Origin of the sequence: Curtobacterium sp. MCPF17_018 (genome assembly GCF_003234135.1) — a bacterium.
Taxonomy (GTDB): Bacteria; Actinomycetota; Actinomycetes; order Actinomycetales; family Microbacteriaceae; genus Curtobacterium; species Curtobacterium flaccumfaciens.
Genome location: NZ_QKSJ01000005.1, coordinates 172,291 through 223,972, shown reverse-complemented (window position 1 = coordinate 223,972; position 51,682 = coordinate 172,291). Strand labels below are relative to the sequence as shown.

The 51,682-nt window shown below is 71.9% G+C and carries 43 protein-coding genes and 1 tRNA gene (1 of these 44 cut by a window edge); 34 read left to right on the top strand and 10 right to left on the bottom strand.

Annotation, left to right across the window (positions count from 1 at the left end; all coding sequences use genetic code 11):
* Positions 1-88: 88 nt before the first annotated feature.
* From DEJ27_RS08290 to DEJ27_RS08270, 5 genes are all read left to right on the top strand, one after another.
* Positions 89-1,120, top strand: a complete 1,032-nt coding sequence (locus DEJ27_RS08290) for an NAD(P)-dependent alcohol dehydrogenase (RefSeq protein ID WP_110860778.1) — start codon at positions 89-91, stop codon at positions 1,118-1,120.
* 234 nt (positions 1,121-1,354) lie between these two features.
* Positions 1,355-2,737 carry an MFS transporter gene (locus DEJ27_RS08285; protein WP_111090689.1) on the top strand — a complete coding sequence of 461 codons (1,383 nt, stop codon included), beginning with the start codon at positions 1,355-1,357 and terminating at the stop codon, positions 2,735-2,737.
* A 132-nt stretch (positions 2,738-2,869) separates the two neighbouring features.
* Entirely contained in the window at positions 2,870-4,297 is a 1,428-nt protein-coding gene (gene glmU, locus DEJ27_RS08280) for a bifunctional UDP-N-acetylglucosamine diphosphorylase/glucosamine-1-phosphate N-acetyltransferase GlmU (RefSeq protein ID WP_110860774.1), read from the top strand.
* A gap of 61 nt (positions 4,298-4,358) precedes the next feature.
* Positions 4,359-5,336 carry a ribose-phosphate diphosphokinase gene (locus DEJ27_RS08275; RefSeq protein ID WP_111090688.1) on the top strand — a complete coding sequence of 326 codons (978 nt, stop codon included), beginning with the start codon at positions 4,359-4,361 and terminating at the stop codon, positions 5,334-5,336.
* The gene (locus tag DEJ27_RS08270) at positions 5,333-6,112 is read left to right on the top strand and encodes a putative protein N(5)-glutamine methyltransferase (RefSeq protein ID WP_111090687.1); all 780 of its coding nucleotides are present in this window, start codon (positions 5,333-5,335) and stop codon (positions 6,110-6,112) included. Before DEJ27_RS08275 ends, DEJ27_RS08270 begins: the two co-directional genes overlap by 4 nt.
* 724 nt (positions 6,113-6,836) lie before the next feature.
* Here the strand turns inward: DEJ27_RS08270 and DEJ27_RS08265 are convergent.
* The gene (locus DEJ27_RS08265; RefSeq protein WP_111090686.1) at positions 6,837-8,471 is read right to left on the bottom strand and encodes a molybdopterin-dependent oxidoreductase; all 1,635 of its coding nucleotides are present in this window, start codon (positions 8,469-8,471) and stop codon (positions 6,837-6,839) included.
* A 109-nt stretch (positions 8,472-8,580) separates the two neighbouring features.
* On the opposite strand from DEJ27_RS08265, the gene DEJ27_RS08260 reads away from it, so the two are divergent.
* The gene (locus tag DEJ27_RS08260) at positions 8,581-9,363 is read left to right on the top strand and encodes a hypothetical protein (protein ID WP_146238543.1); all 783 of its coding nucleotides are present in this window, start codon (positions 8,581-8,583) and stop codon (positions 9,361-9,363) included.
* 82 nt (positions 9,364-9,445) lie between these two features.
* Here the strand turns inward: DEJ27_RS08260 and gndA are convergent, their stop codons facing one another.
* The gene (gene gndA / locus DEJ27_RS08255; protein WP_111090684.1) at positions 9,446-10,903 is read right to left on the bottom strand and encodes an NADP-dependent phosphogluconate dehydrogenase; all 1,458 of its coding nucleotides are present in this window, start codon (positions 10,901-10,903) and stop codon (positions 9,446-9,448) included.
* A 112-nt stretch (positions 10,904-11,015) separates the two neighbouring features.
* Between gndA and DEJ27_RS08250 the strand changes: the two genes are divergently transcribed.
* A complete protein-coding gene (locus DEJ27_RS08250) occupies positions 11,016-11,555 on the top strand; it encodes a gluconokinase (protein ID WP_111090683.1) in 540 nt (179 codons plus the stop codon).
* Here the strand turns inward: DEJ27_RS08250 and DEJ27_RS08245 are convergent.
* Positions 11,542-11,805, bottom strand: a complete 264-nt coding sequence (locus tag DEJ27_RS08245) for a hypothetical protein (protein ID WP_051596490.1) — start codon at positions 11,803-11,805, stop codon at positions 11,542-11,544. The two genes, DEJ27_RS08250 and DEJ27_RS08245, sit on opposite strands and share 14 nt — an antisense overlap.
* 214 nt (positions 11,806-12,019) lie before the next feature.
* Here DEJ27_RS08245 and DEJ27_RS08240 point away from each other — a divergent pair, with 214 nt between their 5' ends.
* On the top strand, positions 12,020-13,333 hold the full coding sequence (locus tag DEJ27_RS08240; RefSeq protein WP_111090682.1) for a sensor histidine kinase: 1,314 nt from the start codon (positions 12,020-12,022) through the stop codon (positions 13,331-13,333).
* Positions 13,330-14,001: a response regulator transcription factor gene (locus DEJ27_RS08235; protein WP_110860757.1), complete on the top strand. Its 672-nt coding sequence runs from the start codon at positions 13,330-13,332 to the stop codon at positions 13,999-14,001. Before DEJ27_RS08240 ends, DEJ27_RS08235 begins: the two co-directional genes overlap by 4 nt.
* 12 nt (positions 14,002-14,013) lie before the next feature.
* Here the strand turns inward: DEJ27_RS08235 and DEJ27_RS08230 are convergent, their stop codons facing one another.
* The 3 genes from DEJ27_RS08230 to DEJ27_RS08220 form a co-directional block, all read right to left on the bottom strand.
* On the bottom strand, positions 14,014-14,613 hold the full coding sequence (locus DEJ27_RS08230; protein ID WP_111090681.1) for a class I SAM-dependent methyltransferase: 600 nt from the start codon (positions 14,611-14,613) through the stop codon (positions 14,014-14,016).
* Between the two features lie 156 nt (positions 14,614-14,769).
* Positions 14,770-16,209 (bottom strand): glucuronate isomerase, encoded by a 1,440-nt coding sequence (gene uxaC / locus DEJ27_RS08225; protein WP_111090680.1) that lies wholly within the window; start codon positions 16,207-16,209, stop codon positions 14,770-14,772.
* An 11-nt stretch (positions 16,210-16,220) separates the two neighbouring features.
* Positions 16,221-17,312: a LacI family DNA-binding transcriptional regulator gene (locus tag DEJ27_RS08220; RefSeq protein WP_181430116.1), complete on the bottom strand. Its 1,092-nt coding sequence runs from the start codon at positions 17,310-17,312 to the stop codon at positions 16,221-16,223.
* Between the two features lie 120 nt (positions 17,313-17,432).
* On the opposite strand from DEJ27_RS08220, the gene DEJ27_RS08215 reads away from it, so the two are divergent.
* The 15 genes from DEJ27_RS08215 (at position 17,433) to mfd (ending at position 35,602) form a co-directional block, all read left to right on the top strand.
* Positions 17,433-18,788 carry an ABC transporter substrate-binding protein gene (locus DEJ27_RS08215; protein WP_181430115.1) on the top strand — a complete coding sequence of 452 codons (1,356 nt, stop codon included), beginning with the start codon at positions 17,433-17,435 and terminating at the stop codon, positions 18,786-18,788.
* Positions 18,788-19,810: a carbohydrate ABC transporter permease gene (locus DEJ27_RS08210; RefSeq protein ID WP_110860751.1), complete on the top strand. Its 1,023-nt coding sequence runs from the start codon at positions 18,788-18,790 to the stop codon at positions 19,808-19,810. The genes DEJ27_RS08215 and DEJ27_RS08210 overlap by 1 nt, the downstream gene beginning before the upstream one ends.
* Positions 19,807-20,766 (top strand): carbohydrate ABC transporter permease, encoded by a 960-nt coding sequence (locus DEJ27_RS08205; protein WP_220032947.1) that lies wholly within the window; start codon positions 19,807-19,809, stop codon positions 20,764-20,766. Before DEJ27_RS08210 ends, DEJ27_RS08205 begins: the two co-directional genes overlap by 4 nt.
* A 73-nt stretch (positions 20,767-20,839) precedes the next feature.
* On the top strand, positions 20,840-21,679 hold the full coding sequence (locus DEJ27_RS08200; RefSeq protein WP_111090679.1) for a sugar phosphate isomerase/epimerase: 840 nt from the start codon (positions 20,840-20,842) through the stop codon (positions 21,677-21,679).
* Positions 21,676-22,887 (top strand): Gfo/Idh/MocA family protein, encoded by a 1,212-nt coding sequence (locus DEJ27_RS08195; RefSeq protein ID WP_110860747.1) that lies wholly within the window; start codon positions 21,676-21,678, stop codon positions 22,885-22,887. Before DEJ27_RS08200 ends, DEJ27_RS08195 begins: the two co-directional genes overlap by 4 nt.
* Complete coding sequence (locus tag DEJ27_RS08190; RefSeq protein WP_111090678.1) at positions 22,884-23,771, top strand: sugar phosphate isomerase/epimerase; 888 nt, start codon at positions 22,884-22,886, stop codon at positions 23,769-23,771. Before DEJ27_RS08195 ends, DEJ27_RS08190 begins: the two co-directional genes overlap by 4 nt.
* Complete coding sequence (locus DEJ27_RS08185) at positions 23,768-25,051, top strand: mannitol dehydrogenase family protein (protein ID WP_111090677.1); 1,284 nt, start codon at positions 23,768-23,770, stop codon at positions 25,049-25,051. Before DEJ27_RS08190 ends, DEJ27_RS08185 begins: the two co-directional genes overlap by 4 nt.
* Positions 25,048-26,400, top strand: coding sequence for a D-mannonate dehydratase ManD (gene manD, locus DEJ27_RS08180; RefSeq protein ID WP_258370314.1), 1,353 nt, complete (start codon positions 25,048-25,050; stop codon positions 26,398-26,400). The genes DEJ27_RS08185 and manD overlap by 4 nt, the downstream gene beginning before the upstream one ends.
* 51 nt (positions 26,401-26,451) lie before the next feature.
* A complete protein-coding gene (locus DEJ27_RS08175; protein WP_111090676.1) occupies positions 26,452-27,372 on the top strand; it encodes a hypothetical protein in 921 nt (306 codons plus the stop codon).
* Positions 27,373-27,456: 84 nt separating this feature from the next.
* Positions 27,457-28,722, top strand: a complete 1,266-nt coding sequence (locus tag DEJ27_RS08170) for a sensor histidine kinase (RefSeq protein ID WP_111090675.1) — start codon at positions 27,457-27,459, stop codon at positions 28,720-28,722.
* Positions 28,719-29,375 (top strand): response regulator transcription factor, encoded by a 657-nt coding sequence (locus DEJ27_RS08165; protein ID WP_110860737.1) that lies wholly within the window; start codon positions 28,719-28,721, stop codon positions 29,373-29,375. The genes DEJ27_RS08170 and DEJ27_RS08165 overlap by 4 nt, the downstream gene beginning before the upstream one ends.
* An 8-nt stretch (positions 29,376-29,383) precedes the next feature.
* Positions 29,384-30,358 carry a hypothetical protein gene (locus DEJ27_RS08160; RefSeq protein WP_111090674.1) on the top strand — a complete coding sequence of 325 codons (975 nt, stop codon included), beginning with the start codon at positions 29,384-29,386 and terminating at the stop codon, positions 30,356-30,358.
* Between the two features lie 328 nt (positions 30,359-30,686).
* Positions 30,687-31,310, top strand: a complete 624-nt coding sequence (locus DEJ27_RS08155; protein WP_111090673.1) for a 50S ribosomal protein L25/general stress protein Ctc — start codon at positions 30,687-30,689, stop codon at positions 31,308-31,310.
* A 29-nt stretch (positions 31,311-31,339) separates the two neighbouring features.
* Positions 31,340-31,924 (top strand): aminoacyl-tRNA hydrolase, encoded by a 585-nt coding sequence (gene pth / locus DEJ27_RS08150; RefSeq protein WP_110860731.1) that lies wholly within the window; start codon positions 31,340-31,342, stop codon positions 31,922-31,924.
* Positions 31,925-31,993: 69 nt separating this feature from the next.
* Positions 31,994-35,602, top strand: a complete 3,609-nt coding sequence (gene mfd / locus DEJ27_RS08145) for a transcription-repair coupling factor (protein ID WP_111090672.1) — start codon at positions 31,994-31,996, stop codon at positions 35,600-35,602.
* A 93-nt stretch (positions 35,603-35,695) separates the two neighbouring features.
* On the opposite strand, the gene nhaA is transcribed toward mfd, so the two are convergent.
* Positions 35,696-36,874: a Na+/H+ antiporter NhaA gene (gene nhaA, locus DEJ27_RS08140; RefSeq protein ID WP_110860727.1), complete on the bottom strand. Its 1,179-nt coding sequence runs from the start codon at positions 36,872-36,874 to the stop codon at positions 35,696-35,698.
* A 90-nt stretch (positions 36,875-36,964) separates the two neighbouring features.
* Between nhaA and DEJ27_RS17460 the strand changes: the two genes are divergently transcribed.
* The 8 genes from DEJ27_RS17460 (at position 36,965) to DEJ27_RS08100 (ending at position 45,349) form a co-directional block, all read left to right on the top strand.
* Entirely contained in the window at positions 36,965-37,684 is a 720-nt protein-coding gene (locus tag DEJ27_RS17460) for a MazG family protein (RefSeq protein ID WP_110860725.1), read from the top strand.
* Between the two features lie 285 nt (positions 37,685-37,969).
* On the top strand, positions 37,970-39,214 hold the full coding sequence (gene hisS, locus DEJ27_RS08130; RefSeq protein WP_111090671.1) for a histidine--tRNA ligase: 1,245 nt from the start codon (positions 37,970-37,972) through the stop codon (positions 39,212-39,214).
* A 123-nt stretch (positions 39,215-39,337) separates the two neighbouring features.
* The gene (gene eno, locus DEJ27_RS08125) at positions 39,338-40,621 is read left to right on the top strand and encodes a phosphopyruvate hydratase (RefSeq protein ID WP_111090670.1); all 1,284 of its coding nucleotides are present in this window, start codon (positions 39,338-39,340) and stop codon (positions 40,619-40,621) included.
* Between the two features lie 468 nt (positions 40,622-41,089).
* The gene (locus DEJ27_RS08120) at positions 41,090-41,623 is read left to right on the top strand and encodes a septum formation initiator family protein (RefSeq protein WP_110860721.1); all 534 of its coding nucleotides are present in this window, start codon (positions 41,090-41,092) and stop codon (positions 41,621-41,623) included.
* A gap of 76 nt (positions 41,624-41,699) precedes the next feature.
* Positions 41,700-42,248 carry a DUF501 domain-containing protein gene (locus DEJ27_RS08115; protein ID WP_110860719.1) on the top strand — a complete coding sequence of 183 codons (549 nt, stop codon included), beginning with the start codon at positions 41,700-41,702 and terminating at the stop codon, positions 42,246-42,248.
* 40 nt (positions 42,249-42,288) lie between these two features.
* Positions 42,289-43,764 (top strand): NAD(P)/FAD-dependent oxidoreductase, encoded by a 1,476-nt coding sequence (locus DEJ27_RS08110; RefSeq protein WP_110860717.1) that lies wholly within the window; start codon positions 42,289-42,291, stop codon positions 43,762-43,764.
* 71 nt (positions 43,765-43,835) lie between these two features.
* Positions 43,836-43,909: transfer RNA gene (locus DEJ27_RS08105), tRNA-Leu, on the top strand.
* 99 nt (positions 43,910-44,008) lie between these two features.
* Positions 44,009-45,349 carry a threonine/serine exporter family protein gene (locus DEJ27_RS08100; protein WP_111090669.1) on the top strand — a complete coding sequence of 447 codons (1,341 nt, stop codon included), beginning with the start codon at positions 44,009-44,011 and terminating at the stop codon, positions 45,347-45,349.
* 67 nt (positions 45,350-45,416) lie between these two features.
* Here the strand turns inward: DEJ27_RS08100 and DEJ27_RS08095 are convergent, their stop codons facing one another.
* Together DEJ27_RS08095 and DEJ27_RS08090 are read right to left on the bottom strand one after the other, a co-directional pair.
* Entirely contained in the window at positions 45,417-47,078 is a 1,662-nt protein-coding gene (locus DEJ27_RS08095; protein WP_111090701.1) for a class I adenylate-forming enzyme family protein, read from the bottom strand.
* Positions 47,079-47,301: 223 nt separating this feature from the next.
* Positions 47,302-49,665, bottom strand: coding sequence for an Ig-like domain-containing protein (locus DEJ27_RS08090; protein WP_146244669.1), 2,364 nt, complete (start codon positions 49,663-49,665; stop codon positions 47,302-47,304).
* A 218-nt stretch (positions 49,666-49,883) separates the two neighbouring features.
* Between DEJ27_RS08090 and DEJ27_RS08085 the strand changes: the two genes are divergently transcribed.
* Entirely contained in the window at positions 49,884-50,465 is a 582-nt protein-coding gene (locus DEJ27_RS08085) for a LemA family protein (RefSeq protein WP_111090667.1), read from the top strand.
* A 19-nt stretch (positions 50,466-50,484) separates the two neighbouring features.
* Positions 50,485-51,387: a M48 family metalloprotease gene (locus DEJ27_RS08080; protein ID WP_110860711.1), complete on the top strand. Its 903-nt coding sequence runs from the start codon at positions 50,485-50,487 to the stop codon at positions 51,385-51,387.
* A gap of 4 nt (positions 51,388-51,391) precedes the next feature.
* On the opposite strand, the gene DEJ27_RS08075 is transcribed toward DEJ27_RS08080, so the two are convergent.
* Positions 51,392-51,682 carry the final stretch of a winged helix-turn-helix domain-containing protein gene (locus DEJ27_RS08075; RefSeq protein WP_111090666.1) on the bottom strand. 993 nt of this gene lie beyond the right edge of the window, so only the last 291 of its 1,284 coding nucleotides appear in the window; its start codon lies beyond the right edge, outside the window — the gene reads right to left on this strand; its stop codon occupies positions 51,392-51,394.

Below are 51,682 nucleotides of genomic sequence, written 5' to 3'. Positions count from 1 at the left end.
AAGCGACCACGTCCGCGGCGCCCGCGGCCGCCCCCTCCACCACCCACACGTCCGGCCGCGACGACGCGGCCGAGGAAGCGAGACCCGCATGACCTCCACCCAGCGCACCAGCGTCCTGCTCGGCACCCAGGACCTCACCGTCGAGGACCGCCCCGTCCCCGCCGTCGACCCCGGCGACGTGCTCGTCCGGGTCGCCGCCGTGGGTGTCTGCGGCTCCGACGTGCACTACTACCGCCACGGCCGCATCGGCGACTTCGTCGTCGAGGAGCCCCTCGTCCTCGGGCACGAGCTGTCCGGCACGATCGAGGCCGTCGGCGAGGGCGTCGACCCGTCCCGCGTGGGGGAGCGCGTGGCCATCGAGCCGCAGCGCCCCTGCCACCGCTGCGCGCAGTGCCTGGCCGGCCGCTACAACCTCTGCCCGCACATGCGCTTCTACGCGACGCCGCCGGTCGACGGCGCCTTCACCGAGTTCGTCACCATCGAGGCCGAGTTCGCCCACGTCCTGCCCGACGCCGTCTCGTTCGAGGCCGGCGCGCTCCTGGAACCCCTGTCCGTCGGCATCGCCGCCGTCCGCAAGGCGGCCATCGTGCCCGGTTCGTCGGTGCTCATCGCCGGCGCCGGTCCGATCGGCATCATCTGCGCTCAGGTCGCGAAGGCCTTCGGTGCCTCGCGCATCGTCGTCAGCGACCTGGTGCCGGAGCGCCGTGCGCGGGCCCTGGAGTACGGCGCCACCGAGGTCGTCGACCCCACCGCCGTGTCCGTCGCGTCCGACATCGTCCCCGTCGACGCGTTCATCGACGCGAGCGGTGCACCCCGAGCGGTGTCGGACGGCATCAGGGCGGTCGGTCCGGCGGGTGCCGCGGTGCTGGTCGGGCTCGGCAACTCCGAGATGACGCTGCCGGTCGAGCACATCCAGAACCTCGAGGTCACGGTCACCGGGATCTTCCGGTACACGAACACGTGGCCGGTCGCCATCGAGCTGGTCGCGTCCGGGCAGGTCGACCTCGACTCGCTCGTCACCGGTCGCTTCGGGCTCGACGACGTCCGCGAGGCCCTCGAGAGCGACACCGACCCGGAGTCACTCAAGTCCGTCGTCTACCCCGGCGGCGTCCCGGCCTGAGTGGGCTGCGCGTCGTCCGGTGCGAGGTTCCGTACTCCGTGACGGCGCGCAGACCTCGCACGGAGTGCGGGACCTCGCACCAGAGCGAGCGACCCGGCGGAAGCGCACGCGGCGTGCGGACGCGCGCACAGGGCGGATGGGAGGCGCGGGGCCGGGCCGCCCCGCGCCTCCCATCCGGCACGTGACCCGGAACGGGGCCACCGCCGCGTCACCGGGACGCGCTACGGTTCGCGCATGACCGCTTCACCGGCCGCCGTCGTGCCGCAGCGCACCGACCGGCGCGCGCTCGTCTCCTGGGCGCTCTGGGACTGGGGTTCCGCCGCGTTCAACGCGGTCGTCACCACCTTCGTGTTCAGCACGTACCTGGCCAGCCGGGCGTTCGTGGACCCGGCGCTCGTCGCCGACACGTCCGCGGCCGGCAAGGCGATCGTGGAACGGGAGCTCGCGCACAACGCGGCCGTCGTGTCCACCGCACTGACCATCGCGGGGATCGTCGTGGCCCTGGTGGCACCGGCCATGGGGCGGCTCGCGGACTCGTCCGGGCACCGCCGCCGGTCGGTCCTCATCGCCACGATCGGCGTCGCGCTGTCGATCGGCGGCATGGTCTTCGTGGCGCCGAGCCAGCCGTACCTGCTGCTCGGCGCAGCCCTGCTCGGCATCGGCACCGTCGCCTACGAGATCGCGAGCGTCGGCTACAACGCCATGATCGGGCAGGTCGCCTCCGGGGAACGCACCGGCCGCGTCTCCGCCATCGGGTGGGCCGCCGGGTACTTCGGCGGGATCGTGCTGCTCGTCCTGCTGCTCGTGCTCTGCATCCAGGACTTCCGGGGCGACGGGGTCGTCGGCGGGCTCCTGCAGCTGCCGGCCACCGTCGCCGCGGGGCAGTGGGACGTCCGCGTCGCGATCGGCATCGCCGCCGTCTGGCTGGCGGTCAGCTCGATCCCGCTGTTCCTCACCGTGCCCGAGGCGGCGCCCGACCGCACCCGCGGTGGCGGCGTGTTCAGTGCCTACGCGGACCTCGGCCGGGACATCGCACGGCTGTGGCGCGAGCGCCGCAACGTCCTCGCGTTCCTGCTCGCCAGCGCGGTGTTCCGCGACGGCGTCGGGGCCGTCTTCACGTTCGGCGGGATCGTCGCCGCGCAGGTGTTCGGGTTCACGCCGTCGCAGGTCATCCTGTTCGCCATCGCCGCGAACGTCGTGGCCGGCATCGCGACGTTCGTCTCCGGACGCCTCGACGACCGGTTCGGGTCGCGTGCGCTCATCATGGTCTCGCTCGTCGGCCTCGCCGTGTGCGGGGTCGGGGTCTTCGCCGCCGGCAACGAGACGCAGTGGTTCTGGGTGCTCGGGCTGACCCTCGCCGTGTTCGTCGGTCCGGTGCAGTCGTCGTCCCGCGCGTACCTGGCGCGGCTGGCGACCCCCGGCCGCGAGGGGGAGCTCTTCGGCCTCTACGCCACCACCGGCCGGGCCGCGTCGTTCCTCGCGCCGGCGCTGTTCGGCGTGGCGGTGACCGTCGGTGGGTCGACCCGGTTCGGGATCCTCGGCGTGGTCGTCGTGCTCATCGCCGGGCTGGTGCTGATGGCGTTCGTCAAGCGGGAACCGCAGGGCGCGCGGGCCTGATCCACGGCGTGCCGTCGGCGCGGCCTGGAGGCGCGGTGCCGCTCCGTCCACAGGCTGCGGTTCTGCGCACGGTTGGGCACAGGGCCGTGGTCGCGTCGGGCGGCTCGGGCCGCGGTGCGCCAGGATGGGTGCATGACCGACCAGCGCATCGCCGTCGTCGTCCTCGCCGCCGGGCAGGGCACGCGCATGAAGTCGTCCACGCCCAAGGTGCTGCACCGGCTCGCCGGACTGCCGCTCATCGGGCACGTCCTGCGCACGGCGTCGTCGCTCAGCCCCGAGCACGTCGCCGTCGTCGTGCGGCACGAGCGTGACCTCGTCGCGGCCGAGGTCGTCGAGCGCGCCCCCGACGCGATCGTCGTCGACCAGGACGACGTCCCCGGCACCGGCCGCGCGGTCGAGGTGGCGGTCGAAGCACTACCCGCCGACTTCGACGGCGCCGTCGTGGTGCTGTCCGGCGACGTCCCGCTGCTCGACGCCGCGTCGCTCCGGCTCCTGGTCGACGCCCACGTCGGCGGCGGCAACGGGGCGACCTTCGTGAGTGCGATCGCCCCGGACCCGACCGGCCTCGGACGGATCGTGCGGGATGCTTCGGGCGCCTTCGTCAGCGTCGTCGAGCACAAGGACGCGACGGCCGAACAGCTGACCATCACCGAGGCGAACGCGGGCATCTACGCGTTCGACGTGGCGCACCTCCGCGCCGCCCTGCCGTCGCTCACCACGGCGAACGCCCAGGGCGAGAAGTACATCACCGACGCCCCCGCGCTGATCAGCGAGCGGGGCGGGCGCATCGACGTGGTCACCCTGACCGATCCGTGGCTCGTCGCCGGCATCAACGACCGTGCGCAGCTCTCCGATGCCGCGCGTGAACTCAACGCCCGCATCGTCCGCCGCCACCAGCTCGCCGGCGTCACCGTGCAGGACCCGGCGACCACCTGGATCGACCTCGACGTCACCATCGAGCCCGACGCCGAGGTCCTGCCGGGCACCCAGCTCGTCGGCGCCACCGCGATCGCCGCCGGCGCCGTCGTCGGGCCGGACACCACACTCCGCGACACCGAGGTCGGGGCCCGCGCCACCGTGAACCGCGTCGACGCCACCCTCGCCGTGATCGGGGACGGCGCCTCGGTCGGCCCGTTCGCCTACCTGCGGCCGGGCACGATCCTCGGTGACGACGGCAAGATCGGCACCTTCGTCGAGACGAAGAACGCCCGGATCGGCCGCGGCAGCAAGGTCCCGCACCTGTCCTACATCGGCGACGCCGAGGTGGGCGAGGACTCGAACATCGGCGCGAACACCATCACCGCGAACTACGACGGCGTGCACAAGCACCGCACCGAGGTCGGCTCGAACGTCCGCACAGGCTCGCACAACGTGTTCGTCGCCCCCGTTAGGATTGGTGACGGTGCGTACACCGGCGCCGGGACCACCGTCCGCAAGGACGTTCCGGCAGGATCGCTCGCGATCAGCTACGCCCCACAGCGCAACACCGACGGATGGGTCGAGGAACACCGACCCGGCACACCGGCGGCCGAGGCTGCTCGGCTCGCGAACGGCGAATAGATCCCGGCGACCACCCGTCGCCGACATCGACCCCGCGTGGGTCAGGGAGTGAGCACCGCACTTGTCCGGAATCAAGACAACCGGCCAGAAACGACTCGTCCTCGTCTCGGGGCGAGCACACCCGGCGCTCTCTGCCGAGATCGCGGAGGAGCTCGGGGTCGACCTCGTGCCGACCGATGCCCGGACCTTCGCGAACGGTGAGCTCTACGCCCGCTTCGACGAGTCGGTCCGTGGCTGCGACGCCTTCGTCATCCAGTCGCACACCGCGCCGATCAACGAGTGGCTGATGGAGCAGCTCATCATGGTCGACGCGCTGAAGCGTGCCTCGGCGAAGCGCATCACGGTCGTGGCGCCGTTCTACCCGTACGCCCGCCAGGACAAGAAGGGCCGCGGCCGCGAGCCGATCTCGGCCCGCCTCGTCGCCGACCTGTTCAAGGCCGCCGGCGCGCACCGCATCATGAGCGTCGACCTGCACGCCGCGCAGATCCAGGGCTTCTTCGACGGCCCGGTCGACCACCTGTTCGCCATGCCGGTGCTGCTCGAGCGTTTCCGCCAGATCCTCGACCCGAAGACGCTCACCGTCGTGTCGCCCGACATGGGCCGCGTCCGTGTCGCCGACATCTGGTCCGAGAAGCTCGGCGCCCCGCTCGCCATCATCCACAAGCGCCGCGACCCGCTCGTGCCGAACCAGGTCTCGGTGCACGAGATCGTCGGTGACGTCAGCGGCCGCGTGTGCCTGCTCGTCGACGACCTCATCGACACCGGCCGCACGATCGCCAAGGCTGCCGAGGCGCTCAAGAACGCCGGCGCCACGGGTGTCGTCGTCGCCGCGACCCACGCCGTGTTCTCGGACCCCGCCACCGAGCTGCTGCAGAGCGAGTTCATCGACCGCGTGGTCGTGACGGACACCCTGCCCCTGCCGATGGAGAAGCGCTGGGACCGCCTCGAGGTCCTGCCGATCGCCCCGCTCATCGCCCGTGCCATCCACGAGGTCTTCGACGACGGCTCGGTGACCTCGATGTTCGACGGCGCCGCTTGACCCACCCTGCGCGTGACGCCCTCGCGGCCCGGCTCCGGGCCGCGGGGAGCGTCTTCGCCGAGGACGAAGCCGACCTGTTGCTCGAGGGCGGTGACGGTGAGCCGGTGCGACTCCGCACCCTCGTGCAGCGTCGGCTGGCCGGTGAGCCGCTCGAGTACGTGCTCGGCTGGGCCGCCTTCGACGGGCACCGCATCCGTGTGACCCCAGGCGTCTTCGTGCCGCGAGCCCGCACCACCGTCGTCGTCGAGCAGGCTGCGCGTCGGCTGCAGCGCTACGACCGCGTGGTCGACCTGTGCTGCGGCGCCGGCGCGATCTCGGTCGCCCTGTTCGGTCGCGTCGGGGCGCTCGACCTCGTCGCCACCGACATCGACCCGGACGCCGTCGACGTCGCGGCCGAGAACATCGGGGACCGCGGCATCGTCGTCGCCGGTGACCTGTTCACGCCGCTGCCCGATCGGTTCCGCGGCGCCGTGGCGGTCATCGCGGTGAACGCCCCCTACGTGCCGACGGCCTCGATCGAACTCATGCCGACCGAGGCCCGCGAGCACGAACACCGCGTCGCCCTCGACGGTGGTGCGGACGGCCTCGACCTGCACCGGCGGATCGCCGCGGGTGCGGGGGAGTGGCTCCGCCCCGGTGGAGCTGTCGTCATCGAGGTGTCCGAGGCCCAGGCCGAGGCGTCCGCCGCTGCGTTCACTGCCGCCGGGTTCTCCGCCGTGGTCGAGCGGGAGGCCGAGGTCGACGGCACCTGCGTCGTCGCGACCCTGCCCGCCTGACCCTGACCCTGCCCCTGCCCGCTGGCCCGCCGAACCCGGGGTCGAGCGGTCACGACATGCCGCTCAGGTTCGCCGAGGCGGCACGAAGTGTCGCCCGCGCGTCTGCGAACCGACGCTTTCTGCACCCCCGGCGCGACGCACGTTGCGTGTCGCGCGAGCACGGCGAGGGGCGTGGCGGGCCGGCACCGGGCCTCCAGGCCGTCGGGTGCCCGGAGCGCGCCGGCGGCGAGCGGTCACGACATGCCGCTCGGGTTCGCCGAGGCGGCACGAAGTGTCGCCCGCGCGTGTGCGAACCGACGCTTTCTGCACCCCCGGCGCGACGCACGTGGCGTGTCGCGCGAGCACGGCGAGGGGCGTGGCGGGTCGGCACCGGGCCTCCAGGCCGTCGGGTGACCAGAGCGCGCCGGCGGCGAGCGGTCACGACACACCGCTCAGGTTCGCCGAGGCGGCACGAAGTGTCGCCTGCGCGCCCACGAACCGACGCTTTCTGCACCCCCGGCGCGACGCACGTGGCGTGTCGCGCGAGCACGGCGAGGGGCGTGGCGGGCCGGCACCGGGCCTCCAGGCCGTCGGGTGACCGGAGCGCGCCTGCGACGAGCGGTCACGACACGCCGCTCGGGTTCGCCGAGGCGGCACGAAGTGTCGCCCGCGCGCCCACGAACCGACGCATCCTGCCCACTCGACGGCCGTCAGGGGGGCGTGTCGCAGGCCCGTTGCGGGACCGTCAGCGCGCGTCGACCGTCACCGTGTGCCAGCCCGTCGCGCCGTTGGGTGCCGGCGGCCGGTCCACGCTCGTCTGCACCTCGCCGTCCGCACTGGTCGCCCGCACCTCGATGCGGTGGGAGCCGGCGGTCGGCGTCCACCGCACCACCCACTGTCGCCAGGTGTCCGCGGAGATCGAGTCGGCGAGTTCGGCGCGCTGCCAGTCGCCGCCTCCGACGCGGACCTCGACGGCCTTCACGCCCCTGTGCGGCTGCCACGCGACCCCGGCGATCGCCACCGGCTTGCCCGCGGTCACCGTCGACCCGTTCCGCGGGGTGTCGATGCGGGACTCGAGCTTGACCGGGCCACGCTCCGACCAGCCACGCGGTGTCCAGTAGCCCTGCGCGTCGGCGAACCGGGTGACCTCGAGCTCGGTGACCCACTTCGTCGCCGAGACGTACCCGAACAGGCCCGGCACGACCATCCGCACCGGGAACCCGTGCTCGGTCGGCAGGGGCTCGCCGTTCATCCCGACCGCGAGCAGCGCCGCGGTGCCGTCGTCCTGCAGCACGTCGAGCGGGGTGCCCGCGGAGAACCCGTCGATGCTCCGTGAGAGCACCATGTCGGCGTCGCCCGTCGGACGTGCCCGGGCGAGGAGCTTCCGGATGGGGTAGCCCAGCCAGCGGGCCGTGCCGATGAGGTCACCGCCGACCTCGTTCGACACACAGCTCAGGGTGGCCACGTGCTCCTCGAGCGGCAGTGCGAGCAGCTCGTCCCACGTCAGCGTGACCTCCTGCTCGACCGCACCGTGGATGCGGAGCGACCAGTCGGCGGGATCGACCTGCGGCACCCGCAGGGCCGTGTCGATCCGGTAGAAGTCGGCGTTCGGCGTGATGTAGGGGGTGATGCCGTCGACGTCGAGCGATGCACCCGCGGGGACCGCCGGTGCAGCGGTCGCCGCCACGGGCAGCCGGATGGCCCGCCGGGCAGCAGCGGCCGCCTGCATCGCGGACGACCCCAGCCGGGAGGCGGTGCCCACCACGACCGCGAGGGTCGCCGTCGTGACGCCCCAGACCAGGAACGTCCGACGCTCCGCCGAGGCGGGTCGCGGTGCCGCCGTCGGCACGCTCGCCGCGGCCTCCCACCGGCGCAGCCGCTGGAGCAGCAGGCGCAGGACGACCACTGCCGCCGCGATGCCGAGGACCGTCGGGGCGCCGTCGAGCGTCCCGCTGCCCGAGCGGGTGCTGACGGCCAGCAGCGCCAGCACACCACCGGCGGCGAACACGAGGGCGCCGAAGGGTGGGCGCACACGTTCGAGGACACCGGCGCCGGCACTGATCGCGATGACGATCACCGTCATGAGCACGAACAGGGCGACCTTGTCCCCGGTGCCGAACACGGCGACCATGGAGTCCTTCGCACCCGGGGGAGCGAGGTCGATGACGGCGGACCCGACGGCGACCAGGGGGCTGCCCGCTCCGCCGAGCAGCAGCGCGCCGAACTCGGCGACACCGAGGAACGCGGCGGCGGCCACGACGCCGACGATCGCGGCGATCAGCGTCCAACGTCGGGTCACAGGGCCGTCGGGCCCGCTCGGGCCGTCCGACGGACCCGCCGTCGGTCGACCGATCGGTTCGTCCGTCGTCTCGGTGGTCACCGCCCGAGCGTAGGTCGCCCGGCCGCTCGTGGGCTGTGTGCGCGCGCTTCCCCGCGCGTTCATCGGGTTCGGCCAGCAGGTGGCGCGCGGCTCGTGGGAGGATCGGACCGTGCTGCAGCGTCCGGATGGTGTCCCGCGGTCCGGTCGTGCCCGCGGTGCACGGCGGACACCGATGTCGCCGGCACGTCGACTCGCCACCCTGCGCTGGGTCATCGTCGCCGTCTGGCTGGCCCTCCTGATCACCCGGATCGTCGTCGTCTCCACGGCGCCGGGCGTCGACCTCTCCTGGTACGGCATCGTCGAGTTCGGCGCGATCGGCCTCGGCGTCGTGGTCATCGTGGTCGCCGTCGTACGGACCGCCACGGCACGGCGGCGGCAGGCGGACGAGGCCCTCGCGCTCGCCATCCGGCGGATCGACCCGACGGTGTGGCTCGTGCCGGCGGCGCCGACACCGGAACTCCGTGGCGTCGTCGACGAGATCCGTCCGGACACCCACCTCGGTTCGCGCGTGACGTGGGCCTTCGGCGCCACCGAGGCCTCCCTGTGGGAACTCGACGAACGGCGGGCGACCCGGCTGCTCGTGATCCGGTGGAGTCGCGTCGTGCACGTGGGGCTCGAAGACGTGGCGGAAGGCTTCGACGGCTCGGAACGACTCGACGGTCCAGCAGAGGCCGGCGGCGCGGGGCAACCCGGCGGCTCGCCGCGACCCGGCGGGTCCGGTGGCGCTCGCCGCGCCTGTGCGGTGGCGATCCACCACGTACGACCTGACGACACCCCCGCCGTGGCGACCTTCTTCGTCCGGACCGCCCCGGGTTCGCGTCGGCTGCTCGGGCGCGGTCCGCGGCTGGACCGGCTCGTCGCCGACCTGGCGCGGGAACGCATCGTCGCCTGACGCGACGGAGGGCCCCGGGGTCGGCGAGGCCCTCCTTGCGATGACCCGCACCGACCTCGGTCGTCGGCAGCGGGCGCGGTCGTCAGTGCGTGGACGGCTCCTGCTCGACCTCGCGGCGGTCGTCGTCGGACCACAGCGTGTGGAAGGTGCCGTCCTTGTCGATGCGCTGGTAGGTGTGTGCGCCGAAGAAGTCGCGCTGGCCCTGAATCAGCGACGCCGGCAGCCGGTCGGACGCGAGCGAGTCGAAGTACGACAGCGCGGACGAGAAGCCCGGCGCAGGGACGCCCGACGCGGCCGCGATGCCGACGATGCGGCGCCAGGCGGCTTCGCCCTCGGCGACGGCGTTCGCGAAGTACGGGTCGACGAGCAGTGACTCGAGCTTCGGGTTCTCGGCGTACGCCTCGACGATGCGGTTCAGGAACTGGGCCCGGATGATGCAGCCGCCCCGCCAGATCTTCGCGACGTTGCCGAGGTCGATGTCCCAGCCGTACTCCTTCGCCCCGGCGATGATGAGGTCGAAGCCCTGCGCGTACGCGACGACCTTCGAGGCGTAGAGCGCCGCACGGACGTCGTCGGCGAAGGTGTCCGGCACCTCGGCGATCTGCGGACGGTTCTTGATCGACTGCTGCACGGCGGCACGCTGCGTCGGCTTCGACGAGACGGCGCGGGCGAACACGGCTTCGCCGATGCCCGAGACGGGGATGCCCAGGCCCACGGCGTTCTGCACGGTCCAGACGCCGGTGCCCTTCGAGCCGGCCGCGTCACGGATGACGTCGACGAGCGGCTTGCCGGTGTCGGCGTCGCGCTGCTTGAGGACCTCGCCGGTGATCTCGATCAGGTAGGACTCGAGGTCGCCCTTGTTCCACTCGTCGAACACCTGCACCAGGTCCTCCACCGAGAGCCCGCCGACGCGACGGAGCAGGTCGTACGACTCGGCGATGAGCTGCATGTCGGCGTACTCGATGCCGTTGTGCACCATCTTGACGAAGTGACCGGCGCCGTCGGTGCCGATGTGGGTCACGCACGGTTCACCTTCGGCCACCGCGGCGATCGACTTCAGGATCGGCCCGAGCGTCTCCCAGGCCTCCTTCGAGCCACCGGGCATGATCGACGGGCCCTTGAGTGCACCCTCTTCACCACCGGAGATGCCGGTACCGACGAAGTTCAGGCCCTTCTCGCGCAGGTCGTGCTCACGTCGGATGGTGTCGTGGAAGTTCGCGTTGCCGCCGTCGACGATGATGTCGCCCGGTTCGAACCGTTCGGCGAGCTGCCCGATCACGGCGTCCGTGCCCTTGCCGGCCTGCACCATGATGATGGCTGTCCGGGGCTTCGACAGCGAGGCGACGAACCCGTCGATGTCCTCGGACGCGATGAACCCGGCGTCGCCGTGCTCCTGGAGCAGTTCCTCGGTGCGGGCGTACGTGCGGTTGTAGACCGCCACCGTGTTGCCTTCGCGCGATGCGAGGTTGCGGGCGAGGTTCGAGCCCATCACTGCGAGTCCGACGACTCCGATGTTCGCCCGACCGTTGTTGTCTGCCACGAGGGTCTCCTTTGTCCTGACGTTGGCGCCCAACCTACGACCGGTGGTCTGGGATCGCACAGGTGTTCCGGGAACTGGGGACCAGAGTTCACCGGATCAATACTGTGGAGGGATGAGCGAGCTCGCTGTCCACCCGCCCGTCCTCGTGATGGGGGTCTCCGGCTCCGGCAAGTCCACCATCGGCCAGGCGCTCACCGACGCCCTGGTCGCGGAGGGCGAACCGTGCGTCTTCGTCGACGCCGACGACCTGCACCCGGTCGCCAACAAGGAGAAGATGCGGCAGGGCACCCCGCTCACCGACGAGGACCGCTGGCCGTGGCTCGACGCCTGCGCCGAGCGGATCGCCGCGGTCGAATCGGACGGCTCCCGCTGCGTGATGGCGAACTCGGCGCTCAAGCGCGCCTACCGGGACCGTCTGCGCGAGTCCGCGCCGGGTCTCGTCATCGCCTTCCTCGACGGGCCGCGCGACCTGATCGCCGAACGGCAGTCCCACCGCCAGCACGAGTACATGCCGACGACGCTGCTCGACTCGCAGTTCGCGACCCTCGAGCGGCCGCAGCCCGACGAGGCCGCCGTCGCGGTGTCGATCGACGGATCGGTCGACGACACCGTGCGGGAGATCCTCGCCGCGCTCGCGGTCACTTCCGGCTGAGCTCGGACAGCCGGGCGCGGTACTCCTCGGCGTCGATGTCGCCGCGAGCGAACCGGTCGGCCAGCACACCGCGGGCGTCCGAGCGGGCGCGCCAGCTCCCTCGTCGGAGCACCCCGAACACCAGGAACACGACGAGGAACGCGAAGAAGAAGAACGCGGGGAACAGGAAGAACGGGAACCCGCCGCCCTGCCAGTACGGGCCGTGGGCTGCTGCCGTCGTGAGTGCGGATGCGGTGATGGACGTGAACACGGTGATCTCCTGTGGTCGGTTTCGGGGCCGCTGTCGCGACACGTCGACTCTCCGGCCTGGAGGCCCGCCACGCGTCCGCCGCGCAGCCCCACTTCCGTCTGCTCCCGCGGTCGTACTGCGGTCGTTCCTCACCAGGGACCTACTCCCCGGGGAGTAGTCCACAGGCACCCCTGCGGTCGATGCCGGGGCGGACCGACGTCCCTAGGCTCGACCCATGACGACAGGGCCACGCGACGACGACCGCGACCTGGCTGGCGACCGCTGGCCGGGGCGTCAGCGGTTCGCCCGGTCCGGTCGGGTCCTGCCGGTGGCCGTCGTGCAGATCGTCGGCACGATCCTCGCGTCCCGCATCACGGTCGCAGGGCCGGGCGGTCCGCCGTGGGCACGACACGGTGCGATCGGCGGCGTCGATCCCGTCGTGCTCGGCCCACTCGCCGGCGCGCTCCTCGTGGCCGGCGTCGTCGTCCTGCCGTGGCGGTGGAGGTGGCCACGATCGGTGCTGCTCGTCACGTTGGCGACAACCGTCGGGTACGCCCTGGTCGTCAGCCCCCGCGGGCCCTTCGTGGCGGCGCTCACGATGGCCATCGCGAACGCGTGGCTGCGGGGCCACCGACGGACCGTGGCGGTGGCCGCTGCCGCCGCCGTCCTGGTGCTCCCGTCGGCCGACGTGCTGCTCGGCCGGGCTCCGGGGCTCGACCTCGGTGCTGTGCTGCTGTGCGCGGCGTGGCTGACGGTGACGATCGCCGTGTCCGAACTCGTCCGGGTGCAGGTCGAGCGGGTCGCCGAACGCCGTCGACAGCGTGCGGAAGCCGAACGGGTGCGGGCGGGCGAGGAGCGTGTGCGCATCGCCCGCGAACTGCACGACTCGGTGGCGCACAGCATGTCCCTCATCAACCTGCAGGCGGGCGTGGCTCTGCACCTCGGTGACGGACTCCCCGCGCAGACCCACGACGCCCTGCTGAACATCCGTGACTCGAGCCGCGATGCGCTCGTCGAGCTCCGGACGATCCTCGGCGTGCTGCGCTCGGTGGACGGCGGCCCCGCGAGCACCGGTGGACCCGATCGGAGTCCCGTTCCCGGCCTCGATCGGGTCGCGGAGCTCGTCGATCGTGCGCGTGCCGCCGGCGTCGCGGTCGATCTCCGGATCCACGGCGACCCGTCGAGCGTCACCGGGACCAGCAGCCGGAGCGCTTTCCGCATCGTGCAGGAATCCGTCACCAACGTCATGAAGCACGCCCCCGGTCACGACACGTCGGTCGTGGTCACCGTCGGGGCCGACGTCGTCGACCTGATCGTCGAGGACCACCCGTCGGCCGTCCCGGACCGCTTCGCGCGACGAGACGGCCTCGGCGCGACCGGCAACGGCATCATCGGCATGCGGGAGCGCGCCGCCGCGGTCGGCGGAGAGCTGTCCGTGGGTCCGACGACGCACGGCGGTTGGCGCGTCGTGGCACGCCTGCCGATGAGTACCGGCGGTTCGACCGACGACGCCGGTTCGATCGACGTCGCGGACGGAGCCGGATCATGACCCCGATCACCGTCCTGCTCGTCGACGACCAGGTCCTCATCCGTGCCGGCCTCCGCGCGCTCCTCGACGCGGAACCCGGCATGGCGGTCGTCGGCGAGGCCGGCGACGGGGACGCTGCGGTCGACGCTGCCCGGGCGCTGCGACCCGACGTGGTGCTCATGGACATCCGCATGCCCGGCACCGACGGGCTCGCCGCCACCCGCAGCATCAGCGATGACCCGGACCTCGACGGCGTGCACGTCGTCATCCTCACGACCTTCGAGCAGGACGATTACGTCTTCGAGGCGATCCGATCCGGGGCGGCCGGGTTCCTGGTGAAGGACACGGAACCCGCCGAGCTCCTCCGCGCCGTCCGCACCGTGGTGGCCGGCGACTCGTTGCTCTCACCCGGTGCGACCCGTTCCCTGGTCGAGGCGTACGCCACCCACGCGAAGCCGTCGTCCCTCGCGCCGGGCCTCTCGGTGCTCACCGATCGCGAGCGCGAGGTCATGCAGCTCGTGGCGGTCGGACTCACCAACGCCGAGATCGCCGCGCGGCTGTTCGTCAGTCCGCTCACCACGAAGACCCACGTCTCCCGAGCGATGATCAAGCTCGGTGCCCGCGACCGCGCGCAGCTCGTCGTGTTCGCCTACGAGACCGGACTCGTCACTCCGGGCTGGCAGCCCTGACACCGCGGCCGATCAGCGGCGCACCGCACTGATCGCCCCGTGCGGCCGGTGCCCCGGGTCCGTGCGGGTGTGGGCGTCCACGACGTCGAAGCCCGCTTCGTCCAGCAGCGCCGCCAGGGACGCGACCGGCCAGCGGTACGCGGTGACGACCGCGTGGTCGAAGGCTTCGACCGCGGCGCCCTCGAAGAACCCGAGCAGCAGCCCACCGCCGGGGGTGAGCACCCGACGGAACTCGGCGAGTGCCCCACCGATCCGCGACGGCTCGTGGTGGATCACCGAGTACCAGGCCAGGATCCCGTCGACGCTGCCGTCCGCGAGCGGGAGCGCGTCGAGCGACCCGACCCGGAAGTCGACCGAGGCGCCGTGCGTCCGTCGTGCGTGCTCGACGAACTCCGGAACCGCGTCGATGCCGCTGACACGGTGCCCCTGCCGTGCGAGGTGCGCCGTCCAGTGACCGGGCCCGCACCCGGCGTCGACCAGGGGACCGCTGCGACTGGTTGCCCAGGCGTCGACGAGGGCTCGGTCGTCGGGGTGGACGGCGTCCATCGACCCGAGCAGCGCCGCGTACTCGTCAGCTCGAGCGCCGTACGCCGCCGTCACCCGCTCCGTCATGCGCCGACCGTACCGCCGCAGCGCGGAACCGTGCGAGGTTCCGTGTCCCGTGCGACCCGGCAACCCTCGCACCAAGCACGGAACCTCGCACCACCCAGCAGCACCAAGCACGGAACCTCGCACCACGCGGCAGCACCCCCGCCGCGCCCGCCCGCGTCAGAGCTTGAACGTCGCCCGCGGGATGTCGGACACGATGCGCCGGGCGGTTCGGACGGCGTCCTCCTCGGAGACCTGGTGCGTGACCACGAGCGACGCCAGGTACGCGGCGTCCGCCCGCCGCGCCATGTCGTGCCGCGCGGGGATGGAGCAGTACGCGCGGGTGTCGTCGATGAACCCGGAGGTCTTGGTGAACGACGCGGAGTCGGTGACAGCCGACCGGTAGCGCCCGATGGCCGCCGGGGTGTCGATGAACCACCACGGCGCGCCCGCGTACACGGCGGGGTAGAAGCCCGCGAGCGGCCCGATCTCGCGCGAGAAGACGGTCTCGTCGACGGTGAAGAGCACCAGGTGGAACCCGGGAGCGGTGCCGAAGGACTCGAGCAGCGGCCGGAGGGGCTCGGTGAAGGACCCGACGGCCGGCAGGTCGTGCCCGGTGTCCGGCCCGAAGCGCTCGAGCGTCGGGGTGTGGTGGTTTCGGATCACCCCGGGGTGCAGCTGCATGACGAGGCCGTCCTCGACGCTCATCTCCGCCCAGCGGTAGAGCATGTCGTGCCGGTACGCCGTCGCCTCGGCCTCGGTGATCGACGACGCATCGTGCAGCGCCGCCGCGTGGATGCGTTCCCGCTCGCTGGACGGCAGGGGAGCGGAGCCCGCGTCGAGCACCCCGGTGTCCGTGGCGGTCGCGCCGTGCTCGATGAAGTACCGGCGACGTGCGCGGAGAGCCGCCAACAGCCCTGCGTGGGTGCCCGTGTCGATGCCGGCGGCCTCGCCGATCGACGCGACCACGGGCCTCCAGTCCGACCGCGCCGGGTCGAACACGGCGTCCGCGCGGAACGTGGGGAGCACCCGGCCGGTGAAGCCGGGGTCCGCCGCGAGCTGCGCATGCGCAGCGAGGTCGTCCGCCGGGCCGTCCGTGGTGGCGAGGACCTCGATGCCGAAGGCGTCGAAGAGCGCGCGTGGCCGGAAGGCGGGGGACGCCAGCAGGCCGGCGATGTGGTCGTACTGGTCATCCGCGTTCGCGGCGGACGGTGCCTGGTCGAGCCCGAACACGTCGTGCAGCTCCGTCTCGAACCAGTAGCGCACGGGGGTCCCGAGGAAGTCGTCCCAGTGCTCCGCCAGCTGCCGCCAGATGGTTCGGCCTGGAGGCACGCCATGCGTTCCCGACAGGTCCGCGCGTCCCAGCGCGGCCAGGTCCACCCCGTTCGCGTGCAGCAGGCGGAGCACGTAGTGGTCGGGGGTGATGAGCAGCGATGCGGGGTCGCTGAACGGCTGGTCCGAGGCGATCAGCGCCGCGTCGACGTGCCCGTGCGGCGAGATGATCGGGGCGTCCTTGACCGCCTCGTACACGGTGCGTGCCACGGCTCGCGCCCCGGGGTCGGCGGGGAACAGCCGGTCGGGGTGCGGTGCGAGCCGGGTGGTGCTGCTGGTCTGGGTCATCATCGACTCCTTCAGGACGGACGGTGTGCCGAGGCGGGCGCGGGCCCGGTCGACTCGCGCACGGTCAGGTGGGTGGGCAGGGCGACGGCGCCGGACATGTGCTCCCCGGGCAGTTCGTCGGCGGGCAGCGCGCCGAGCCGTCCGAGCAGCATCCGGATCGCGACCCGGCCGGCGCGTTCGATCGGCGAGGTCATCGTGGTGAGCGGCGGGTTGCAGAAGTCGGCGCCGAAGATGTCGTCGCAGCCCACGATGCTCATGTCCTCGGGGACGCGGACCCCGCGCTCGCGCAGCCGGGCGAGCATCCCGATGGCGATCAGGTCGTTGAAGGCGATGCACGCGGTCGCACCGGCGTGCACGGCGGCGTCGGCGGCCGCGGCGCCGGAGTCGACGAAGGGTGCGTGCGGCCCGACCCTGGCGACGCGGATCCCCAGGCGCTTGGCGACCTGCACGAGGGCGCGCCACCGACGCTCGTTGGACCACGAGCTGTCCGGCCCGGCGACGTACAGGATCTCCCGGTGTCCCAGCGACACCAGGTGCTGCACCGCCTGCTCCACCCCGCCGGGGGTGTCGATGAGCACCGAGGGCACGCCGGTGGGCCGGCGGTTCACGACGACCAGGGGGATCCGTTCGGCGAACCGTGCGATCTGCGCATCGGACAGGCGTGACGCCGTGAGCACGACCCCGTCGGCCTTCGCCCCCACGGCGGTGAGTGCGGCCATCTCGGCGTCGGCGGACTCCTCGGTGTCGACGAGCAGCTGCGTCCAGCCGGCCCCGGCGAGCTGGTGCTGGGTGCCGCGGATGACGTCGAAGTAGAACGGGTTCGTGATGTCGGACACGAGCACGGCGACGGCGCGGGTACGGCCCGAGGTCAGCGCCCGCGCCGTCGAGTTGGCGACGTAGCCGAGCTCGCGGGCTGCCCGCTGGATGCGCTCCTGGGTGACGGGGTTGACCCGGTCGGGCAGGGACAGGGCGCGGGAGACGGTGGACGCGGCGACCCCGGTGGCGTCGGCGATGTCGCGGATGGTGACGCGATGCGCGGCACCAGCGGCGGTGCCGGCAGCACCGCCCGTGCGCCCGCTGCCGTCCGTCGAGAGGTCCTTCACGAGGCCGAACGTATTCGCGTCTGGCAACAAGTGGCAACCGGTTGCCGCATGTTGCCAACGGCGGAACAGTGGTGCCACCGAGCAGCGCCGCTCGGAGGAGGTCTCGAGGAGGAAACCCCCGTGAAGACGCGAAGACTGCAAGTCCGCACCCTCGTCGGTGCCGTCGCCGTGGTCGCCCTCGCCGCACTGTCCCTGCAGGGATGTGCCGTGGTGAACGGCAGCGGCGACGACCCGAACACCCTCCGCGTGATGATGGGCGCGGACACCACCTACCCCAAGGAACGCAAGCAGTGGCAGCGGGACACCGCCGCCGAGTTCAAGCGCACGACCGGTGCCGACATCCAGTGGGAGACCTACTCGTCCGCGCAGGAGGAGTTGACCGCGATCCAGACGAGCGTCATCTCCGGGCAGGGCCCCGACGTCTACGCGATCGGCACCACCTTCACCCCGACCGCGTACGCCACCGGTGCGTTCGTCGAGATGGGCACCAAGGAGTGGGACGCGATCGGCGGCAAGGACCAGTTCGACCCCGCGTCGTTCGGCATCTCCGGTCCGAGTGCGTCGAAGCAGATCGGGATCCCGTTCGCCAGCCGTCCGTTCGTGATGGCGGTGAACAAGGACCTGCTCGCGAAGGCCGGCATCACCGACATGCCCACGACGTGGGACGAGCTGACCGCCGACGCGAAGGCCACCACGGGTGACGGACGCCACGGCTTGGCGATCGCCTACGCCGACGGCTTCGACCCCTGGAAGTTCGTGTGGGGGATGGCCCAGAACGCCGGCAACACGATCGTCGACGGCTCGAAGGCCGAGATCGACAGCGAAGCCGTCGAGAACGCCTACCGCACCTACTTCGACTGGGTGACGAAGGACGGTGTCGTCGACCCGGCCGCGATCGGCTGGAACAACGCCCAGGCCCTCGCGCAGTTCACCGAGGGCAAGGCAGCGTTCTTCCCGATGACGACCACCACCGCCATCAACTCGTTCCAGGACACCAAGGTCGACGGGAAGTACGAGTTCGCCCTGCTGCCGACCGTCCCGCCGGGTGCGACGGAACGGCCGTCCGACGGCATCGAGGCCGCCAGCATCCTGTCCGGCGACAACTGGGTCGTCGCCGACTACGGCACCAAACAGGAGCTGTCGTTCGCGTTCGTCAAGCAGCTCAGCGCGCCGAAGGCCCAGCTCGAGTACTACGACCTGTTCGGCAACCTGCCGACCAACGCGTCCGCCGCCGCCGACCTGGCGGCCGACAACCCGCAGCTCAAGCCGATCATCGACGCCGGCCGCCTGTCCAAGCCCACCGCGTTCACCGGCGCCTGGTCGGACATCCAGCTCGCCCTGGTCGACGTGGTCGTGCAGTCGATCCCGTCGCTGAAGTCCGGCGAGGTCACCGACGACCAGCTCCGCAAACGACTGCAGGACGCCCAGAAGGACGCCCAGGCCACCCTCGACCGTCAGAAGAACGGAGGTCTGTGATGACCAGCACGCAGACCAGGCCCCGCACCGACGCGGCGCCCCCTCGACCGGTCCGTCCCGCCGGCAAGACGCCCCTCTACAAACGGGAGCGTCCACTGTGGATGCTCCTGCCCGGCGGGGTCCTCATGCTCGCCGTCATCGTGGTGCCGCTCCTGGTGGGCTTCTGGATCGCGATGCTCGACCTCGACCAGTACACGCTCCGCCAGTGGTTCAGCGCCCCGTTCGTCGGGCTGGCCAACTTCACCGAGGCGTTCACGAACTCGCCGCTGCTGCACTCCATCTGGATCTCGGTGTCGCTGTCGGTGCTCGTCACGGCCGTGACCGTACCGATCGGGGTCGCCGCCGCGATCTCGACGCAGAACCGGTTCCCCGGTCGCGGGCTCGTCCGTTCGATCTACCTGATCCCGTACGTGCTCCCCGCGTTCGTCGTCGGCACGTTCTTCCGCACGATGCTCCAGCCGCAGGGGGTCGTGAACTCGATCCTGCACACCGACGTGCTGTGGCTGAACGGCTCCGCGTCGTACTGGGCGCTCGCCGGCGTGATGATCTGGACGAGCTGGCCCTTCGTCTACCTGCTATCCCTGGCGGGGCTGCAGGCCGTGGACAACGAGGTGCACGAGGCCGCCGCGCTCGACGGGGTGACCTGGTGGGCGAAGCTGCGGTACATCATCTTCCCGTACCTGCGCGGACCCCTCAGCCTCGCGGTGATCATCTCGATCCTGCACAACATCAACAACTTCACGCTGCCGTTCGTGCTGTTCGGCATCCCGCTGCCGTCCAGCGTCGAGGTGATGCCCGTCCTGACGTACATCGCGAGCTTCCAGTCGTTCCGCTTCGGCCTGTCCGCGGCGATGGCGATCTGCTCGCTCGTGATCGTCGCGATCCCGCTGTTCGTCTACCTGCGGGCGGTCAAGCTCGACACCGGCGACGACGCCGGCCCCAACCGGAAGCAGCGTCGCGCCGACCGCGCCACGCTCGCAGCCGCCCCGACCGCCGCCGACATCGACGGAGCACGCGCATGACCACCCCGAGCACGTCCTTCAGCACCCGCACCCGCCCCACCGCGACGCTCACCGAGAGCATCACGACCGGCAACGGCGGGCGACGGAGCAAGCGCCCCTACGACACCGACGTCACCCGGTTGCTGCCGCGCTGGCTGCTCGTCACCGTCATCGCGGTGATCATCGCGTTCATCGCCGTCCCGGTGCTCTACATCCTGTTCGGCTCCGTCAACTCCGACGTCGCCGTCGCCCGCGGCGAGTACTTCCCGTCCGAGTTCACCCTGTCGAACTACGTCGAGATCTGGTCCACCGTCGCCCTCGGCGAGGGACTGGTGAACTCGATGCTCACCGCCGGTGCCGTCGCCGTCGCGAGTGCCGCACTCGCCGTGTCGACGGCCTACGTGCTCGTCCGGTTCCGGTTCCTCGGGCGGCTGACCATCCTGCGTGGGCTCCTCGCCCTGCAGTCGATCCCCGGCACGCTCCTGCTCCTGCCGGTCTTCGTGGTGTTCTCGAACATCGCCAGCGCCACCGGCGTGCAGATCATCGGCACCCGCTGGGGCCTGTTCGTCACCTACCTGACCTTCGCCCTGCCGTTCTCGACGTGGGTGATGGTCACCTACCTGCGCGGTCTGCCGAAGGAACTCGAGGAAGCGGCACGCATCGACGGCGCCAGCTCGACGAAGATCCTGACGAAGATCGTGCTCCCGCTGTCGTGGCCCGGCATCGTCGTGTCCGCGATCTTCGCCTTCCTGCTCGGCTGGAACGACGTCCTGTTCTCAACGATCATGACGACCCCGAACACCCGGACGGTCGCCGTGGTCCTGCAGGTGCTCGGCACCACCCAAGAGGGCGGCGCGGTCCCGATCTACGGCCAGATGATGGCCGCCTCGATCGTCTGCGCCGTCCCCGTCGTCGCCCTTTACCTGATCTTCCAGCGCTACCTGGTCGGCGGGCTCACCGCCGGCTCCGTCAAGTAGGCCGCAACCCAGAACCGGACTGGAGGCCCGTGGCGGCCCCGCCACGCGCCTCCCGTCCGAACGAAAGGACACCATGACCGACCAGCTCAGTTGGGAACTCTCCGGTTTCGGCGACGAGATCGACGCCGACCCGGTCGTCCAGGTCGCGGTCCTCCAGGCGCTCGGTGCGAGCGCCATCGAGGTCCGCAGCGCCTGGGGCGTCAACGTCGTCGACCTCGACGAGGACCAGCTCGCCGGACTCCACCGGCTGCTCGACGAGCGCGGGCAGACCGTGTCCGCGATCGCCTCGCCGATCGGCAAGGTGCCCGTCGACGAACCCGTCGAGCACGAGGTGTCACGACTCGCCCGTGCGATCCGCGCCGCGCACGCCCTCGGCACGACGAACATCCGGATCTTCTCGTTCTACTTCGAGGGCCGCACACCCGACGACGTCCGCGACGACGTCCTCGTCCGGATGCGGGCACTGGCCGACCTCGCCGAGCGCGAAGGCGTGACCCTGCTGCACGAGAACGAGAAGGACATCTACGGCGACGTCCCCGCGCGCGTGCTCGACATCGTCGAGAGCGTCGGTTCGTCCGCGCTCCGCCTGGCCTGGGACAACGCGAACTACGTGCAGTGCGGCGTCCGGCCCTTCACCGACGGCTGGGAGCAACTCGCCCCCTACGTCGACTACCTGCAGGTCAAGGACGCCCTCGCCGCCGACTCGTCGGTGGTGCCGGCGGGCGAGGGCGACGGCGAACTGCTCCAGACCCTCACCGCGCTCCGCGACGCCGGCTACTCCGGGTACGCCTCGCTCGAGCCGCACCTCAGCGACTTCACCTCCCTCGGCGGGTTCTCCGGCCCCGCGGCCTTCGGTCGTGCCGGACGGGCCTTCCGCACCCTCACCGACCAGATCGGAGTCACCCTGCGATGACCGAACCCACCAACCCGCTCCGCCTGGCCGTCGTCGGCGCCGGTGTCATCGGACGCCACCACGCCACCGTCGCCGTGCACCACCCAGACCTGCAGGTCGTCGCCCTCGTCGACGCCGTGCCCGAAGCCGCCACGAGTGCGGCGGACGCGGTCCAGGAGCTGGGTGCCGCCCGCCCGATCACGACGTCCACCATCGAGGAGGCGATCGAACAGACCGACATCGACGTCGTCGCGATCTGCTCGCCCTCGGGCATGCACGTGCAGCTGGCCGAGGCCGCCCTGGCCGCCGGCAAGCACGTCGTCATCGAGAAACCGCTCGACACCACGATGCCCCGGGCCCGGCAGATCGCGGCGCTCGCCGCAGCCGCTCGCGACCGTGGGCTCGTCACGAGCGTCATCAGCCAGCACCGCTTCGACCCGGCGTCGGCAGCCGTCGCCCGGGCCGCGCACGACGGCGGGTTCGGCACCGTGACCTCGGGGCTCGCGAGTGTCGCCTGGTACCGGTCGCAGGGGTACTACGACTCCGGTGACTGGCGCGGCACCTGGGCGCTCGACGGCGGCGGCGCGGTGATGAACCAGGGCGTGCACACCGTCGACCTGCTCGTCTGGGCGCTCGGCCGTCCGGTCGAGATCTCGGCCCAGACCGGCCTGCTCGCGCACGACCGCATCGAGGTCGAGGACACCGCCGTCGCCACCGTCCGGTTCGCCGGCGGAGCGCTCGGGGTCGTCCACTGCACGACCGCGGCGTACCCGGGGCTCTCCGCCCGGTACGCCGTGTACGGCACGCACGGCTCCGCCATCGTCGACGACGACCGGCTCGCGTACTTCCACATCGCCCCCGACACCGCCACGCTCGAGTCCGCCGCGACGACGTCGAACGCCACCGCGGTCGCCGGTGCGGTCGATCAGAAGGACCAGGTCGTCCCACCCGAGCACGTCGTCGGCGGCCCGGCTGAACCCGACCACTTCGCCGCGGGGCACGCTCGGCAGTACACGGACATCGTCGACGCGATCCGGCAGGGACGCGAACCGGGTGTCACCGTCGACGCGGCCCTGGTCTCGCTCGCCACCGTCCGCGGGCTCTACGTCAGCGCGACGCTCGGGCAGCCCGTGCGCATCGACGACGTGATCGAGGGGAAGTACGACGACGTGGTGCCGGTCGTCGGCACACCCGCAACCGCCACCGCGACCGAAGGAGCAGTCCGATGAAGTTCTCCGTGTTCACCGCCTCCACCCCCGACTGGACCCCGTCCGTGGCCGCCGAGACCCTGGCAGCGCAGGGCTGGGACGGCATCGAGTGGCGCATCGTCGACGACCGCCCGGCCGACGGCGCCGAGGTCCCCGCCGAGCGGTCGTTCTGGGCGGGCAACGACTCGACGTGGCAGTACACCGGCATCCGCGACCGGGTCGGCGAGATCGCCCGGGTCACCGACGCCGCAGGGCTCGAGTACTCGGGCATCGGTGGCTACCAACCGGCCGCCGACCACGACGGCGTCGAGACGATGCTGCGTGTGACCAGCGAACTGGGTGCCCGGCAGGTCCGCGTCACGATGCCGAACTACCGAGCCGAGAAGGAACGCACCGGCGAGACCTACCCGCAGCTCTTCGACCGCACCCGCACCGACCTCGAGTGGGCGGCGGACCGCGCGGCCGAACTCGGCGTCAAGGTGTTGGTCGAGCTGCACCACATGACCATCACACCGTCGGCCTCCGCAGCACTGCGGCTGATCGACGGTCTCGACCCCGCACACGTCGGCGTCATCCACGACCTCGGCAACCTCGTGATCGAGGGTGACGAGGACCACCTCGCCGCGTTCGAACTGCTCGGGCCGTACCTGGCACACGCCCACGTGAAGAACGCCCGCTGGGTCGACACCGGCGACACCCGTGCCGACGGCAGTTCGATCTGGCAGCACGAGTGGGCGCCCCTGCGCACCGGCCGGGCATCGGTCTCCGAGTACCTCGACGCGCTCCGCCAGGTGGGCTACGACGGGTGGGTCACGATCGAGGACTTCTCCACCGACCTGCCGCTCGAGGCCCGCACCGCCGACAACCTGGCGTACCTCCGCTCCCTCGTGCCGGTGACCGCATGACGGAGCGCCGACCGGGCATCGTGCACGTCGGGGTCGGGGCCTTCGCGCGCGCCCACCTCGCCTGGTACACCGCCCACACCACGGGGGAGCCGTGGGGCATCACCGCCTTCACCGGCCGCTCGCCCGCGGCGGCGGACGCGTTGGCCGCGCAGGACTGCCGGTACACGCTGGTCACCCGAGCCGCGTCCGGCGACGGAGCCGAGGTGGTCGACACGATCGTCGCCGCCCACCCGGGCAGCGACGACACGGCCTGGAGGCACCTGGTCGCGTCCCCCGAGACGACCATCGTCACGCTGACGGTCACCGAGCAGGGCTACCGGCCCGCTTCCGACGTGCCGGCGCGGTTGGTGGCGGGGCTCGACGCCCGCCGTGCCGCCGGCTCCGGGCGCATCGCGCTGGTCAGTCTCGACAACCTGACGCACAACGGGGAGGTCCTGCGCGGTGCCGTGCTCGACGCCGTCGCCGACGACGACCTGCGCGACTGGATCGAGGCGAACGTCGCGTTCCCGAGCTCGATGGTCGACCGGATCACCCCCGCGACCACCGACACCGACGTCGCGCACCTGTCGGAACTGCCGGGTGCGCTCGCCGGAGACCGGGTCCCCGTCGTCACCGAGCCGTTCGCCGAGTGGGTACTCGAGGACGCCTTCGCGGGGATCGACCGACCCGCGTGGCAGACGGCCGGCGTCCGGATCGTCGACGACGTCACCCCGTACGAGCAGCGGAAGCTCTGGCTGCTGAACGGCTCGCACTCGCTCCTCGCCTACCTGGGGTTGCAGCTCGGCCACGACACCGTGGCCGAGGCCATGGACGACCCGGTCTGCCGCACCGCCGTCGAGCAGCTCTGGGACGAAGCCGCGCTCGAGCTCCCGCTGCCCGAGGCCGAGGTCACCGACGCCCGCGCGGCCCTGGTCGAGCGGTTCGCCAACCCGCGCATCCGGCACACGCTGCGGCAGATCGCGTCCGGCGGCTCGCAGAAGCTGCCCGTCCGTGTCGTCGACGTCGTGCGGCACCGGCTCGCCCGCGACCCCTCGGCCGGCATCGGCACCGGAGCGGCGACCGCCCTCGCCGCGTGGTGGTTGCACGTCACCGAGCAGTCCGACCTGGTGGACGATCCCGGTGCCCCCGGGCCAGACTCGGATGTGCACGACGTCCTGGCCGTCGTCGCGCCCGAACTCGACACCACCCCCGTGGTCGCCGCTGTGACGGCGGCGGCCGACGCCATCCGCACCGCCGCGGCACGCGCCCGCGAACACTCCAACGGAGGAGTCCACGCATGACCGACACGAACACCACGAACCCCGCGGCTCCGGTCCCCGGCGCCGCCGACAGCGGGCCGGCCGAGACCACCGCCGGCCGTCCGGACACCTGGGCCTCGGCGGACCGCGGGCAGCTGATCGAGCGGGCCGAGGTCATCGTGACCAGTCCGAACCGGAACTTCGTGACGCTCAAGCTCACCACGGCCGACGGCGTCACCGGGCTCGGTGACGCCACCCTGAACGGCCGTGAGCTCGCGGTCTCCGCCTACCTGTCCGAGCACGTCGTCCCGCTGCTCGTCGGCCGTGACGCCAGCCGCATCGAGGACGCCTGGCAGTTCCTGTACCGGTCGTCGTACTGGCGCCGTGGTCCGGTCACCATGGCCGCGATCGCCGCCGTCGACATGGCCCTCTGGGACATCAAGGCGAAGGTCGCCGGCATGCCGCTGTACCAGCTGCTCGGCGGGGCATCGCGCACCGGGCTCATGGCGTACGGCCACGCCTCGGGCAAGGAGCTGCCCGAGCTGTTCGACTCCATCCGCGAACACCAGGAAGAGGGCTACCGCTCGATCCGGGTGCAGACCGGTGTCCCCGGCCTCGAGTCCATCTACGGCATCGCGTCGAACAGGACCACCGAGGGCAACGCCGGCGTCCGCTACGACTTCGAGCCCGCCCAGCGCGGTGCGTACCCGGCGATGGAGGACTGGGACACCCGCGCCTACCTGCGCCACGTGCCCACCGTGTTCGAGGCCGTCCGCAACGAGTTCGGCCCCGAACTGCCGCTGCTGCACGACGGCCACCACCGGATGACCCCGCTGCAGGCCGCCAAGCTCGGCAAGTCCCTCGAGCCCTACGACCTGTTCTGGCTCGAGGACTGCACCCCCGCCGAGAACCAGGAGGCCCTGAAGCTCGTGCGGCAGCACACCACGACGCCGCTGGCGATCGGCGAGGTCTTCAACACCATCTGGGACTTCAAGGACATCATCCGCGACCAGCTCATCGACTACGTCCGCGGGGCCGTGACGCACATGGGCGGCGTCACCCCGCTCAAGAAGACGATGGAGTACGCGGCGCTCTACCAGGTCAAGTCCGGGTTCCACGGACCGACCGACATCTCCCCGGTGGGCCTCGCCGCGCAGATGCACCTCGGGCTCGCGATCCACAACTTCGGCATCCAGGAGTACATGCAGCACGGCCCGCAGACCAACCAGGTGTTCCACCAGACGTTCACGTTCACCGACGGCTACCTGCACCCGGGTGACGAGCCGGGCCTCGGGGTCAGCCTCGACGTCGACGAAGCCGGCAAGTACCCCTACGAGCAGGCGTACCTGCCGTTCAACCGCCTGGCCGACGGCACCGTCCACGACTGGTAGCGGCGGGCAGGCCATCCGGCGGGCAGGGTGCAGAGCGGGCACAGTGGTGACATGGAGTTCGCGGACGTCGCCAGGGAGCTGCTGCTCGTCGCGCCGCAGGACTTCGTCGCCGAGCGCACCGCACGAGCGCGCGCGGTGCGGAAGGACGACCGTGCCCTCGCCACGGCGATCGGGAAGCTCCGGAAGCCCGCCCCGGCGGCCTGGGTGATCGACCTGCTCGCCCGCGACGGCGCCCTCGACGACGCCGTCGACCTCGGACCGGCGCTCCGCAAGGCCCAGGCCGACGCCGACCCCGACGCGATCCGGACCCTCCGTCGGCAGCGCGCCGAGGTCGTCGACGCCCTCGCGCAGGCCGGTGCGGACCTGGCATCCGACGCCGGACACCCCGTCACCCCGGCGGTGCTCGAGCAGGTCCGGTCGACGATCGAGGCGGCGATGGCGGACCCGCACGCCGGCGCGGCCGTCCGGTCGGGGCTGCTCGTGACGGCGCTCGAGAGCGTGGGGTTCGACGCGGCCGACCTCGACGGGGCGCTCGCGGATCCGGACGCGGTCCCCGATGCCTGGTCCGGCAGCGATGCCCCACCCATCCCCATCTCCCAGGCGAGGGGCGCGCGGAAGGCGAGCCGTGCCTCCAGGCCCGCGCAGCGCGACGCCCCGGAGCCGGACGCCGAACCCGATCCCGATCCCGAACCCGAACCGGAACGTGACCCGGCCGCCGACCGGAAGGCCGCGCGCCAGGCCGAGACCGCAGCGCGCACGGAGTCCCGCGACGCCGACGCAGCACTCGACACCGCCGAGGCCGATCTCGAACAGGCGGAGGAGCGCCGCGCGGAGCTCCAGCGTGCCCTCGAGCAGGCCGAGGCCGAGATCACCCGGCTCGAGGCAGCCCGCGACGAGGCCGAGGCGGCGAGCGACCGGGCGCGAGACGTCCTCCGCGCCGCGCAGGAGCACCGTCGGAAGGTCGGTCGCTGAGCCGTCCGGTCGGACCTCATCACCTCGGATGAAAAGCTGCCGCACGGCTCGGTCCCCGTCCGGCGCGGCCCATACGCTCGCGTCATGACCTCCCTCCTCCGCCGGTACCGGCACCTGCTGGCCCCCGCCGCCGGCGCCGTGTACCTCGTGCTCTGGATCGTCGCCGAGGCCGGACGTGCGGGGCTCGCCGACCACGTCGTGGTGGTGTCGGCCCTCGCCGTCGCCATCGGCCTCTCCGCGTGGATGCCCGCGACCGCGCTCGGACTGGTCGTCGGCATCCCGCTCCTGCAGGCGGCCCGGCTGCTGACCCGGCCGACCGACACGACCTGGCCGGAGTACCTGGCGATCGCGATCGTCGTCGGCGTCGTCGGCGCCGGTCGGTCCGACCTGCTTCGCTACCTGGCGGTCCCCGTGCTCCTGCTCGCGAGTGCGGCGGCCGCCTGGGCGATGGCGGTCCCGACCGCTGCCGACCAGGACGTCTGGGGCAGCTGGGTGGGGAACTCCGGCGGGACCCGGTCCGACCTCGTCACGATCACCTTCGCGTTCGTCGGGGTCAGCGGTGTCACCTGGGCGGTCGGTGTGGCCATCGGTGCCGCGTGGCGGATCGGCCTCGCCCGGGTCCGGGTGATCGAGGCGCAACGCCGCACCGAGGTGACCACGACCGAGCTCCGGGCCGAGCAGGAACGCGCACGGATCGCCCGCGACGTGCACGACTCGCTCGCCCACTCACTGGCGGTCGTCGTGTCCCAGGCCCAGGGTGCCGCGGCCATCGCCGTGCGGGACGAACACGCCGCCCGGGCGCTGCAGGACATCGCCGACGTGAGCCGCTCGGCACTGGGTGACGTCCGGGCGCTGGTGGAACGCATCCAGGCGAGTGACGACGCCGACCGCCACGGGCTGCCCGACGTCCCCGACCTGGTCGAGGACATGCGGGAGCTCGGGATGACCGCGACGTTCGAGGAGTACGGCGCCGGGCTCCTGCCCGCGGGCAGTGCCAGTGCGCTGCACCGGATCGTGCAGGAGAGCCTGACGAACGTGCTGAAGCACCAGGGGCGGACAGCGACGGCCCGGGTGGCGCTCGACTGGCGCGGTCCGGGGCTGGGCGTCGTCGTGACGTCACGGGGGAGTGAACCCCTCGTCGAGCTCGACGGTGTCGGGTCCGGTGTCGGGTCCGGTGTCGCCGGGATGCAGGAGCGTGCCCGACTGTCCGGCGGCTGGCTGCGTGCCGGTGTCGGCGACACCCCGGACGAGTGGGTCGTCACCGCGTGGCTGCCGACGACCGTCGCCGTGCCGACCACGGCGACGGCCGACACCGACAACGACACCGTCCTGCCGGAGCACGTCCGATGAGCGCCGTCCGCGTCGCCGTCGTCGACGATCAGCGACTGTTCGCCACCGGGATGCAGATGCTCGTCGATGCCCAGGACGACATGACCTGTGTCGGGGCCGCCGGCGACGGTGCCGCCGCCCTTGAGCTCTGCGCCGCCGAACACCCCGACGTACTGCTGCTCGACCTGCGGATGCCGGTCATGAACGGCATCGAGACCCTGACGCGTCTCGTCGCCTCGACCCAGGACCGCCCACGGGTCGTCGCGCTCACGACCATCCGCCGCGACGATGCCGTGCTCGCCGCACTCCGCGCCGGCGCCGCCGCGTTCCTGACGAAGGACGCCCTGCCCGAGGTCGTCATCGCGACCATCCGCGACGTGCACGCCGGCCGACCGGCTCCGACCGAAGCCGAGGCGCTCGACCTGCTGCGCGCGCAGGGCACCCCGGCCGTGACCGACCGACGCGACGAGGTCCTCGACGCGCTGACGGCCCGCGAGCGCGAGGTATTCCTGCTCGTCGCGAAGGGGCTGAGCAACGCGGAGATCGCCGAATCGGTCTTCCTGAGCGACGCCACCGTGAAGACCCACGTCCGCGCCGTCCTGACGAAGCTCGGACTCCGGAACCGGATCCAGGTCGTCATCACCGCACACGAACGCGGCCTCGTCCGCGCCTAGGGGGAACCATGCAGATCACGAACCGCGTCGCGAAGACCGGCACCCTCGTCGTCGTCCTCGCCGGGCTGGCCGCCGCCGTCATCCACGGCCTGCCCGAACGCGCCGACGTCGCGGTCGCACCCACCGTCGAACAGGACAGCACGGCGTGGGCGATGCCGCTCGACGCCTTCGTCGCACCGGCCTCGTCGAAGACCGCGTACGCGGAGGACCTCGTGGCCCAGCCCTGCCTGCGGAAGGCCGGCATCGACGACCCGGCTCCCTGGGCGACCGCGACCGGGCTGCAGGCCGACGACGACGCGGCCGACACCGCCACTCGGGCGAACCCCTCACCCGCACTCGCGACCACCCGGCCCCTCACCGCGGCGCTCGCCGAGACCCGCGGTTACCACGGGCCGTCCGCCGCCGGTGCGAACCACGAGGGCATGCGGCAGTGGGGGTACGACCCGGACCGCCAGGCCGCGTTCGCCGCGCTCCCGGACGACGTGGCCGCCCGCTGCTGGAACGCAGCCCGGGGGACCCTCGGCACCACGCTCCGTGGCACCGAGCAGACCGCGTCCGAACTGGCCCAGCGCCTGACGTACCTGGCGGCGCTGGACGCACGCCAGGACGACCCTGTCCGCACGGCCGCGGCCGGGTGGCGCACCTGCATGGCGCCGTCCGGTGTGCCGGACCTGCCGGCGGGTCCGGAGGGCATGCCGACCCCCTCGATGCACGTCAGCGCCCGTGACGGCGACCGGGTCGTCCTGTTCTCGGACGATCCGGGGAAGGCCGAGGTCGCCGTCGCCGAACGGGACGTCGCGTGCCAGGAGTCATCCGGCTACCGCGGCGCGCTGTACGCGGCGGAGTGGGAACGGCTGCTGCACGTCACCGCGACCGACGCGGCCGCGCTCCGGAAGGGCTCGACGCGGCAGCCGCAGGTGGACGCCCGCCTCGACCGCGTGATCGCGCGGCTCGCCCCGGCGGCACCGACGGACGTCGACTGACCCGGCGTTCGCGGGGAGCGGTCCTGGGGGGAGCGCCCCGCGCCCGCCGCGTGGGGACGACGGACGGGAGGCCCGTGGCGGGACGGCCACGGGCCTCCCGTCCGTCCCGGCGCACGTCCGGATCGTGACGTGCGACACGCCCGGACGGTGCTGCTAGACTCGGTGACTGACTTCGGCGAGGGCTGCGCACGCGCGGCCGTGATCGACGCGGTGGGATACCCGGCAAGACCCTGGGATCGTTCCTCACGCGTGCACGCGTTCGAGTTGCAACACCACAGACCCCCACGATGCCGGCACCCCGGCGTCGTCCACGACACCAGGAGGCACCATGGCCGACTACACCAAGCTCGCAGCGGAAGTCCGCACCAAGTTCGGCAAGGGCGCTGCTCGCAAGCTCCGCGCGGCCGACAAGATCCCCGCGGTGGTCTACGGTCACGGCACCGAGCCGATGCACATCTCGCTGCCCGGTCACGAGACCATGCTGCTCGTCCGTACCGCCAACGCGGTCGTCGACCTCGACATCGAGGGTGCTGCGCAGCTCGCCCTCGTCAAGGACGTCCAGCGTGACCCGGTGCGCCAGATCATCGAGCACATCGACCTCGTGGTCCTCCGCCGCGGCGAGAAGGTCACGGTCGACGTGCCCGTCGTCATCGAGGGCGAGTCCTTCTCCGGCACCATCCACGTGCAGGACCTCAACACGATCTCGCTGCTCGTGCTCGCCACCGACATCCCGGAGCACGTCTCCGTGAACGTCGAGGGCCTCGAGGACGGCGTGCAGATCCACGCTTCGCAGCTCGAGCTCCCCGAGGGCGCCGAGCTCGAGACCGACCCCGAGGCGCTGGTCGTCGCGATCGTCACCCCGCGTGGCACCGCTGACGACGACGCCGCGGACGAGGCCTCGGCCGAGGCCGGCGCCGAGTCGGGTGCCGAGGGCGCCGCGGACTCCGAGTAACACCCATTCGGAGACATCTGGTCGACGCTGTGACGGATCACATCCTCGTCGTGGTCGGGCTCGGGAACCCCGGGCCCGACTACGCCGGCAACCGCCACAACGTCGGCCAGATGGTCCTCGACGAACTCGCCTCCCGCATGGGAGCGACGTTCAAGAAGCACAAGACGCCGAACCAGGTCGCCGAGGGGCGCCTGGTGCCCGGCGGCACACGACTCGTGCTGGCGAAGCCCGGGTCGTTCATGAACACCTCGGGCGGACCGGTCTCCTCGGTGCTCGGGTTCTACAGCGCCACCCCGGCCGACCTCGTCGTCGTGCACGACGAGCTCGACCTGCCGTTCGACACCGTCCGCCTGAAGGGCAACGGCGGCCACGGCGGGCACAACGGGCTGCGCGACATCATCAAGGCCACCGGCACGAACGAGTTCATGCGCGTCCGGGTCGGCATCGGACGTCCGCCCGGTCGGCAGGACCCGGCCGACTACGTGCTGCGTGACTTCTCCGCAGCCGAGAAGAAGACGCTGCCGATCCTGCTGGCCGACGCCGCCGACGCGGTACAGGCGATCGCCGAGGTCGGGCTGCTCGCCGCACAGCAGCGCGTGCACGCTCCGTCCTGAGCACTCGGCGCTGTTCGCCCGTCGCGCACGCCGCTGCCGGTGTCGGTGGCGGCCGGTACCATCTCCTGAGTGACGATCTCGGGCATCATCCCTGCGCTCTCGCGCGCCTCCGCCTTCGATCGCGTGCTGCGCGCCGCACCGCGCGACGCTGACTTCTCCGTCGTGGACGGCCTGCGCGTGCCGCTGCTCGGCGCGCTGCTCGCCGAGCGCAACGGTCCGCAGTGCGTCCTCGTCATCACGGCGACCGGGCGTGAGGCCGAGGCGGTCCGCGAAGCGTTCGGCAGCTACGTCCCCGACGCCGACGTGCTCGAGTTCCCGGCGTGGGAGACGCTGCCGCACGAACGCCTCAGCCCGAGTGCCCAGACCGTCGGCACGCGCATCGCGACGCTCCGGAAGCTCGCTGCGTGGCAGGCGGCGGACCCGGCCGAGCGGCGCCAGACCATCGTCGTCGCGAGCGTCCGCGCCGCGCTGCAGCCGATCGCGAGCAACCTGACGTCCCTGGCGCCCGTGGTGCTGCGGACCGACTCGCGGGGCAACGACCTGGCGGCGATCGCGTCCCAGCTGGTGGACCTCGCCTACTCGCGCGTCGACCTCGTCACCCGCCGTGGTGAGTTCGCGGTCCGCGGTGGCATCCTCGACGTCTTCCCACCGACGGCCGACCACCCGGCACGCATCGACTTCTTCGGCGACGAGATCGAGGCGATCAAGGCGTTCTCCGTCGCCGACCAGCGCACCACCGAGGACGACCTCGGGTCGGTCGAGCTCACCGCCTCGCGCGAACTCCTGCTCAGCGACGACGTCCGGCAACGGGCGCGCGAGATGCTGCACGAGTTCCCGAACCTGTCGCAGATGCTCGCGAAGATCGCCGAGGGCATCCCGGTCGAGGGCATGGAGTCCCTCGCTCCGGCGCTCGTGCAGGACCTCGTGCCGATGACCTCCTACCTGCCGGACGACGCCACCATCGCGGTGTTCTCCCCCGAGCGGGTGAACGGCCGCGCGAACAGCCTCGCCGAGACGAACACCGAGTTCCTGCAGGCGGCCTGGAGCGCAGCGGTCGCCGGCGCCCAGGCCCCGATCGACCTGGACGCCGGCAACTTCCTGACCGTGCAGCAGCTCAAGAACACCCGCGGGCAGCGCACCTGGTGGACGGTGTCGCCGTTCGACTCCGGCCTCGACGAAGGGGACACCGAGCGCGTCCTCACCGACGCCGAGGCCGCTGCCGAGGCCGGCGAGTACATCCGCGTCCGGGCCGAGGCCGTCCCGAGCTTCGCCGGCAGCGCCGACGGGGCGATCGCGCACGTCAAGTCGCTGACCGACGACGGGTGGGCCGTCGTGGTGACCGCGCAGGGCCAGGGCCTCGTCGAGCGTGCGGTGCAGGTGCTCGCCGACGCCGGGGTCGCCGCCCGTGCCGATGCCGTGACCGCGCCGCCCGAGCCCGGCGTCGCCGTCGTGACGACCGCGACCGTCGAGCACGGCTTCGCGATCCCCGAACCCCGCATCGCGGTCCTGAGCGAGGCGGAGTTCTACGGCCGCAGCGTCCAGCAGGGTGCCCGCACCGTCAAGAAGCTCGCGAGCCGGCGCAAGAACGTCGTCGACCCGCTGCAGCTCAAGCCGGGCGACGTCGTCGTGCACGCGACCCACGGCATCGGCAAGTTCGTCGAGCTCGTCAGCCGCGAGGTCTCCAGCGGCGGCCGCAACGCCGTGAAGACCCAGCGTGAGTACCTCGTGCTCGAGTACGCGCCGTCGAAGCGCAACTACCCGGGTGACAAGCTCTTCGTGCCGACCGACCAGCTCGACCAGCTGTCGCGGTACGTCGGCGGCGAGTCCCCGACCCTGTCGAAGATGGGCGGCTCGGACTGGTCCGCCGCCAAGTCGAAGGCCCGCAAGGCCGTCCGCGACATCGCCGTCGACCTGGTCAAGCTGTACTCGGCGCGCATGGCGTCGAAGGGGCACGCGTTCGGTCCGGACACCCCGTGGCAGCGCGAGCTGGAAGAGGCGTTCCCGTTCGCCGAGACCGCCGACCAGCTCACCACGATCGACGAGATCAAGCGCGACATGGAACGCCCGATCCCGATGGACCGCCTGCTCTCCGGCGACGTCGGCTACGGCAAGACCGAGGTCGCGATCCGTGCCGCGTTCAAGGCCGTGCAGGACGGCAAGCAGGTCGTCATGCTCGTCCCGACGACCCTGCTCGTCCGCCAGCACATGGAGACGTTCCAGGAGCGCTTCGCCGGGTTCCCCGTGCACCTGCGCGCCCTGAGCCGGTTCCAGACCGAGAAGGAGTCGAAGGAGACCATCGCCGGGCTCGCCGACGGCACGGTCGACATCGTCATCGCGACCCACCGGATCCTGTCGCAGGGCATCACCTTCAAGGACGTCGGACTCGTCATCATCGACGAGGAACAGCGGTTCGGCGTCGAGCACAAGGACCAGCTCAAGAAGTTCAAGACGAACGTCGACGTCCTGGCGATGTCGGCGACCCCGATCCCGCGCTCGCTCGAGATGGCGGTCACGGGCATCCGCGAGATGTCGACCCTGGCGACCCCGCCCGAGGACCGCCACCCCATCCTGACCTTCGTCGGGCCGCAGTCCGACCTGCAGGTGGCGGCGGCGATCCGCCGCGAGTTGCTGCGCGAGGGCCAGGTGTTCTACGTGCACAACCGCGTGAAGGACATCCAGTCGGTGGCCGCGCACCTGGCCGAGATCGTGCCGGACGCCCGCATCGCCGTGGCCCACGGGCAGATGTCGGAGACCACCCTCGAGCAGGTCATGGTCGACTTCTGGGAGCGCCGCTTCGACGTCCTCGTCTCGACGACGATCATCGAGACGGGCCTGGACATCGCGAACGCGAACACGCTCATCATCGACAAGGCGGACAAGTACGGCCTGTCGCAGCTGCACCAGCTGCGCGGTCGAGTCGGCCGTGGGCGGGAGCGCGGGTACGCGTACTTCCTCTACGACTCCGACAAGCCGCTGTCCGAGACCGCCCAGGACCGCCTCGAGACCATCGCCGCGAACAACGAGCTCGGCGCGGGCGTGCAGGTCGCCATGAAGGACCTCGAGATCCGCGGGGCCGGCAACCTGCTCGGCGGGGAGCAGTCCGGCCACATCGCGGGGGTCGGGTTCGACCTGTACCTGCGGATGATCGGCGAGGCGGTGTCGCAGTTCCGTGGCGACGTGGCCGAGGGGCAGACCGAGCTCCGGCTCGAGATCCCCGTCGACGCGCACATCCCCGAGGACTACGTCGAGTCCGAGCGACTCCGGCTCGAGGCGTACCAGAAGCTCTCGGCGGCCTCGGCCCCGACGGCGCAGCCGAACGCGATCGACATGGTGCTCGACGAGCTCACCGACCGCTACGGGCAGCCGCCGCAGGCCGTGCAGACCCTGGTCGAGGTCTCCCGCCTCCGTCGCATGGCGCAGCAGGTCGGCCTGTCCGACGTCGTGGTGATGGGCTCGAACCTGCGGGTCGCCGGCAAGGAGCTCGCCGACTCGTCGCAGGTGCGGCTCAAGCGCATGTTCCCGGGGGCGCGCTGGTTCCCGCAGCAGAACGCGACGAGCATCCCGATGCCGCGTCCGCACGACCAGGCGCTGCCGGACGACGCCCTCATCCAGTGGGTGGAGAGCATCCTCACCGCCGTGTACGGGGCGACGACCCCGGCCGAGGCGCCGGCCGCGTAGCCGTCCACGGCGCGCACGCCGTTCGCGACGATCCACGCGTCGAACGACGCGCGCTCTGTCGCGGAACGAGTGCAAACCCCGGCCCGCGAGTCGCTACTCGGTGTCCTCGGCCTCGGACAGCTCGCGGCGCGCGCGGTACGCCCGCGCCCGCAGGGTGACGACGACCGCCGACGCGACGATGGCGATGCCCGAGCCGACGAGCACGGCGAGGACGCCCTCGTCGAGGATCTCCTCGTTGCGGGCGAACGCCAGCTCGTTCATCAGCAGCGACACCGTGAACCCGATGCCGCCGAGCACGCCGACGGTGATGATCGAGAAGAACGACAGCGACGAGCGGCCGGGCGAGCGGAAGATCCGCGTGGCGATCGTGCCGAACAGCGTGATGCCGATCACCTTGCCGACCGGCAGTGCGAGGACGACCGCCCAGAACGTGGGGGAGAGCTCGCTGATGCCGACCGAGGGGATGATGACGGCGGCCGACGCGAACGCGAACACCGGCAGCACGATGGCGTTCGACCACGGCTCGACGTTCTCGTGCAGGGTGTGGCCCGGGCGGCGGGGCAGCACGAGCCCGAAGGCGACGCCGGCGATCGTGGCGTGCACACCGGAGTGGTAGACGAGCCACCAGGTCAGGAGCCCGACCACGACCATCGCCACGATGATGAGCGTCTGCCCGCTGCGCCCCGGACGGAGCATCCGGCCGAGCAGCCAGAACGCCGCGAGGGTGACGACAGCGCCCGCGAGGGCCAGGAAGTCGGTGTCGTGGGCGAACACCACGGCGATGATGATGATCGCGATGAGGTCGTCGAGCACGGCCAGCGCGAGCAGGAACACCCGGATGCCGCTCGGCAGCCCGCGACCGAACATGGCGAGCACCCCGAGCGCGAACGCGATGTCGGTCGCCGTCGGGATCGGCCAACCGTGCGTGTACTGCGTGCCCGCGGTGACGAGCAGGAAGATGCCGGCCGGGACGAGCACGCCGCCGACTGCCGCGATGGCGGGGATGATCGCGGTCTTGGGGTTCGACAGCTCGCCGTCGACGAGTTCCTGCTTCAGCTCGATCGCGACGAGCAGGAAGAAGACCGCGAGCAGACCGTCGCTGATCCAGTGCGCGATCGACAGGTCGAGGCCGAGGGCACCGAGCGGCAGGTGCGCGTCGAGCAGCCGTTCGAGGCCGGGGCCGACCGGCGAGTTCGCCACGACCAGGCCGAGCACGGCGGCGGCGAGGAGCGCGATGGCGCTGAAGCGGGGGGAGCGGACGAGGGACGACATGGATCTCCGTCTCGAGGGGTCGGGTGAGTGTCCGTCGACCAGACTTCCCGACACACCACGGCCAGTCTACGCGGGTGGCACGATGACCAGATGACCGCCGTACCGGACCTCGTGACCGTCGTCGACCGCCTGCTCGCCGAGGACGGCGGGTGCGTCTGGAACCGGGCGCAGACCCACGCCTCGCTCGCGCGCTACGCCGTCGAGGAGTCGTACGAACTCGTCGACGCCATCGACGACGGCGACCCGGACGACGTCCGCGAGGAACTCGGCGACCTGCTCTACCAGGTGGTCCTGCACGCGGGGATCGCCGCCCGCGCGGGGGAGTTCACCCTCGAGGACGTCGCCGCCGGGGTGCGGGACAAGATGACCAGGCGGCACCCGCACGTGTTCGGTGACGAGACGGCGGACACCGTCGAGGACGTCGTGCGGGTCTGGCGTGCGGCCAAGGCGGCCGAGAAGGCGAGCCGACGGAGTGCGTTCGACGGGGTGCCGCGGGCGATGCCGCCGCTGGAGCGCGCGGTGAAGCTACTGGAACGCCTGGAGGAACGTGGGGATGCCGACGCGGTCGTCGCGTCCGTCGTCGGGGCCGGGGCCGGGTCCGGCTCCGGCGTCGGTTCCGGCGTCGGCCTGGAGGCCCGTGGTGCGTCCGCCGCGCCGGCGGCGGACGACGGCGTGGGGACGGTCGACGCTGAGTGGGGGCGAGCGGTGCTCGGGGAGGTCGCGGCTGCGGCACGACGCGGGGTGGACCCGGTCGCGAGTCTGCGGGCCGCCGTGTCGGCGCTGGAGGAGGCCGGTCGGGCCGTGGAGTGATCCCTGGTGCGCGACGTCGGTCCGGGCTCGGAGAATCCGGGCAGGGGAGAACGGGCGCCCTCCCAACCCGAAAAAGAGAGGACGCCCGTGAGCGGGCGTCGGCTCCACCAGGGAGAGGGGCCGACAGGGAAGCCCGCTCGAACCGCGGGACGCACTGCAGCACGTCGCCCCGCGAACGGTCCGGAGCGTGGATCAGGCACGCTCTGGACCGAGGTTCTGCATGCAGTATGCCAGTAGGTCGGCAGGCGCGCAAGTCGAAAGCGCCCGTCTGCCAGAATTGACCGCATGGCAACGACCGTGACGGCACCCCGTGGCATGCGTGACTTCCTCCCGGCGGACAAGGCCCGGCGCGAGCACGTGCTCGGTGTCGTGCGGGACGTCTACTCGCGGCACGGTTTCGACGAGATCGAGACCCCGGTGGTGGAGGACGCTGCGCGGCTGCACTCCGGGCTCGGCGGCGACAACGAGAAGCTGGCGTTCGCGGTGATGAAGCGCGGGCTCACCACGGAGGACCTGCGGGCAGCCGAAGCACCGCTGGACCTCGCCGACCTCGGTCTCCGGTTCGACCTGACGGTCCCGCTGGCCCGGTTCTACGCCTCGCACCGTGCGGAGCTGCCGTCGGTGTTCCGATCCGTGCAGATCGCGCCGGTCTGGCGTGCCGAGCGCCCGCAGAAGGGCCGCTACCGCCAGTTCGTGCAGTGCGACATCGACATCCTGGGGGAGCCCGGGCAGCTCGCCGAGATCGAGCTCATCCGCGCGACGACCGCGGCCCTCGACGCCCTCGGGGTCAGCGGCACGACGATCCGGATCAACGACCGCCGGATCCTGCTGGCGCTCCTCGCGTCGTGGGGGATCACCGAGCCGGCCGCCGCCGACCGCGCGCTCATCACGATCGACAAGCTCGACAAGATCGGTGCGGACGGCGTCGCGGCGGAACTCCGCAGCACCGTGGGCGCCGACCTGCCCGGGCTCGAGGACACCATCCGCGCGCTCGAGGCCGCCGACTGGGCGTCGGTCGAGGGGGCGCCGTGGCTCGACGCCGAGGCCTTCGCCGACCTGCTCCGCCTGCGCGAGGCGCTGCCCGGGGTCGACCTGCGCTTCGACCCGACGCTCGTGCGGGGCATGGGCTACTACACGGGCACGATCTTCGAGGTCGCGCACCCCGACTTCGGCTACAGCCTCGGTGGCGGCGGCCGGTACGACGGGATGATCGGCCGGTTCCTCGGGCAGGACGTCCCCGCGGTCGGGTTCTCGCTCGGGTTCGAGCGGCTCGTCGACCTCGTGACCCTCCCGGACTCCGCCGAAGCCGACGCCGTCGTGCTCGTGTACGACAAGGACGTCGACCCGGTCCGGCTCGCCGCGCTGAAGACCGAGGCGCTGGCGTCCCACCGACGCGTCCGGCTCGAGCGTCGCACGAAGAACACGAAGAACCTGCTCGCCGGCCTCGCCGCCCAGGGCTTCACGGCGTTCGCGACCGTCTCGGCGGACACCGCGTCGCTCGAGGGCGTCGAGTTCCGCCCGCTCGACTGAGCACCCAGTCCTCGTTCCAGCACGGACTCGTCCACAGCCCGGCGTCACGGCCGACGTCGTGTTCACCTCCGCTCGCTAGGATCGACACCGCAATCACCACAACCAATGTGTAGGGAGTACCCCGTGGCCCTGATCGATGCCGTAGGCGCACGCGAAGTCCTCGATTCCCGAGGCAACCCGACGGTCGAGGTCGAGGTCCTCCTCGACGACGGCGTCGTGTCCCGCGCGCTCGTCCCGTCCGGTGCATCCACCGGCGCGTTCGAGGCGTACGAGCTGCGCGACGGCGACGCCTCGCGCTACGGCGGCAAGGGCGTGCTCAAGGCCGTCGACGCCGTCCTCGACGAGATCGGCCCGGCGCTCGAGGGCTTCGACGCCACCGACCAGCGCCTCGTCGACGCCGCGCTCATCGAGCTCGACGGCACCGAGAACAAGTCCCGCCTCGGCGCGAACGCGATCCTCGGTGCCTCGCTCGCCGTCGCCCGTGCCGCAGCCGACTCGGTCGACCTGCCGCTCTTCCGCTACCTGGGTGGCCCGAACGCGCACACGCTGCCCGTCCCGCTGATGAACGTCGTCAACGGTGGTGCCCACGCGGACACCAACGTCGACATCCAGGAGTTCTTCCTGGTGCCCTACGGCGCCGAGTCCTTCTCCGAGGCACTCCGCTGGGGCGTCGAGACCTACCACGCCCTCAAGGGCGAGCTGAAGAAGCAGGGCCTGGCCACCGGCCTCGGCGACGAGGGCGGCTTCGCGCCGGAGCTCGCGTCGAACCGCGCGGCGCTCGACTTCCTGCTCACCGCGATCGAGAAGGCCGGCTACACGCCCGGCAAGGACATCGCCGTCGGCCTCGACGTCGCGTCCACCGAGTTCTTCTCGGACGGCAAGTACCAGTTCGAGGGCAAGCAGCTCTCGAGCCAGGAGTTCACCTCCTACTTCGCCGAGCTCGTCGCGAACTACCCCCTCGTCACCATCGAGGACCCGCTGGCCGAGGACGACTGGGAAGGCTGGTCGCACCTGACCGCCGAGCTCGGCGACAAGGTCCAGATCGTCGGCGACGACCTGTTCGTCACCAACCCGAAGCGTCTGCAGCGGGGCATCGACGAGAAGGCCGCGAACTCGATCCTCGTCAAGGTCAACCAGATCGGCACGCTCACCGAGACGCTCGACGCGGTCGCGCTCGCGCACCGTCACGGCCTGACCTCGATCCTGTCGCACCGCTCCGGCGAGACCGAGGACACCACGATCGCGGACATCGCGGTCGCGGTCGACGGTGGCCAGATCAAGACCGGCGCCCCGGCCCGCTCGGACCGCGTCGCGAAGTACAACCAGCTGCTCCGCATCGAGGAAGAGCTCGGCGACGCCGCGGTGTACGCCGGGCGCTCGGCCTTCCCGCGCGCCGCGTCGCTGTAGCCGGCCCGGCCAGCAGTACCCGCACCACCGAGACGCCGTCCTCCTCCGCGAGGACGGCGTCTCGTCGTGTGTGCGGCCCCGAAGAGTCGAGCGGTCAGGACGTGCCGCGCGCGCTGCGTCGAGTGGTCACGAGTTGTCGGCTGGCCCGGGCCTGACCGACAGGACGTGACCACCGGACGTGCGTCGGGCGGTGTGTGGTGACCACTCCAGGTGCGGGACTTCAGGGGCGGGCCGAAGCCGTGCCTCCCGGCTGCCTCGATCGGACCCGGACCCGTCCGCCGTCTGCAAGACGCCGTCGTGTCAGGCTGACGCCGCGAAGTCCGTGAGACGCCGCCGAATCCGGAGGCGTCTCGACGAGACGACGGCGTCTTCGGCTGGGCAGAGACGTGACGACGCGAGACGCTGGGAGGGCGCCGAACGGCCGCGTGCCGGGCGGCCGGACCGACCGTGCCGGGTTATCGTCGGACCGTGCCCAGCCAGAAGCCCCGCGTCCGCCGCGTCCCCGTGGCGATGCCCGACGGCAGCACGCCCGCGCAGCCCTGGTACCGCTCGATCCACTTCTCCGGGTTCAGCCTGCTCATGCTCGCGATCATCGTGCTCTTCGTGGTGGTGCTCGCGCCGTCGCTCCGGACGCTCATCCAGCAGCAGGAGCAGATCGCCCAGCAGCAGCAGGAGGTCGCGAGCCAGAAGGCCGACGTCGCGCAGAAGAAGCAGGACGTCGCGCGCTGGGACGACCCGGCGTACATCGAGGCACAGGCCCGCGACCGACTGCTCTACGTGTACCCCGGCGAGGAGAGCTACCTCGTGATGGGCACCGAGGGCGGGGCCGCCGACACGACCCCCACCACCGACTCCGGCACCCCCGTGAGCGCGAAGGTGCAGACGCCCAAGGTCGACTGGGTGCAGGCGATGCTCTCGTCGGTGCTGCAGTCCGGGCTCACCGACGAGCGGGCAGCCGACCTCGTCGCGCCCGACGTCTCCGGGACGGGCGAGAGCAAGTAGTCCCGGACCGCAGGGCGCGGAGCCGTCCGGCCCGACGGTGCGAGGGGTTCCGCTTCTCCGGTAGGCTCACGTTCCCGTGACGACCCCTCCCTTCGACCCGCCCTCCGACCGCGACGTCCAGGTCGTGTCGGCGCAGCTCGGCCGACCGGCACGTGACGTCATCGGGATCGCGGCACGCTGCGTCTGTGGCAACCCCACCGTCGTCTCCACGAAGCCCCGGCTGTCGAACGGCACCCCGTTCCCGACGTTCTACTACCTGTGCCACCCCGCGGCCACCGCTGCGGTCAGCACCCTCGAGGCCAACCAGGTGATGCCCGAGCTGGCAGCCCTGCTCGAGGACCCCGAAGTCGCCGCGCAGTACCGCACGGCCCACGAGTCCTACCTGGCCGATCGCGAGTCGATCGAACACGTCGACGAGATCGACGGCATCAGCGCCGGTGGCATGCCCACCCGCGTGAAGTGCCTGCACGCCCTCGTCGGCCACGCCCTCGCCGCCGGACCCGGCGTCAACCCCATCGGCGACCTCGCGCTCGAGCGCGCGGACTGGTCGCCCTCCCGGTGTGAGTGCCGGGCGTATGATGACGGTGCAGACGCTGGAGTCGGGGCGGGTGGCGGCGAAGTCTGACTCGACTCCCGCACACCCCCATCCAAGGAGATCATCCCCCGTGCCCAAGATCCTCGTCGTCGGCGGCGGTTACGCCGGTTTCTACACCGCATGGAAGCTCGAGAAGCACCTTCGCCAGGGCGAAGCCGAGGTCGTCATGGTGGACCCGCTGCCGTACATGACGTACCAGCCGTTCCTGCCCGAGGTCGCCGCCGGTTCCATCGAGCCGCGTCACGCGGTCGTCGCGCACCGTCGTCACCTCAAGAAGACCCGCGTCGTCACGGCGAAGGTCACCAAGGTCGACCACGCCACCAAGACGGCGACGATCACCCCGACCGAGGGCGAGGCGTGGGAGGAGTCCTACGACCAGATCGTGATGACCGCCGGCGCGGTGTCTCGCACGTTCCCGATCCCGGGCGTCGCGGACGAGGCCATCGGTCTGAAGACCATCGAGGAAGCCGCGTCGATCCGTGACCGCATCCTCAGCAACTTCCACAAGGCGGCGAACCTGCCGGCCGGTCCCGAGCGCGACCGCCTGCTCACCGTCGTCGTCGTCGGTGGCGGCTTCGCCGGCATCGAGGTGTTCGCCGAGCTCCGCTCCTTCGTCACCGACCTGCTGAAGAGCCACCCGCAGCTGTCCTTCGACGACACGCACTTCCACCTGGTCGAGGCGATGGGCCGCATCATGCCCGAGGTCTCGCTCGAGACGTCGCACTGGGTGCTCAAGAACCTCGCCGAGCGGGGCGCGACCGTGCACCTCGAGACCCAGCTGGCCTCGGCCGTGGGTGGCGTCTGCGAGCTCAAGACGAGCGACGGCGCGATCGAGACCATCCCGTCCGACCTCATCATCTGGACCGCCGGTGTCATGGCGAACCCGATGGTCAAGGGCACCGACTTCCCGCTCGAGCAGCGTGGCCGCATCCGCGTGCAGCCCGACCTGCGCGTGGTCGACGACAACGGCGTGATCGCCGACGCATGGGCCTGCGGCGACGTCGCAGCCGTGCCGGACCTGACCGGTGGCGGTGTCGGCGGGTTCTGCGTGCCGAACGCACAGCACGCCGTGCGCCAGGCCAAGCAGCTGGCGAAGAACGTCGTCGCGACCATCCGTGGCGAGGCGACGACCGACTACAAGCACGAGAACCTCGGTGCCGTCGCGGGCCTCGGCCTGGGCACCGGTGTGTTCCAGTCCGGCAAGTTCGCCATGAAGGGCTTCCTGGCCTGGGGCGCGCACCGCGGCTACCACGGCCTGGCCATGCCGTCGTGGGAGCGCAAGTGGCGCGTCATCGGTGACTGGGTCGGTGGCTTCTTCCTGGGCCGCGACATCGTGTCGCTCGACGACCGCGAGACCCCGCGTGCCGCGTTCGAGGCGTTCGCGTCCCGTCCGAAGCCCGCTGCCGAGGCCCCGGCCGCGCCCGCCGCAGCCCCGGCGCCGGAAGAGGGCAAGGTCGCCGGTGCCGCCGGCCCCGTCTACGGCGAGCCCGCGAAGGACGTCTCCAACGCCGCCGAGCCGGTGAAGGCCGAGGCCGACGCCAAGTAGCAACACTCGTCACGAAGGCGGTCACCTGCGAAGGGTGGCCGCCTTCGTGCATCGGTAGGCTGTTGCGGCCCGCCCCCGTGGCCCAATCGGTAGAGGCATGCGACTTAAAATCGCCGAGTTGTGGGTTCGAGTCCCACCGGGGGTACCGACTTCGTGAACCGACACGCGACTCACAATCGCCGAGTTGTGGGTTCGAGTCCCACCGGGGGTACCGAACGCCGCACGCCCAGTAGCATCGACGATCGTGGTCGGACTCGGAAGCGCACTCGCCAACCTGCAGAACGCCCTCCGCCGACCGGAGGCCCACGTCGAGGTCGTCGACGGCGAGAGCGTCCCGGTCGGCATGCTCCTCGGCACCCTCGGAGCCCTGCTCCTGGACGCGGGCAGCTCCGTCACCGACGTCCGGTCGGCGCTCGAGAAGGCCCGGGACGCCGCCGGGGTCGGACCGACGCTCGCGATCGGGGTCCTGCCCGCCCTGGTGATGGTGAGCGAGGTCTCGACGGGCGCCGCCACCATCGTCAACGCCGAGGGCGTCGAACTGTCCTCCCGCCAGGCCGCCCGCGCCAACCGCGTCGTGCTCGGGCTCGAGAGCGGCTCCATCGCCCTCGCCGAGATCCCCGCCCGCGTCCGGGCCATCCGCGCCGGGACCGTCCCGCCGCCCGCCCTGCCGTGGATCCTCGGCAACGCCCTGACCTCCGCCGGCCTGGCCGTCGTCTTCCGCTGCCCCTGGTGGGCGATCGTGCTGGCGCTCGTCGTCGGTGGACTGGTCGGCGTGATCGGACTGGTCCTCCGGCGCTTCCGCGAAGCCGTGGCGATCATCCCGTTCCTGGCCGCGTTCGTGTCGACGGCGATCGTCGGCCTGGTCGCCGCGGGCACCGGGTTCGAGCAGGTCCCGCTCTTCGCGGTCTGCGCCCCGGTGGCGGTGTTCGTCCCCGGCGCCCTCATCACCAACGCGTTGCTCGAACTCACCGCCGCGGACATCGTCACCGGGTCGTCGCGGCTGGTGCAGGGGCTCATCATGCTCGGCTTCATGGCCGCCGGCATCGCGTCCGGCAGCGCCCTGACCGGATTGCACGTCGATCCGTCGTCGGCCGCGCTCGTCGGCGAGGTCGCGGGGGTCGGCACGGACCTCGCCGGCTGGGAGTCCGTCCCCGTGTACTGGGTGTCGTGGGTCGCCGTCGTCGTGTTGGCGGTCGGCCTCGGCCTGGTGTTCCGGTCCGGATGGCGCCTGACGCTCGTGTCGGTGGCGGTCATGGTCACCGCGTACGCGGTGGTGAGCACGACGACGCCGCTCTGGGGCAGCGTGGTCGCGACCGGTGCCGCAGCGGCGCTGCTGTTCGTCGCGACCCGTTTGCTGGAGCGGCTCGTGCCGGCGATCCCGGCGACGGTCTCGTTCTTCCCGGCGTTCCTGCTGCTCGTGCCGGGGACGGTCGGGCTGGTGGCGGTCGCCACCTTCGATCCGGAGGCGCTCGCGACCCCGCTCGCGACCTTCGTCAGCCTGTGCATCGGGACGAAGATCGGCGGGCTCCTGCCCGGCCTCTTCGCCCGCAACGCGCCCCGGCGCGCGGTGGACGCGACCAGCTGACGGCCCGGAGGCCCGTGGCGGCGCCGCCACGGGCCTCCAGTCCGTCACCGGCCGGGTATGGGGCCCGCTACGGCTCGATCAGCCGGCCTGCTGCCTGGTCCGCCGCGGCCGTTGCCTTCGCCAGGTAGTGCACCTTCTTGCCGGTGGCGTTGTAGGGGACGTCCGCGACGAAGCGGTACCGCCGTGGGCGCTTGTACCGGGCGAGGCCGGGGTGGGAGCCGGTCCACTCCTCGAGGACGGCGGCGGCCTCGGCGTCGTCGGTCGGCAGACGGTCGCCGGCGCGGACGACGTACGCCGTGACGACCTCGCCCCACTGCGCGTCCGGCACGCCGACCACGACGGAGTCGGCGACCCCGGGGTGCTCCTGCAGCACGGCCTCGACCTGGACGGGGTGCACGTTCTCGCCACCGGAGATGATCATGTCGTCCTTGCGGCCCACGATCGTCACCCGCTCGTGCTCGTCCCACGTGGCGAGGTCGCCCGGGTAGAACCAACCGTTCGCGAACTTCTCGGCCTCGAGCCCGGGGTTCCGGTACGAGTAGCCGGACTTCACGGTGCGCACGGCGAACTCACCGATGTCGGTGCCGTCCTTCGCCACCGTGTCGGTCGGGTCGGCCAGCCGGTCCTCGTGGACGCGGACGACAGCGACGTCGTCGTCGGTCGACGCGCGGCCGGTGGAGCCGGCGCCGTCCGGGAAGTCCTCGGGGCGCAGGAACGTGTTCCAGAAGGTCTCGGTCGTGCCGTAGCCGTTGAAGATGCGTGGCGAGAGCAGCTCCTGGTAGCGCAGGGCCGCGGCGCGGTCGAGCGGCGCTCCCATCGTCACGATGCCGTTGAGGCTCGACAGGTCCCTCGCCCGACGTTCCTGCGCATCGGCGAGCTGCACCAGGTTCGGTGGTGCTCCGATCAGGAACGTCAGGTGCTCGGACTCGACCAGGTCGAGCACGCGGTCGGCGTCGAAGTGGCGCAACGTGGTGAGCTCGGCGCCGACGTAGAACACCGGGTTCGGGCCGCCGGAGAACAAGCCGCCACGGTGGAACAGCGGCGACATGTTGAGCGTCTTGTCGAACGGGCTGAGCGGGAAGTGCATGACCACGTCGTGCGCGCTGAGCACCTCGACGAGGCTCGGCAGCGGGACGGGCTTCGGGCGACCGGTGGTGCCCGAGGTGTAGAGCCGGGTCGATTCGTCGTAGGTGCTGCGCGGGCCGATCGCCGCGAGTTCCTCGGGGGAGAGGGGCTCGGACGCGAGCAGCTCGGCGAACCGGTCGTGGTCGCCGCCGACCGGGACGACCTGGTCCGGCAGGTGCGGCGACGACCCGAGCGCGGCGGCGATCGCACTCCTCCGCTCGGTGTCGTGCACCAGGACGGCGGGTGCGGAGTCCTCGATGATGAACGCGACCTCGTCCGGGGCGAGCCGGAAGTTCGTCGGCGAGAACACCGCGCCGATGCGGTGGCATGCCAGGTAGAGCATCGCGAACTCGGGTGTGTTGAACAGCTCGACCATCACGATCGATCCCCGTCCGCCGCCGTGCCGGACGAGCCATCCGGCGATCCGGTCGACGGCGTCGCCGAGCTCGGCGTAGGTCCACGAGCGGTCCGTCTCCGGCTCGCGCAGCGCGGGTCGGCCGGCGAAGCGGTGGGTGTTGCGGGCGAAGCCGTTCGCGTAGGTGAAGCTGCCCTCGAACACCTCGCGGAAGCGTGTCGCGTCGTAGTCGGATCGGGTGTCGGTCATCATCGCTCCTGCCGCGGTCATGCGGTGCGGCGCGCGCCGTCGGTGCTGCGCGCGGGCACCGATCGCGCGTCCTGCTGCACCGCTGGTCCGGTGCGGCGTGCGTCGTCCGTGCGGTGTGACGTGCACCGCTCGTCACACTAGCCCGCGCTCCGCGAACCGGCTCTGATGTGCGTCTTCTGTCCCACGGCCGGTGCGGAGCGCCGCTCTGGAGGCCCGGCCCGGCTCAGACGCGCGCCGCGCGCCGGTCGGTGCGCAGCCAGACCAGGGCCGCGATCGCGGCCGCAACACAGGCCGCGGCGCTCCCGACGAGCAGGGCCGGTGCGGCGTGCGTGCCGGTCGCCCCCGAGTAGACCGCCGTGGTCAGCGTCACGGCGACCACCGCGAGTGCGACGTACCGACCGCGGGAGGCGGCGAGCATCGCGCTGCCGGCGGAACCCGCGACGGGCAGCAGGGTCGCGACCACGGCACCGAGGCCACCGACGCACAGCGTGATGGCGAACTCCGACCCGAGCGACGCCCAGAAACCCCAGCCGGCGAGCAGGCTGTGCAGCACCCAGCCGGCCGCGGCGAGTCCGAGCAGGGCCAGCACCCGCCAGGTCGCACCCCGGGCGCTCGCAGCGATTCCGGTGCCGAGGCGGAGTGGGCCGGTCCCCAGTCCGGGGCGGCCGGACGGCACGAGGACGACACCGACGATGAGGGCGGGGGAGAGGTCGGCCGCACGGGTGACGCCGCACGCCACGAGCGCTGCGAGCACGAGCCACGGCGACACCCGGAACCCGACGGTGCGGTGATCGCTGCCGGCGGCCCACCGCGTGGCGAACACGACGGCGGCGGTCAGGACACCGGTACCCGCGAGGACGGCGATCGCCAGACGGGCGTACCGGGCCTCGAGCTCGACGCCGACCCCGAGCAGGGTGCACAGCGCCGCGACGGACACCGCGATGGTGATGGACGCCCAGGTCGGCAGGACGTCGTCGCCCCGGGCGCGGTCCGACCGCGAGCGGTTGCGTCCGAGCAGCCCGGCGAACGGCGAGCGGAGGCGGCCGCGGGTGACTGCGGCCACGAGGGCGAGCGGCGCGGCGATCAGCAGGAGGAACCCGGCGGCGACGGCGGTGGCGACCAGGACGGTCCGCCACGAGAACGCCGCCTGGATGGTCGGGACGGTGCGGTCGTAGGTGGTCGCCGCGGTCCAGTCGCCCGCGGGGCCGGACCAGTCGGGGTGGCCTCCGGTGCTGCCGACGCCGGCCGGGGCGCTGCCGGTACCGGTGCCGTTGCTGGACCCGTTGCCGTTGCCGTTGCCGTTGCCGGCTGCGGCGCTGTCGTCATCGCCTCCCCCGGGGCCGTCCGGGTGCGTGCTGTTGCCGTGGCCGGTCGTGCCGGGGGTGCCCGCCGTCGCGCTGGACCCCGGCGTCGAGGTGCCCGGTGTCCCCGGGGTGTCCGTGGCGCCCGGCGTCGGTGCTGCGGTCGGGGCCGTGGTGGTGGACCGCACCGTGACCCGCACGGCGGCCGACGACCGGGAGTAGTTGCCCGCGACGTCGTGCTGCGTCGCGGTGAGCCGGTGCCCGCCGGCGCGCAACGTCGACCCCGTGGTGGAGCACGACCATGCGGCATCCGACCCGACCACCACGCCGCACACCGGCGCACGGTCGACGTACACGGTCACGCGGGCGCCGGGCTCACCGGTCCCGGCCACCGTCGTCCCGCGGGTGCCGATGCGCTGGCCGTCGTCCGGTGTCGTGATGCGCGGGGCTGCCGGCGCCGTGCGGTCGACCGTGACCGTCACGGGAGCGGAGGCCGCGCTCCGCAGGTCGGACCGGTACCCGTCGGCCGTGCTGGCCGTCTGCGACGCCGTGACGGTGAACCGGCCGTCGGCCCGGGTCCCCAGGGCGGCGACCCACCGGCCGTCCGCACCGACCCGGGCGGTCTGCTGCGCCGAGGACCCGGACACCGACAGCGTCACCGTCGATCCGGGGTACCCCGTACCGGAGACCGTCCCGCCGGTGGGCCCGGCGGACGCGAGGGTCGGCGGGACGATGACGTCCGATGCCGGTGCGCTCGCGACGGGCAGCGCGGCCGTGAGGTCGCGCACCGTGAACACCTGTTGCGGACCGGAGCGGACGGTGCCGAGACAGGCCCACGATCCGTTCGGGTCGACCCGGGTCGTGCACCCGGACGAACCCGTCGCGACCGGCCCCGCCACCCGGACCGCGTGCCCGGGGGTGCCGGTGCCGTGGAAGCGTGTCGTACCCGTCGTGACGTCACCCGGGTCGGCGATGGTGGGCCGCACGGCGGGTCGGGTGGGTGCGGGCGTCGGAGCGCCCGGACGGCCGGTGCTCGGCGGAGCGATCTCGCTCGTTCCGGGCGTGGCGGTGGGAGGAGCGGCGGCGGGGGCTGCCGGGGCGTCCGCAGCGGCCGCGACGAGCGACGGGCCGCCCGCGTCGACCGCGACGGCCGGGGCTGCCGCGGCCCCGAGCAGGGCGGCGACGAGGACCGTCGTCGCCGCTGCGAGCAGGGCGAAGCGGGCACGACGACGAGGGCTGACGCCCCCGACAGCCCCCTCGTCCACGTTCTCCCCGCTCGTGTTCACCGGACCCATCCCACGGGATCGGCGGCATCCGGTCAATACACCTCGCGGATGAGGTTCGGTATCGGGCCGCAGTCCGGGAGCCCGGTGTGCGTGACTCGGGAATCGGCCGTGAACACTGCTCACGGAACGGGGCATGCTCAGCGCGTCGATAGACTTCACGATGGCCGTTCAGGCCAACGCAGCACCGCGGATCCCGACGCGCAAAGGAGTACGCCCGCATGGACACCGGACTCGTCACGACGCTCATCGTCGTCGGAGTGGTGGTGGTCGTCCTGGTGATCATCGGGATCTACCTCTGGGTGACGTACAACTCCCTCGTCACGCTCAAGGTCCGGGTCGACGAGGCCTGGAGCGACATCTCGGTGCAACTGAAGCGCCGCGCCGACCTCATCCCCACCATCGTGGACACGGTCAAGGGGTACGCCACGCACGAGATGGCGGTCTTCGACGACGTGACGAAGGCCCGCGCCGAGACCCTGTCCGCCGGTGACGCCGACACGGCGTCCACCGCCGAGGGGCACATGCAGAAGGCGCTCAAGAGCGTGTTCGCGGTGGCCGAGGGGTACCCGCAGCTGCAGTCGAGCCAGAACTTCCTGCAGTTGCAGTCCGAACTCGTCGACACCGAGGACAAGATCCAGGCCGCCCGCCGGTTCTACAACGGTGGCGTGCGCGAGCTGAACACGAAGATCCGGGTGTTCCCGAACTCCACGTTCGCGAAGAACCGCGGCTTCTCCGAGGCGCCGTTCTTCGAGACGAACGAGCCGGCGGCCATCGCCGAGCCGCCGCGCGTCCAGTTCTGACCCCGGCCTCGGAGCCGACGTGTACAGCGCCATCGCGCGGAACAAGCGCAACACCGTCGTCATCGTCCTGGTGTTCCTGCTGATCATCGGTGCGCTCGGGTTCCTCGGCGGGTACCTCGCCGGCAACGTCTCGATCGGCTTCATCGTCCTCGTGGTCGCGCTCGGGTACGCGGTGCTGCAGTACTTCCTGGCGGCGCGGCAGGCCACCGCGATCGCCGGCGGGGTCGAGATCGACCGCGTCTCAGAACCGCGGCTGTGGCGCACCGTCGAGAACCTCGCCATCGCGACCGGCATGCCGATGCCCCGGGTGTTCGTCATCCCCGACCCCTCGCCGAACGCCTTCGCCACCGGGCGTGACCCCGAGCACGCGGTGGTGGCGGCGACGACGGGGTTGCTCGAGCTCATGGACGACCAGGAGCTGCAGGGTGTGATGGCGCACGAGCTCGGACACGTCCGGAACTACGACATCCGGGTGTCCACGATGGTCTTCGGTCTCGTCGTGGCCGTCGGCCTCATCGCCGACGTCCTGCTCCGCATCTCGATCTTCAGCGGTCTGTCCGGCGGGCGGAACCGCAACTCCGACAACGGTGGCAGCGCCAACCCGGTGCTGCTCATCGCCGGGATCGCCGCCGTCATCGTGGCCCCGATCGCCGCGGCCGGGGTGCAGGCGGCGGTGTCCCGGCAGCGCGAGTACCTGGCCGACGCGACGGGCGCGATGACGACCCGTCACCCGGAGGGCCTGGCGCGGGCACTCGAGAAGCTCGGTGCGTACGGTCGACCGATGCAGACGCAGAACTCCTCGATGGCGCACCTGTGGATCGCTGACCCGATGCGCCCCGGCGTGATGGACCGGCTGTTCTCGACACACCCGCCGCTGCCCGACCGCATCGCGCGGCTGCGCGCGAACGCCGACCGGTTCTGAGGGGTCAGCCGACGCCGTCCGCGGCCGAGTCGTCAGCCGACGTGACCGGTTCGGGGGCGTCCGCGTCGTCAGCGGACTCGTGTGCCACCAGGGGCAGTCCGAGGGCTCCGGCGACGGCCGCAGCAGCGGTGCCGCGGTCGGTCACCTCGATCGCGCCGAGGCCCTGCCAGCTCGCAGTCCGTCGCAGTGTGTCGGCGAGACGCTCGGGGTCCAGGTGCTCGCCGGGTTCCTGCCACGCGGTCCGGACGCGGAGCACCCCGCGCTGCCGGTCGCTCTTCAGGTCGATCCGGCCGAC

Bases quoted from the DNA above. Each gene is read 5' to 3' on its own strand.
- DEJ27_RS08165 (WP_110860737.1), top strand. From the start codon at position 28,719: ATGAGCGCCGTCCGCGTCGCCGTCGTCGACGATCAGCGACTGTTCGCC.
- DEJ27_RS08285 (WP_111090689.1), top strand. From the start codon at position 1,355: ATGACCGCTTCACCGGCCGCCGTCGTGCCGCAGCGCACCGACCGGCGC.
- DEJ27_RS08240 (WP_111090682.1), top strand. From the start codon at position 12,020: ATGACGACAGGGCCACGCGACGACGACCGCGACCTGGCTGGCGACCGC.
- uxaC (WP_111090680.1), bottom strand. From the start codon at position 16,209: ATGACCCAGACCAGCAGCACCACCCGGCTCGCACCGCACCCCGACCGG.
- DEJ27_RS08290 (WP_110860778.1), top strand. From the start codon at position 89: ATGACCTCCACCCAGCGCACCAGCGTCCTGCTCGGCACCCAGGACCTC.
- manD (WP_258370314.1), top strand. From the start codon at position 25,048: ATGACCGACACGAACACCACGAACCCCGCGGCTCCGGTCCCCGGCGCC.
- DEJ27_RS08250 (WP_111090683.1), top strand. From the start codon at position 11,016: ATGAGCGAGCTCGCTGTCCACCCGCCCGTCCTCGTGATGGGGGTCTCC.
- DEJ27_RS08155 (WP_111090673.1), top strand. From the start codon at position 30,687: ATGGCCGACTACACCAAGCTCGCAGCGGAAGTCCGCACCAAGTTCGGC.
- DEJ27_RS08190 (WP_111090678.1), top strand. From the start codon at position 22,884: ATGAAGTTCTCCGTGTTCACCGCCTCCACCCCCGACTGGACCCCGTCC.
- glmU (WP_110860774.1), top strand. From the start codon at position 2,870: ATGACCGACCAGCGCATCGCCGTCGTCGTCCTCGCCGCCGGGCAGGGC.
- DEJ27_RS08160 (WP_111090674.1), top strand. From the start codon at position 29,384: ATGCAGATCACGAACCGCGTCGCGAAGACCGGCACCCTCGTCGTCGTC.
- DEJ27_RS08095 (WP_111090701.1), bottom strand. From the start codon at position 47,078: ATGACCGACACCCGATCCGACTACGACGCGACACGCTTCCGCGAGGTG.
- DEJ27_RS08170 (WP_111090675.1), top strand. From the start codon at position 27,457: ATGACCTCCCTCCTCCGCCGGTACCGGCACCTGCTGGCCCCCGCCGCC.
- DEJ27_RS08085 (WP_111090667.1), top strand. From the start codon at position 49,884: ATGGACACCGGACTCGTCACGACGCTCATCGTCGTCGGAGTGGTGGTG.
- DEJ27_RS08210 (WP_110860751.1), top strand. From the start codon at position 18,788: ATGACCAGCACGCAGACCAGGCCCCGCACCGACGCGGCGCCCCCTCGA.
- DEJ27_RS08195 (WP_110860747.1), top strand. From the start codon at position 21,676: ATGACCGAACCCACCAACCCGCTCCGCCTGGCCGTCGTCGGCGCCGGT.
- DEJ27_RS08235 (WP_110860757.1), top strand. From the start codon at position 13,330: ATGACCCCGATCACCGTCCTGCTCGTCGACGACCAGGTCCTCATCCGT.
- DEJ27_RS08230 (WP_111090681.1), bottom strand. From the start codon at position 14,613: ATGACGGAGCGGGTGACGGCGGCGTACGGCGCTCGAGCTGACGAGTAC.
- DEJ27_RS08185 (WP_111090677.1), top strand. From the start codon at position 23,768: ATGACGGAGCGCCGACCGGGCATCGTGCACGTCGGGGTCGGGGCCTTC.
- DEJ27_RS08200 (WP_111090679.1), top strand. From the start codon at position 20,840: ATGACCGACCAGCTCAGTTGGGAACTCTCCGGTTTCGGCGACGAGATC.
- DEJ27_RS08205 (WP_220032947.1), top strand. From the start codon at position 19,807: ATGACCACCCCGAGCACGTCCTTCAGCACCCGCACCCGCCCCACCGCG.
- DEJ27_RS17460 (WP_110860725.1), top strand. From the start codon at position 36,965: ATGACCGCCGTACCGGACCTCGTGACCGTCGTCGACCGCCTGCTCGCC.
- hisS (WP_111090671.1), top strand. From the start codon at position 37,970: ATGGCAACGACCGTGACGGCACCCCGTGGCATGCGTGACTTCCTCCCG.
- DEJ27_RS08175 (WP_111090676.1), top strand. From the start codon at position 26,452: ATGGAGTTCGCGGACGTCGCCAGGGAGCTGCTGCTCGTCGCGCCGCAG.
- nhaA (WP_110860727.1), bottom strand. From the start codon at position 36,874: ATGTCGTCCCTCGTCCGCTCCCCCCGCTTCAGCGCCATCGCGCTCCTC.